This is a genomic window from Pseudomonas sp. AC112 (assembly GCF_979253545.1).
Genome location: NZ_CEEDCM010000001.1, coordinates 1517247 through 1574917, shown reverse-complemented (window position 1 = coordinate 1574917; position 57671 = coordinate 1517247). Strand labels below are relative to the sequence as shown.

The 57671-nt window shown below is 62.8% G+C and carries 46 protein-coding genes (2 of these 46 cut by a window edge); 18 read left to right on the top strand and 28 right to left on the bottom strand.

Translation table 11 applies throughout. From position 1 onward, the window contains the following. From AC0IYN_RS07500 to cbiE, 11 genes are all read right to left on the bottom strand, one after another. Window positions 1-922: the 5' portion of a FecCD family ABC transporter permease gene (locus AC0IYN_RS07500; protein WP_368983171.1), read on the bottom strand. It extends 89 nt beyond the left edge of the window; 922 of the gene's 1011 nt are visible here — the first part of the coding sequence; it begins with the start codon at window positions 920-922; its stop codon lies off the left edge, out of view. After that, window positions 919-1866: an ABC transporter substrate-binding protein gene (locus AC0IYN_RS07495; protein ID WP_406599918.1), complete on the bottom strand. Its 948-nt coding sequence runs from the start codon at window positions 1864-1866 to the stop codon at window positions 919-921. The genes AC0IYN_RS07500 and AC0IYN_RS07495 overlap by 4 nt, the downstream gene beginning before the upstream one ends. Further along, on the bottom strand, window positions 1863-2651 hold the full coding sequence (locus tag AC0IYN_RS07490) for an ABC transporter ATP-binding protein (protein WP_471840951.1): 789 nt from the start codon (window positions 2649-2651) through the stop codon (window positions 1863-1865). The genes AC0IYN_RS07495 and AC0IYN_RS07490 overlap by 4 nt, the downstream gene beginning before the upstream one ends. Then, window positions 2651-4759, bottom strand: a complete 2109-nt coding sequence (locus tag AC0IYN_RS07485) for a TonB-dependent receptor (RefSeq protein WP_471844755.1) — start codon at window positions 4757-4759, stop codon at window positions 2651-2653. Before AC0IYN_RS07485 ends, AC0IYN_RS07490 begins: the two co-directional genes overlap by 1 nt. A gap of 152 nt (window positions 4760-4911) precedes the next feature. Further along, on the bottom strand, window positions 4912-6294 hold the full coding sequence (locus AC0IYN_RS07480) for a PepSY-associated TM helix domain-containing protein (RefSeq protein ID WP_471840949.1): 1383 nt from the start codon (window positions 6292-6294) through the stop codon (window positions 4912-4914). A 114-nt stretch (window positions 6295-6408) separates the two neighbouring features. Beyond that, entirely contained in the window at window positions 6409-8469 is a 2061-nt protein-coding gene (locus AC0IYN_RS07475) for a TonB-dependent copper receptor (protein WP_471840947.1), read from the bottom strand. A 93-nt stretch (window positions 8470-8562) separates the two neighbouring features. Further along, window positions 8563-8958: a DUF2946 domain-containing protein gene (locus tag AC0IYN_RS07470; protein ID WP_457239019.1), complete on the bottom strand. Its 396-nt coding sequence runs from the start codon at window positions 8956-8958 to the stop codon at window positions 8563-8565. Between the two features lie 11 nt (window positions 8959-8969). After that, the gene (locus AC0IYN_RS07465) at window positions 8970-9452 is read right to left on the bottom strand and encodes a copper chaperone PCu(A)C (RefSeq protein ID WP_457239018.1); all 483 of its coding nucleotides are present in this window, start codon (window positions 9450-9452) and stop codon (window positions 8970-8972) included. 47 nt (window positions 9453-9499) lie between these two features. Beyond that, window positions 9500-9895 (bottom strand): DUF2946 domain-containing protein, encoded by a 396-nt coding sequence (locus AC0IYN_RS07460; protein WP_457239017.1) that lies wholly within the window; start codon window positions 9893-9895, stop codon window positions 9500-9502. A gap of 200 nt (window positions 9896-10095) precedes the next feature. Continuing rightward, window positions 10096-10815, bottom strand: coding sequence for a cobalt-precorrin-6A reductase (locus tag AC0IYN_RS07455; protein WP_471840944.1), 720 nt, complete (start codon window positions 10813-10815; stop codon window positions 10096-10098). After that, entirely contained in the window at window positions 10812-12017 is a 1206-nt protein-coding gene (gene cbiE, locus AC0IYN_RS07450) for a precorrin-6y C5,15-methyltransferase (decarboxylating) subunit CbiE (protein ID WP_471840943.1), read from the bottom strand. The genes AC0IYN_RS07455 and cbiE overlap by 4 nt, the downstream gene beginning before the upstream one ends. A 95-nt stretch (window positions 12018-12112) precedes the next feature. Between cbiE and cobG the strand changes: the two genes are divergently transcribed. From cobG to AC0IYN_RS07425, 5 genes are all read left to right on the top strand, one after another. Then, window positions 12113-13402 carry a precorrin-3B synthase gene (gene cobG / locus AC0IYN_RS07445; RefSeq protein ID WP_457248209.1) on the top strand — a complete coding sequence of 430 codons (1290 nt, stop codon included), beginning with the start codon at window positions 12113-12115 and terminating at the stop codon, window positions 13400-13402. Next, window positions 13395-14021 (top strand): precorrin-8X methylmutase, encoded by a 627-nt coding sequence (locus tag AC0IYN_RS07440; protein WP_406599274.1) that lies wholly within the window; start codon window positions 13395-13397, stop codon window positions 14019-14021. Before cobG ends, AC0IYN_RS07440 begins: the two co-directional genes overlap by 8 nt. After that, window positions 14021-14752, top strand: a complete 732-nt coding sequence (locus AC0IYN_RS07435) for a precorrin-2 C(20)-methyltransferase (RefSeq protein ID WP_406599273.1) — start codon at window positions 14021-14023, stop codon at window positions 14750-14752. Before AC0IYN_RS07440 ends, AC0IYN_RS07435 begins: the two co-directional genes overlap by 1 nt. Further along, a complete protein-coding gene (gene cobJ / locus AC0IYN_RS07430; RefSeq protein ID WP_457267678.1) occupies window positions 14752-16389 on the top strand; it encodes a precorrin-3B C(17)-methyltransferase in 1638 nt (545 codons plus the stop codon). Before AC0IYN_RS07435 ends, cobJ begins: the two co-directional genes overlap by 1 nt. A 237-nt stretch (window positions 16390-16626) precedes the next feature. Then, the gene (locus AC0IYN_RS07425) at window positions 16627-17406 is read left to right on the top strand and encodes a hypothetical protein (protein ID WP_457248212.1); all 780 of its coding nucleotides are present in this window, start codon (window positions 16627-16629) and stop codon (window positions 17404-17406) included. Here the strand turns inward: AC0IYN_RS07425 and AC0IYN_RS07420 are convergent. The 13 genes from AC0IYN_RS07420 to AC0IYN_RS07360 all read right to left on the bottom strand — a co-directional run bounded on the left by AC0IYN_RS07420 (window position 17403) and on the right by AC0IYN_RS07360 (window position 34307). Continuing rightward, the gene (locus AC0IYN_RS07420) at window positions 17403-17999 is read right to left on the bottom strand and encodes a MarC family protein (protein WP_003217330.1); all 597 of its coding nucleotides are present in this window, start codon (window positions 17997-17999) and stop codon (window positions 17403-17405) included. The two genes, AC0IYN_RS07425 and AC0IYN_RS07420, sit on opposite strands and share 4 nt — an antisense overlap. Window positions 18000-18138: 139 nt before the next feature. Next, entirely contained in the window at window positions 18139-20910 is a 2772-nt protein-coding gene (locus AC0IYN_RS07415; RefSeq protein WP_406599270.1) for a hybrid sensor histidine kinase/response regulator, read from the bottom strand. Between the two features lie 114 nt (window positions 20911-21024). After that, the gene (purD, locus tag AC0IYN_RS07410; RefSeq protein WP_457239012.1) at window positions 21025-22317 is read right to left on the bottom strand and encodes a phosphoribosylamine--glycine ligase; all 1293 of its coding nucleotides are present in this window, start codon (window positions 22315-22317) and stop codon (window positions 21025-21027) included. 165 nt (window positions 22318-22482) lie between these two features. Further along, the gene (gene purH, locus AC0IYN_RS07405) at window positions 22483-24090 is read right to left on the bottom strand and encodes a bifunctional phosphoribosylaminoimidazolecarboxamide formyltransferase/IMP cyclohydrolase (protein WP_471840939.1); all 1608 of its coding nucleotides are present in this window, start codon (window positions 24088-24090) and stop codon (window positions 22483-22485) included. Between the two features lie 81 nt (window positions 24091-24171). After that, window positions 24172-24492: a DNA-binding transcriptional regulator Fis gene (gene fis, locus AC0IYN_RS07400; protein ID WP_002555375.1), complete on the bottom strand. Its 321-nt coding sequence runs from the start codon at window positions 24490-24492 to the stop codon at window positions 24172-24174. Next, window positions 24489-25502: a tRNA dihydrouridine synthase DusB gene (dusB, locus tag AC0IYN_RS07395; RefSeq protein ID WP_099493459.1), complete on the bottom strand. Its 1014-nt coding sequence runs from the start codon at window positions 25500-25502 to the stop codon at window positions 24489-24491. The genes fis and dusB overlap by 4 nt, the downstream gene beginning before the upstream one ends. 185 nt (window positions 25503-25687) lie before the next feature. Beyond that, complete coding sequence (locus AC0IYN_RS07390) at window positions 25688-26920, bottom strand: DUF3426 domain-containing protein (RefSeq protein WP_457248215.1); 1233 nt, start codon at window positions 26918-26920, stop codon at window positions 25688-25690. A gap of 30 nt (window positions 26921-26950) precedes the next feature. After that, window positions 26951-27829 carry a 50S ribosomal protein L11 methyltransferase gene (gene prmA / locus AC0IYN_RS07385; RefSeq protein WP_457239010.1) on the bottom strand — a complete coding sequence of 293 codons (879 nt, stop codon included), beginning with the start codon at window positions 27827-27829 and terminating at the stop codon, window positions 26951-26953. 216 nt (window positions 27830-28045) lie between these two features. Then, window positions 28046-29407 carry an acetyl-CoA carboxylase biotin carboxylase subunit gene (gene accC, locus AC0IYN_RS07380; RefSeq protein ID WP_025857634.1) on the bottom strand — a complete coding sequence of 454 codons (1362 nt, stop codon included), beginning with the start codon at window positions 29405-29407 and terminating at the stop codon, window positions 28046-28048. Window positions 29408-29424: 17 nt separating this feature from the next. Beyond that, complete coding sequence (gene accB / locus AC0IYN_RS07375) at window positions 29425-29889, bottom strand: acetyl-CoA carboxylase biotin carboxyl carrier protein (protein ID WP_010213489.1); 465 nt, start codon at window positions 29887-29889, stop codon at window positions 29425-29427. Between the two features lie 24 nt (window positions 29890-29913). Then, window positions 29914-30369, bottom strand: coding sequence for a type II 3-dehydroquinate dehydratase (gene aroQ / locus AC0IYN_RS07370; RefSeq protein WP_003171482.1), 456 nt, complete (start codon window positions 30367-30369; stop codon window positions 29914-29916). A gap of 252 nt (window positions 30370-30621) precedes the next feature. Next, window positions 30622-31170 (bottom strand): methyl-accepting chemotaxis protein, encoded by a 549-nt coding sequence (locus tag AC0IYN_RS07365; RefSeq protein ID WP_371857068.1) that lies wholly within the window; start codon window positions 31168-31170, stop codon window positions 30622-30624. Between the two features lie 1466 nt (window positions 31171-32636). Then, a complete protein-coding gene (locus tag AC0IYN_RS07360; RefSeq protein ID WP_406599265.1) occupies window positions 32637-34307 on the bottom strand; it encodes a diguanylate cyclase in 1671 nt (556 codons plus the stop codon). A 388-nt stretch (window positions 34308-34695) separates the two neighbouring features. Between AC0IYN_RS07360 and AC0IYN_RS07355 the strand changes: the two genes are divergently transcribed. The 5 genes from AC0IYN_RS07355 (at window position 34696) to AC0IYN_RS07335 (ending at window position 39849) form a co-directional block, all read left to right on the top strand. Beyond that, complete coding sequence (locus tag AC0IYN_RS07355; protein ID WP_471844752.1) at window positions 34696-35673, top strand: DUF2333 family protein; 978 nt, start codon at window positions 34696-34698, stop codon at window positions 35671-35673. A 2-nt stretch (window positions 35674-35675) separates the two neighbouring features. Further along, the gene (locus AC0IYN_RS07350) at window positions 35676-36212 is read left to right on the top strand and encodes an NUDIX hydrolase (protein ID WP_406599264.1); all 537 of its coding nucleotides are present in this window, start codon (window positions 35676-35678) and stop codon (window positions 36210-36212) included. A gap of 216 nt (window positions 36213-36428) precedes the next feature. Further along, window positions 36429-36800, top strand: a complete 372-nt coding sequence (locus tag AC0IYN_RS07345) for a translation initiation factor Sui1 (RefSeq protein ID WP_025857628.1) — start codon at window positions 36429-36431, stop codon at window positions 36798-36800. 143 nt (window positions 36801-36943) lie between these two features. Beyond that, complete coding sequence (gene speA, locus AC0IYN_RS07340) at window positions 36944-38857, top strand: arginine decarboxylase (RefSeq protein ID WP_078046681.1); 1914 nt, start codon at window positions 36944-36946, stop codon at window positions 38855-38857. A gap of 98 nt (window positions 38858-38955) precedes the next feature. Then, complete coding sequence (locus tag AC0IYN_RS07335; RefSeq protein WP_471840936.1) at window positions 38956-39849, top strand: alpha/beta hydrolase; 894 nt, start codon at window positions 38956-38958, stop codon at window positions 39847-39849. Here the strand turns inward: AC0IYN_RS07335 and AC0IYN_RS07330 are convergent. After that, window positions 39794-41131 (bottom strand): MATE family efflux transporter, encoded by a 1338-nt coding sequence (locus AC0IYN_RS07330; RefSeq protein WP_471840935.1) that lies wholly within the window; start codon window positions 41129-41131, stop codon window positions 39794-39796. The genes AC0IYN_RS07335 and AC0IYN_RS07330 overlap by 56 nt on opposite strands. Window positions 41132-41428: 297 nt before the next feature. On the opposite strand from AC0IYN_RS07330, the gene AC0IYN_RS07325 reads away from it, so the two are divergent. Further along, window positions 41429-46327: an alpha-2-macroglobulin family protein gene (locus tag AC0IYN_RS07325; protein ID WP_471840934.1), complete on the top strand. Its 4899-nt coding sequence runs from the start codon at window positions 41429-41431 to the stop codon at window positions 46325-46327. A gap of 138 nt (window positions 46328-46465) precedes the next feature. Here AC0IYN_RS07325 and AC0IYN_RS07320 read toward each other — a convergent pair whose 3' ends face one another. Further along, a complete protein-coding gene (locus AC0IYN_RS07320; protein WP_078046684.1) occupies window positions 46466-46759 on the bottom strand; it encodes a hypothetical protein in 294 nt (97 codons plus the stop codon). A gap of 218 nt (window positions 46760-46977) precedes the next feature. On the opposite strand from AC0IYN_RS07320, the gene pbpC reads away from it, so the two are divergent. The 6 genes from pbpC to AC0IYN_RS07290 all read left to right on the top strand — a co-directional run bounded on the left by pbpC (window position 46978) and on the right by AC0IYN_RS07290 (window position 54346). Beyond that, window positions 46978-49290, top strand: coding sequence for a peptidoglycan glycosyltransferase PbpC (gene pbpC, locus AC0IYN_RS07315; protein ID WP_471840932.1), 2313 nt, complete (start codon window positions 46978-46980; stop codon window positions 49288-49290). Between the two features lie 142 nt (window positions 49291-49432). After that, window positions 49433-49741: a MazG-like family protein gene (locus AC0IYN_RS07310; protein ID WP_025857622.1), complete on the top strand. Its 309-nt coding sequence runs from the start codon at window positions 49433-49435 to the stop codon at window positions 49739-49741. Further along, window positions 49734-50483 (top strand): methyltransferase, encoded by a 750-nt coding sequence (locus AC0IYN_RS07305; protein WP_078046686.1) that lies wholly within the window; start codon window positions 49734-49736, stop codon window positions 50481-50483. The genes AC0IYN_RS07310 and AC0IYN_RS07305 overlap by 8 nt, the downstream gene beginning before the upstream one ends. 24 nt (window positions 50484-50507) lie before the next feature. Next, window positions 50508-51110, top strand: coding sequence for a DUF4136 domain-containing protein (locus tag AC0IYN_RS07300; RefSeq protein WP_406599258.1), 603 nt, complete (start codon window positions 50508-50510; stop codon window positions 51108-51110). Between the two features lie 45 nt (window positions 51111-51155). Continuing rightward, window positions 51156-51713, top strand: a complete 558-nt coding sequence (locus AC0IYN_RS07295; RefSeq protein WP_457249276.1) for a DUF4136 domain-containing protein — start codon at window positions 51156-51158, stop codon at window positions 51711-51713. Between the two features lie 683 nt (window positions 51714-52396). Further along, window positions 52397-54346, top strand: coding sequence for a pilus assembly protein TadG-related protein (locus AC0IYN_RS07290; protein ID WP_471840930.1), 1950 nt, complete (start codon window positions 52397-52399; stop codon window positions 54344-54346). On the opposite strand, the gene AC0IYN_RS07285 is transcribed toward AC0IYN_RS07290, so the two are convergent. Together AC0IYN_RS07285 and AC0IYN_RS07280 are read right to left on the bottom strand one after the other, a co-directional pair. After that, entirely contained in the window at window positions 54343-57069 is a 2727-nt protein-coding gene (locus AC0IYN_RS07285) for a PAS domain-containing sensor histidine kinase (RefSeq protein WP_471840928.1), read from the bottom strand. The genes AC0IYN_RS07290 and AC0IYN_RS07285 overlap by 4 nt on opposite strands. Beyond that, window positions 57066-57509 carry a TadE family protein gene (locus AC0IYN_RS07280; RefSeq protein WP_406599385.1) on the bottom strand — a complete coding sequence of 148 codons (444 nt, stop codon included), beginning with the start codon at window positions 57507-57509 and terminating at the stop codon, window positions 57066-57068. The genes AC0IYN_RS07285 and AC0IYN_RS07280 overlap by 4 nt, the downstream gene beginning before the upstream one ends. Before the next feature lie 72 nt (window positions 57510-57581). Here AC0IYN_RS07280 and AC0IYN_RS07275 point away from each other — a divergent pair, with 72 nt between their 5' ends. Next, a protein-coding gene (locus AC0IYN_RS07275; RefSeq protein WP_457248551.1) for a prepilin peptidase crosses the window boundary here: on the top strand, window positions 57582-57671 show its beginning. 360 nt of this gene lie beyond the right edge of the window; 90 of the gene's 450 nt are visible here — the first part of the coding sequence; the start codon lies at window positions 57582-57584; its stop codon lies off the right edge, out of view.

The window sequence follows — 57671 nt, the reverse complement described above, 5'->3', positions numbered from 1 at the left end:
TGCGTGCGGCGACGTCGACCCACACCAGGAACAGGCTGCCGAGCAGGGCACACACCGGCAATAGGCGACGATGCTCGGCACCGACAAGGCGCCGGGCAATGTGCGGCACCATCAGCCCGACAAAGCCGATGGAGCCGCTGATGGACACCAGCACGCCGGTCATCAGCGAGGCCACCAGGAATACCTTCAGCCGCACGTTGCGCGCATTCAGGCCCAGCGTCACGGCGGTCTGTTCACCGGCCATCAGCGCGTTCAAAGGCCGCGCCATGCCCAGCAGTACCAGCAGCCCCAGCAGCACCGTGGCCGTGGGGATTGCCAACAGCTCCCACCGCGCCAGGCCGAGGCCGCCAAGCATCCAGAACATCACCGCCGACGCCGCGCGATGGTCGCCCATGAACAGCAACAGGTTGGCCGCCGCCATCATCACGAACGACACTGCCACGCCACACAGCAGCAGGCGGTCGCTGTCCAGTCGCCCGTTGCGACTGGCCACCGCCAGCACCACCAGCATGCTCAGCAGCGCGCCGACAAAGGCGGCGATCGGCAGGGTCAGCAGCCCGACTATTTCGCCCACGTGCAACACCACGATCACTGCGCCGAGGGTGGCGCCCGACGTGACGCCCAGCAGGTGCGGGTCGGCCAGCGGATTACGCGTTACTGCCTGCAACACCGCACCGATCAACGCCAAGCCGGCGCCCACCAACGCGCCGAGCAACAGGCGCGGCACACGGATCAGCCAGACGATATGCGCCTGCCCGGCCGGCCAGTTCACCTCGCCGATGCCAAAGGCCTTGTGCACCACGATTCGCCACACCACGTCCACTGGCACACGCGCCGGGCCGAAGCCCAGGGACGTCACGCAGGACACCAGCAACACCAGCGCAAGCGCGGCAAGCAACCAGGCGTAGCGACGGGTGATCATTCGCCGTGGAACCCCTTGGCCAGGGTTTCTACCGCCAGTACGTTATCGATGCCTGGCGTCGCCTGTACGTACGGGATCACGATAAAGCGCTGGTTCTTGATGGCGTCCACCGCTTGCAGCGCGGGGTTATTCATCAGGAACGCCTGCTTCTGCTCGGCGGTGATTTCGCTGTAGTCGACGATCACAATCACCTGCGGGTTGCGCTCCACCACGGTCTCCCAGTTGACCCGGGTCCAGCTGGCGTCGATGTCATCGAGGATATTACGCCCACCGGCCGCCGTGATCAGTGCCTGGGGCATACCAAGGCGGCCGGAGGTCATGGCGCGGTCTTCGCCGCTGTCATAGAGGAACACCCGCGGTTTCTCGGCCGGCAGGTCCTTTTGCACCTCGGCGACCTGTGCCTGCATCTGCGCGATCAAGGCAGTGGCGCGGTCCTGCACGTCAAAGATTTTGCCCAGGTTGCGCAGGTCGTTATAGGTGTCGTCCAGGGTGGCAGCCGGGCGCTTCATCACGAAGGCGCACGACTCGGTCAACTCATACACGTTGATGCCCAGGGGTTGCAGGGTTTGCGGGGTCAGGTCGCCGCCCACGCGCATGCCGTAATCCCAACCGGCGAAGAAGAAATCCACATTGGCGTTGAGCAGGGTTTCCACCGACGGGTACTTGCTCGCCAGCTCCGGCAAACCCTCGAGCAGGTGTGCCATTTCCGGGGTCACCGACTTCCAGCCGGTGACGCCGCTGTAGCCGGCCATGTGCGGCTTGAGGCCCAGGGCGAGCATCATTTGGGTCATGTTGATGTCGTGGCTGACCGCGTGTTTCGGGGCTTCCTGGAAGGTCACGTCGCGGTTGCAGCTCTTGACGGTGACCGGGTAATGGGTGGCTTCGGCAAACGCCTCGGCGGCACTGAACAGCAAGGCAACGGCAAGCAGGGGGCGCAGGATCATGGTTGGGTTATCCAGGTGATTCGGGGGTAGCCGGACAAGGGGTGAGTGTCGATCAGCGCTTCGACGCCAAACACGTCGCGCAGCAAGGCGGCCGTGAGCACTTGATGCGGCGTGCCGCTGGCGACGATGCGCCCGTGGTTGATCACGTACAGGCGGTCACAGAATGCAGCCGCCAGGTTGAGGTCGTGGATACTCGCCAGGGTGCCGATGTTCAGGCGCTTGACCAGTCGCAGCAACTCCAACTGATAGCGTGGGTCGAGGTGGTTGGTGGGCTCGTCGAGGATCAGCAGTTGCGGTTGCTGGGCCAGGGCGCGGGCGAGGATCACACGCTGTTTTTCACCGCCCGACAGGGTGGCGAACCCATGGTCTTCGAACCCCTGCATGCCCACCGACACCAGCGCTTGCTGGACCAATTGCCGGTCCTGCAGTGTGTCGCCATCAAACAAACCCTTGTGGGGTGTGCGGCCCATGGCGACCACTTCATCCACCCGCAGGCCGAAGGCATCGGGAAACTCCTGCAGCACCACGGCAACCCGTTGCGCGCACCATTTCGCGCTTTGTTTCCACACATTCTGGTGTTCGAGCAGCACGTCGCCCTGCGCCGGTTTGCTGAACCGGTAGGCGCAGCGCAACAGGCTGGTCTTGCCGCTGCCATTGGGCCCGATCAGCCCGACGAACTCCCCGGCACCGACCTGCAGGCTGGCGTCACACAGTTGGAACCGGTGATGGCAGTGTTCATGCTCCGGAGGGGTCCAGGCCAGGTCGGTGAGGGTGAGTGAGCTCATCAGAAGGTGTAGTCCGCCGTGACGAAGAATGAGCGCGGTTCACCCAGGATCCACTGCTGGCCGTCGTTGTACTGGCTGACGGCATAGGTGCGGTCGAACAGGTTGTTCAACTGCAGGCCCAGGGTGGTGTTGCGCATGGCTTTCCACGACACAGTGGCATCGACCACGGTGTAGCTTGGCAGCGCGTTCTGGTTGGCCATGTCGGCATACCGTGCGTCGACGTAACGCACGCCGGCACCGGCGCGAATGTCGTCGGTCACGGCCTTGCTCAGCCACAGGTTGGCTGTGCGGCGCGGTACGTCCACCGGGCGGTTGCCGTCGCGGGACACTTGCACGCCGCCAACGTCCTGCGTGAAGTCGTCATATTGCGCGTGGACGATGGCCGCGTTGGCCTGCAACTGCCAGGCGTGTGGCAGTTGCAGGTCGAGGCTGGCCTCCAGGCCGCGTGACGATTGTTGGCCGACTTGCTGCTTGAGGTCCGGGTCGCCCGGTACGTCGGTGAGCAGTTTCTTCTTGACGATGTGATATGCCGCCAGCGTCCATTCGCCACGCTGGTCCCAGAAGGCCTGCTTGATGCCGATCTCGGTTTGCCTGGCGGTCGACAGGTCAAACTGTTGCTGGCTCGAGCTCAGGGAAATCAGGCCGCCGACGCCATCGGTGCTGGTCGCGTACTGGCCGTACACCGAGGTGTCCGGCGTGATCGCATAGACCAGGCCGGCCTTCCAGTTATTGCCGGTGAGGGTCTTGTCGGACTGGCTGCCGGTGCGCAGGTCATCGCGGTCGACGTGGGCGTAGTCGCGGCGGATGCCGGTGATCAACGACAGTTGGTCGGTCAGTTGCAGGCGGTTTTCCGCGAAGCCGGCAACGGTTTTGGTGGTGGTGGAGAACAGCGGGCTGAACGCACTCTGGCTATCGAATGCGGCGGGCGCCGGGTGATTGATATCGATCGGTTGCCCATCCGGCAGCACATCCTCGAACGGCGAGTTGCTGGCCAGGCGGAAGCGAATGCGGTTGTACTCCACGCCGGTCACGGTTTGGCTGTCGAGGCCGAACAGGGTGTGCTTGAAGGTGAAGGTCTGGCGGTCGCCCACCTGTTCCTGGTTGTGCTTGATGCCGAAGTTGCCGCTGCGGGTGAGTTGCCCATTGGTGAAGTTATAGTTCTCGGCGTTCTGCCAGCGCCGCTGGTTTTTCAGGTAGAACAACTCGTTGGTGGCACTGACGCTGTCGTTGATCTGCCACTCGCTGGTCAGGCGCGTCCACTGGTCGTTGTAGTGCTGGATGTCGTCACTGACGTTGTAGTTTTTGTCGCGCAGGCCTTTGTGCAACTGGCCTTTGATCAACGGGGTGCCGAAGTAATTTTGCGGGCGCTGGTCGCCATAGTCGCTGGCCAGGGTAAAGCTCAGGTTGTCTGCCGCCTGCCAGCGCAGGGCGCCGCTGACGAAGTCGCTGCTGGAGTCGCCATGGTCGATGAAACCATTGCTGCGCAGGCGATTGAGGTTCAGGCGATAGCTCAGGGTGTCGGTCAGCGAGCCTCCGCTGTCCAGGGCTTCTTGCTGGCGGTCATTGGAGCCGTAGCTCAGGCGGATGTGGTTTTCGATCTCGCCTTCAAACGGCTTTTTCGGCACGGTATTGATCACCGCGCCAGTAGCCCCTTCGCCGTACAGCACCGAGGCCGGGCCGCGCAGCACGTCGACGCGTTCCACCGACCAGGTGTCAACCGGGAACGTCGATGTCCCCATGCCCATGTACATGCGGTTGCCATCGTACAACTGCATCACCGAGCCCTGCCCGGTGAACCCACGGGCCGACAACGACGTACCTCCGTCACCCGGCGAACCGGTGCGGCTGATGCCGGTGGCGCGGGAAATCGCGTCCTGCACACTCACGTCGCTGCGTGCACGGATCTGCGCGCCGGTCTGGCTCTCGACACTGCCGGGGGTTTGCAAGGCCGCAAGGTTCAGGCGCGAACCGGCGGTGGTCGGGGTCTTTAGGTCGACGTGTTCGTCGTCCACGGCGGGTGCCGTGACGGGGCTGGCGGGCAGGGTCAGGGCCTGGGCGCTGTGATGCAGGGCGAGCAGGCACAGGCCGGACGCGAGGTACTTGTTCATCGGACGGAAAATCGCTTCTTCGAGGCAGCGCTCGCCGCTGGGCGCGGCGAGCTGAGGTATGCAGTAAGTGTTATAAGTTAACACTTCCTACGTCGTGGGCGAAAGCCCGCGTAAGACTACATAACGCCTCTATGTAGGGCATCTCGCCGACTTCATGTCGAACCTGAGGCAGATTCACGTTGCGCAAACAGCCGCGACACTACCAGGCGATCCAGCGCCCACACCACGATCAACGACGTGCCAACCAGTGGGAAAATGATCGCCAGGCCCAGCATGATCACCATCGCGGTCTTCCACTTGGGCAAGTCGTGGCGTATCGGCGGAACACCCAAGCCACCCGCTGGCCGCCGCTTCCACCAGATCACCAGGCCACTGACGGCACTGAGCAGAATCATCAGGCAGATCAGCAGCACGATCAGTTGATTGACCCAGCCGAACATCTTGCCTTCGTGCAGCATCACGCCGGTTTCGGTGGCCCGTGCCACGAGGTTGTAGTGCTCCCAGCGCACATCGGCCAGCACCTTGCCGGTGTACTGGTCCACGTGCAGGGTGGCGTCGTTGCGCGGGTCGTTGGCGAACACCGCGATGGTGAACACACCTTCTGCGGTGGTGGGAAAGGTGATGCTGTAGCCAGGCTCGACCTTGCGCGCGTTGGCCAGCTCGACCACCTGTTGCAGGCGCAAGGTCGGCGCGGCTGGCGCTGAATGCATCGCGCCGTGATTCATGTGCTCGGCATGGTCGCCAGACATTGGCATTGGCGTGTTTTCCATGGCCCAGGGCACCGTCTGCTGGGCTGCGGTGTTGAGCACCCGCGCCTGCTGGTCCGACTGTGGCACCTGGTTCCACATCGCCGCCGGGAAGGTGTTCCACAAGTCGGCGTACTGCTTGCCCCAGAAGCCGGTCCAGGTCATGCCACTGAGCAGCATCACCAGCAGCAGAGATGCGCCCCAGAAGCCAGTGACCGCGTGCAGGTCACGCCAGAACACCCGGCCACGGCTGCTGACTCTTGGCCACAGCACGCCCGCCGAGGATTTGCCGCGCGGCCACCACAGGTAGAGGCCCGACACCACCAGCATCACGCCCCAACCGGCGGCGAGTTCCACCAGCCGATCGCCGACGGTGCCAATCATCAACTCCCCGTGCAGCGCACGGGCGATGGCTTGCAGGTTGTATTTGGCGTCCTGTTCGCCGAGTACTGTGCCGCGGTAGGGATCGACGAACACCGTCACTTCGCGCCCGTCGTTGTGCATCACAAACTGTGCACTGCTGGTGGCGTCGGCCGGCGGCAAGTACTTGCTGATGGCAGCCTTGGGGTAGGCCGCCTGGGCGCGTTGCAGTTGCTCGTCGGCGCTCAGGGCGTGCTCGGCGGTCTGGACCTTGAGCAGGTCGCCGTACATCAGCGGGTCGAGCTGGGGTTTGAACAGGTAGATGATGCCGGTCAGGGCCAGCAGCACCATGAAAGGGGCGACGAAGAGCCCGGCGTAGAAGTGCCAGCGCCAGGCCAGGTTGTAGAAGGATATTTTTTGAGTGCTCATCAGGTGCTCCGCAAGGCTTGTTATTTATCCGGTCAGGACCTGTAGGAACCGGCTTGCCGGCGAGGGCGATCTAACCGACGCCATCGCCGGCAAGCCGGCTCCTACAGGGGGGCGTCAGAAGCTCATGTCGACTTTGGTCCAAAGGGTCCGGCCCGGCTCCTTGATGGCCTGCGGGTCATTGGCCGGGTAACCGAACCCGGCGTTGCCGGCCAGGTTCAGGTGCTCGGCGTAGGCTTTGCCAAACAGGTTGTCGACACCGGTGCTGACCTTGAAGTGTTTGTTGATGCGGTACGCCGCATTCAGCGAGAACACGCCAAAACCGCCGCTCTTGTCGAAGTCCTTGCCGACCACGTTGCCTTTGTTCTGGTCGATGCGGTTTTGTGCGGCGACCACACGCCACAGTGCGCCGGCACTCCAGTCGTCTTCGCTGTAGGTGAGGCCGAAACGTGCATCCAGTGGCGGCATTTGCGGCAGGGCCTTGCCGTCGCTGCTGTTCTTGCCCCAGGCGTAGGCGAGGGTGGCGTCGGCCTTCCAGTTGCTTGTCAGTTTGTACGCTGCGCCCAGTTCGCCGCCCATGATGCGGGCGTCGACGTTGCGGGCCTGGGAGGTGGTGCCCATCATTCCGGGCCGGTAGTCGAACAGGATGAAGTCCTGCACCCGACCGATGTAACCCGAAGCCCAGGCTTCCATGTTTTCGGCTTTGTACTGCGCGCCGAAATCGAGCTGGGTGGTTTTCTCCGGCTTCACGCCATCGAAGGCATTCACCGAGCCGGCCGCGCCGGTGTTGGGCGAAAACAGCTCCCAGTAGTCGGGGAAACGTTCCGAATGGCCCAGGCCTGCATAGAGGGTGGTGGGGCTGTCGGCCAGGTCGTGTTCATAACGCACGAAGCCCGAGGGCAAGGTGTCCGCGCGGGTGTTGTCAGCCGTCGGATTGGGACGTGTCATCATGCCGGAACCGGTGCTCTGCCGGAAATCCTTGGCCGAGGCGCGGTCCAGGCGCGCGCCAGTGATCAGCCGTTCGCGGTCGGCGGCGTACCAGGTCATTTCGCCAAACACACCATAGTTGTGGAAGTTGGCGTCCTTGACCCGTGGCAGGTCCTTGTAGGTATCGATGCCCATGCTGCTGCGCTGGCGGTGTTCGTTGGTCTGCGCATCCAGGCCGCTGATCAACTGCACATCGGCCCAGCGCCAGGTGGCCTTGATGCGCGCGCCGAGGGTGCGGCGGTCGACGTTGGAGGCCATCGGCCCGGCCATCATCCCGGTGCCCGAGGGCGTGCGCAGGCTGTAGTTGTCCATCACATGGTCGGCGTAGTTGTAGTAGACCTGGGCTTCGACCTTGTCGAGGACTTCGCCAATGTTGGATTTTTCGAAACGCAGCCCCAGGCTTTCGCGCAGGAACTGCGAACCATCCATGCCGCGCCCGGCGTATCGCGCTTCGCCATCGCCACGGCCGGCAGTGAGTTCCAGCAGGGTGTCGGCGTCGGGGGTGAAGCCGATCGCCACATCGCCATTCCACTTGTCGTAGCGCGAGGCAACCGTGTCGTGATTGCCGTCCTTGTAGTCATCGGCATGGGCCTGGTTGCCGATCACCCGCACGTATCCCAGCGGCCCGCCGGCGGCGGCATCAATGACTTTGTCGAAACGCCCGTTGGAGCCGGCCAGCACACTGGCGTTGAGCCGCGTGCCCAGCTCGCCGAACTGCTCCGGCTCGCGCTCGAACAGGACGGTGCCGGCCGACGCGCCGGGGCCCCACAGCACGGTTTGCGGGCCTTTGATCACGGTGAGCTTGTCGTAGGTTTCCGGCGAGATGTAGGAGGTGGGGGCGTCCATGCGGCCAGGGCAGGCACCGAGCATCATGCTGCCATTGGTGAGGATATTCAGGCGCGAGCCGAACATGCCACGCAGCACCGGGTCGCCATTGGTGCCGCCGTTACGCACCAGGGCGAAGCCGGGGATGGTCTTGAGATAATCGCCACCATCGCTGGCGGGCACCGGTTGGCGCGGGTCTTTCGGGTTGGTGATCACGGTCAGCGGTGAGCTGGGGGCGATCGCGGTAATGACGGTGGGGCTCAATTCATTTTCGTCGGCGTGAGCCAATGGAGCCAGCAGTGCGCCGCACAGAACGGCGAACACGGGAGTACATCCCAAACGGGTGTCAACAGAAAACCTGGACATGACAAATTCCATCAATCATTCGTAAACAACACGGCCAGCAGCCTGCGGCTGTCTGTCTAAAGTCGGCCGGGGTGAAGTAACGGTGTGAAGTGCTTACGAGGCGATGGGCGGGGCGCGGCTGCGGGCGCCGGGGAAGATGCTTTGCCGGGCATGGCCCAGGCGCGTGGCGGGGGTGAGGGCGTTGGCCGGTGGCGGGCTGCCCAGGGTAAAGGTTGAAATGCCGCCGGGCAGGGCTGGGCAGCTATAGAGCAGGTCACAATAGCCGCACTTGGACCAGAGGGCGTGGTGTTCGTCAGGGGCTTGCTTGTGATGGGTTGCGCCGTGCTCCATCGGCATGTCCATGGACATGGACATACCGGCGTGATGATCCATCGGCATCGCTTGGGAAATCAGCGGACCGATAAAAATCATCAGCATGGCGAACAGGCTGATCCAACTGCCGCTTCTCAGGCGGGAGTATGGAGATAACCTGGCGCGAGGGGCGCCCATCGGGAGTCTACCTACTGGGCGTGCTTATGCTCGTGGGTGGCCATTGGCGGCGTTTTTTGCACGCTGACTTCCACCTCGACCTTGCCGGCTTTCTCGAAGGTCAGGGTCAGCGGGAATTGCTTGCCGTCGGCCAACAGGCTGCGGTCTTTGAGGCCGAGCAGCATCACGTGGTAGGCCATGGGCGCGAAGGTCAGGTCACCCTTGGCCGGTACGGCGACGCTGGGCACTTGCTGCATCTTCATCAAGTCGCCCTGCATGACGTGTTCATGCAGCTCGGCCTTTTCCGCCACTGGCGTTTCGACGCTGAGCAGGCGGTCCGGGGATTCGCCGGTGTTATGAATCACAAAATAGGCAGCGACAGTCGGCGCATTCGGCGGCAACTCCTGGGACCATGGTTCGCTGACCACTAGGTCACCGGACTTGTAGTCCTCGGCATTGGCAGCACTGAACACCGGCAGCAGCAACGCAGCCAGAAGCAGGGAAGATTTGAGCATGGCAGTTCTCCAGAACGGTTCTAAACGCAGTTCACTTGCGAAGAAAATCAGACCGTTGGAGAGGCGCGGGGGTTGAGACTTGGCCATTGCTGGCGCGGGGTAGGTTGCTGGAGCGCAGACGGCGTCAGGTGCTGGAACGCGTCGAACCGCGTCACATACAACTGCGGCACATGCCGCGGCAACGCCACCAACGGCGCCGAGCCCGAGCAGCACCAGCAATGCTGCATGGTGGAGTGATCGTCCTGCTGCGGCGCCGGAATCTCCAGCTGGCCCAGGGCGATGGTCTTGAGCGTGACGCCATTGGAGGAACAGAAACTGCCCCACAGCAACTGCTGCACCGGGTCCTGGGACTGTTGCATCGCACTGGCCATCGGCATGGCAAAGGCGTTGAACAGCACTGCGAGGCAGGCGATCCAGGCGATTGCGAAACGTTGACGGGCCATGGCGGACAATCCGTAGGGTTAAACGATCAGGGGGGTATTTAGCCTGATCGTAGGGGATAAGTAAAAACAGGGCATGTGGTTTGGTGTCGCAGTGCCAGTGGTTGAGGATAGACGGGAACTGAGAGGTTGCCGATATCAAGGACAACGCGGTGCTAAATGTGGGAGCGAGCAAGCCCGCTCCCACAGGGGATAGTCGTCGTTCAGAAAACGGTGATTGTCTGCAGCACCGCGGCCACGCTGGTGAATTCTTGATCTACGGCTGCCAACACCGGCCGCTCCAACACCAACACCGGCACCCCAAGCTCCCTTGCCACTTCCAGCTTCGGCTCCGTCGCGGTGCTGCCGCTGTTCTTGCTGATCAACACATCAATGCCACGCCGTGCGAACAACGCACGCTCATCTTCGATCAAGAACGGCCCACGCGCGCCGATCACTTCACAGCGCTCGCTCCCCGGATACACATCCAACGCGCGCAGTGTCCAGAACTGCTCCGGCGGGATTTCATCAATGTGCTGCAACGGCTCGCGGCCAAGCGTGAACAGCGGACGCTTGAAGGGTTTAAGCGCTTCAATCAACGAGGCCCAATCACTGACCTCGCGCCAATCATCTCCCGTCTGCGGCTGCCACGCCGGTCGGCGCAAGGCCCAGCAAGGCACGCCGCTCAACTGCGCAGCCTCGGCCGCATTTCGGCTGATCTGCGCCGCGTACGGATGGGTCGCGTCGAGAATCAGGCCAACCCCCTCATCCCGAACAAACTGCGCCAAGCCCTCGGCCCCGCCGTAGCCGCCCACTCGCACCTGGCACGCCAGGTCAGTCGGCACGCGCCCAACACCGGCCAAACTGTAGATATGTTCCGGGCCCAACGTACGGGCAATGGCCAGCGCTTCAGTCACACCGCCCAACAGCAAGATGCGTTTCATAGCGGCTTGACCACTTCCAGCAAGGTAATCGGCAACGCCTGGCGCCAGGTATCGAATTCCCCCAGCGGCTGGGCCTGCGCCACATGGACGCGGGTCAACTCGCCGCCATGTTGCGCACGCCAGTTCATCAAGGTCATTTCACTTTGCAGGGTCACCGCATTGGCGACCAGGCGGCCACCGGGGCGTAGATGTTGCCAGCAGGTCTCGAGCACGCCGTCGCGGGTGACGCCGCCGCCGATGAAGATGGCGTCCGGTGCCTCCAGGCCGCTTAAAGCCTCGGGCGCTTTGCCGCGAACCAGTTGCAGGCCAGGCACGCCCAGGGCGTCGCGGTTGTGTTCGATCAGGCCTTGGCGACCTTCATCCGCTTCAATCGCCAGCGCTCGGCAACTCGGATGAGCGCGCATCCATTCAATACCAATGGAGCCACTGCCCGCGCCCACGTCCCACAGCAGTTCGCCAGGCATCGGCGCGAGGCGGGCGAGGGTCATGGCGCGCACGTCGCGTTTGGTCAGTTGACCGTCGTGTCTGAACGCCGAATCGGGCAGGCCAGCTAGACGTGACAGGCGCACGGCCTGCGGGTCAGACATGCAGTCGATGGCAACCAGATTCAAATCGGCGATTGGCGCGTGCTGCCAATCAACAGCCAGCCCGTCGATGCGCCGCTCGTCCGCGCCACCCAAATGTTCAAACACGCTCAAGCGGCTCGGCCCAAACCCGCACGAAGCCAACAATGCGGCAATCAACGCCGGACTGCGACCGTCATTGCTCAACACCAACAAGCGCACGCCACTGGCCAGATGCGCATTCAGCGCCGCCAGCGGCCGGGCGACCACGGACAGCGTCACCACTTCCTGCAACGGCCAGCCCAACCGCGCTGCCGCCAACGAGACCGACGACGGTGCGGGCAAGATCAGCAACTCTTCAGCGGCCACCTGCCGTGTCAGACTCGCGCCCACGCCATAGAACATCGGGTCCCCACTGGCCAGCACACACACCGGCTCGCCGCGCCGCGCCAGCACCGGTTCCAGGGAAAACGGGCTCGGCCATAACTCCCGCTCGCCGCGAATACACACCGGCAACAGGTCCAACTGGCGCTGACCCCCTATAATCCGCGTGGCGCGCAACAGGGCATGCCGGGCATTTCTGCCCAGCCCATTGAAGCCGTCTTCACCGATGCCTACAACCGTCAGCCAGGGCGACATATGGATTCCTTGAGCGACATCCGACGGGCAGGCTTTTCATGCCGCCGGACAAAGCAGGCATAATACCGCGCCTTTACCTGTGAACCGGTAGCCCCGTGAACCCAACGCCCGCTGTGAATACCTTGCGCCCCTCGGCTTGTCCGGGGTTGCTGCGTATCGTCCAGGCGTTGGATGGCGGGATTTGCCGGATCAAACTGGCCGGTGGTTCGATCACCAGCGAGCAAGCCCATGCGGTGGCGGACGCGGCCCAGGCTTACGCGGGCGGGGTGATCGAGGCGACCAACCGCGCGAACCTGCAGGTTCGCGGGATCGGCGCCGAAGAGGGCGCCTTGATCGCCAAGCTCCTGGCCGCAGGCCTGGGCCCCAGCAACGCGGCCGGTGACGATGTGCGCAACTTGATGCTCAGCCCCAGCGCCGGCATCGACCCGCAGATGCTGTTCGACACCCGCCCGCTGGCCGATGAAATCCTCGCCACCCTGCAAACCCATCCGCGTTTCCATGAGCTGTCGGCCAAGTTCGCGGTGCAACTGGATGGCGGTGAAGCCCTGGCGATGCTCGAACATCATCATGACGTGTGGCTGTCGGCCTTCGTACGTGATGGTGAGACGCTCCTGGCGTTTGGCCTGGCCGGTTGCCCAGGGCTGGATGCACCGTTGGCGGCCGTGCCGTTGGCGCAGGGCCATGCGCTGGTGGTGGCGGTGCTGGAGGCGTTTCTTGACCTCGCCACCCCGGAACAAACCCGCATGCGTCATCTGCCTGTGGATAACTTGCTGAGCCGTCTGCACCTGAAGCTACTGCCGGTTGACGGCTTCAAGCGCCCGCCCAGCGGCGCTTTGATGCACCTTGGGACTTATCCACAGTCGCAACAGAATCAGTTTTACGTTGCTGCGGTCGCCCCCTTGGGCCGCTTGGACGCGACGATGCTCAGGGGGGGCGCGCAACTCGCCAGCGAGTACGGCGACAGCACGTTGCGCTTCACCCCTTGGCAGGGCGTGCTGCTGCCCAACGTCGAAAAGCCTCACGCCGTGACCGAGCGCCTGGCGCAACTGGGCTTTCTCTGCTCGGTCGACCAACCGCTGGCGCGCATGACCGCCTGCACGGGCTCCAGCGGCTGCGGCAAAGGCCTGGCCGACACCAAGGCGGACGCCCAGCAACTGGCCGCGCTGGACCCAGGCGTCGATGTGCACCTGTCCGGCTGCCCACGTTCCTGCGCCGCTGCGCACGTTGCGCCGGTGACCTTGCTGGCAGTGAGCCCCGGTCACTACGACCTCTATTTCCGCGATGCAGCCCACCCAGGTTTTGGCCGGCTGCACGCGCGCACCCTTTCTATTGAAGCGACGGGCGCCTTGCTGCGCGCTCGCCCACGGAGCAACACCGATGATTGATTACATCCGCGACGGTCAGGAGATCTACCGCAACTCCTTCGCCATTATTCGCGCGGAAGCCAAGTTGGACCGCATTCCGGCCGACCTGGAAAAACTCGCGGTGCGCGTGATTCATGCCTGCGGCATGGTCGAGGCCATCGACGGCCTGCAGTTCTCCGAAGGTGCGGGCAAGGCCGGGCGCGATGCGTTGGCCGCTGGCGCGCCGATTCTGTGCGATGCGCGGATGGTCTCCGAAGGCGTGACCCGCGCGCGCCTGCCAGCCAACAATGAAGTGATCTGCACCTTGCGCGACGACAGCGTGCCGCAATTGGCGCAGGCGTTGGGCAACACCCGCTCCGCCGCCGCGCTGGAGCTGTGGCGCCCGCACCTCGAAGGCAGCGTGGTGGTGATCGGCAACGCGCCGACCGCCTTGTTCTACCTGCTGGAAATGCTCGACGCCGGCGCACCGAAACCGGCGTTGATCCTCGGCTTCCCGGTGGGTTTCGTCGGCGCCGCCGAGTCCAAGGCGATGCTGGCCGCCGACAGCCGTGGCGTGCCGTTCGTGATCATGCAGGGCCGCCTGGGTGGCAGTGCCATGGCCGCCGCCGCGGTGAATGCCCTGGCCACGGAGGTCGAATAATGCAGGCTCGCGGACGTTTGATCGGCCTGGGCGTGGGCCCCGGTGACCCGGAACTGATTACCCTCAAGGCCCTGCGTCTGCTGCGCGAATCGCCGGTGGTGGCGTACTTCGTGGCCAAGGGCAAGAAGGGCAACGCCTTCGGCATCATCGAAGACCACCTGGTGCCGCAACAGACCCTGATGCCGCTGGTGTACCCAGTGACCACCGAGGTATTGCCGGCACCGATGTCCTACGAGCAAGTGATCAGCGATTTCTACGATGCTGCCAGTGTTGACGTCGCCGCGCACCTGGATGCCGGCCGCGATGTGGCGGTGATCTGTGAAGGCGACCCGTTCTTCTACGGCTCCTACATGTACCTGCACGACCGTCTCGCCGAGCGCTACGACGCCCAGGTCATCCCAGGTGTGTGTTCGATGCTCGGCGGTGCCTCGGTGCTCGGCGCGCCGCTGGTGTATCGCAACCAGAGCCTGTCGGTGCTCTCGGGCGTGCTGCCCCATGAGGACCTCAAGCGCCGCCTGGCGGACGCCGACGCAGCAGTGATCATGAAGCTGGGCCGCAACTTCCCCAAGGTGCGCCAGGTGCTGGAAGAGCTCGGCCTGGCCAAGCGTGCGTTGTATGTAGAGCGCGCGACCATGGCCAACCAGAAAATCGTACCGCTCGACGAGGTGGAGCCGATGTCTTCGCCATACTTCTCGCTGATCATCGTGCCCGGTGAACGGTGGCAAGGTTGATGAGCCCGGCGATTGTCATCCTCGGCCAGGGTAGCCTGGCCACTGCGCGCAAGATCCAGCAGGTGTACCCCGGTGCGCTGATTCACGGCCTGGCCGGGCGCGTCGACGGCGCAGACCAGGCTTACAGCGAGTTCGGCGCAACCCTGCGCCAGCTCTATCAACAGGGCACGCCGCTGATCGTGCTGTGCGCCGCCGGCATCGTGATCCGCACCCTGGCGCCGCTGTTGCTGGAAAAAGGCGAAGAGCCTGCCGTGCTGGCCGTGGCCGAAGACGGCAGCGCGGTGGTGCCGTTGCTGGGGGGGCTGGGTGGCGTGAACGTCATGGCGCGGGAGATTGCCGCTGCGTTGGACGTGGCTGCTGCGATTACCACCAGTGGCGAGCTGCGTTTCGGCACCTGCCTGCTCAACCCGCCCAAGGGCTATGAGTTGGCCGATCTGGAACTGGGCAAGCGCTTCGTCTCGGACCTGCTGGCCGGCGAAAGCGTGCGCATCGAAGGCGCGGCGCCATGGCTGGACCAGGCCAACCTGCCCCAGGATCAACAGGCACGCCTGGCGATTCACGTGGGCAGTGCCGAGCGCACACCCGCCGCCAATGAATTGCTGATCTACCCGAAGAACGTCAGCGTGACCTGCCAGCCCGGTGCTCACCTGGCAGTGCGCGTTCGCACGGCATTGCATGAGGCCGGCATCGCCGTGCAATCCCTGGCGTGCCTGCTGGCCAGTGATACGCAGATGGCCGAAGCGTCGCTGCATGAGGCGGCGTTGGCGCTGGGCGTACCGTTGCGGTTTGTCAGCACCCGCCAAGAGGCCGATATCGTGATCGATGTCGCTGAGCAGCCGTTGGACCTGTCGCAAGTCGGACGTCTGCGTGGCCGCCTCGCCGTTATCGGCCTGGGTCCTGGTGCGGCCGAATTGATGGTGCCTGCGGTGAAGGCTGAACTGGCACGTTGCACCGACGTGCTCGGCTACGAAACCTACGTGCGCATGGCCGGGCCGTTCCGCGATGATCAGGTGCAGCATTGCACCGATAACCGCGAAGAAATGCAGCGCGCGCGCCATGCCTTCGAACTGGCGGCCCAAGGTCGCTCGGTGGTGGTGGTGTCGTCCGGCGACCCTGGCGTATTCGCCATGGCCGCTGCGGTGATCGAGGCCTTGCACGAGTCCGACGACCCGGCGTGGCATCAGGTCGACCTGCAAATCCTGCCCGGTGTCTCGGCCTCCCTGGCCACGGCTGCCCAGGCGGGCGCTCCGTTGGGCCATGACTTTTGCGTGATGTCGCTGTCGGACAACCTCAAGCCTTGGTCGATTATCGAAAAGCGCCTGGACCTCGCGTCCCAGGCCGACCTGGCCCTGGCGTTCTACAACCCGATCTCGCGTTCGCGGCCATGGCAACTGGGGCGCGCCCTGGAAATCGTCGCGCTGCATCGCACGCCGCAAACACCGGTGGTGCTGGGTCGCGATATCGGGCGCCCGGGGCAGACCTTGCGTGTGACCACGCTTGGGCAACTGACGCCGGAGCAGGTGGACATGCGCACCATGGTGCTGATCGGCTCCTCCACCACCTGCACCTTCCCCCGTGCCGGTGGCGGTGAGTGGGTGTACACGCCGCGCTGGTACGGCGAGAAACCCGCCTCCTGAAAACGACCGGTTGGCTGCCTGAAAGCGCCGAATGACCCAGGGATTTTCCTGATGTTGTTCGGCGCTTTTTCTTTTTATTGCGACGAAATCCGGAAGCTCGCCTGGCGCCCTGCGTGATTGCTGGGCGCCAGGGTTTGATACGCGGCGCCAAGGGATTTTTATCGTCTGGAAAACCCGTCGGGCAGTGGACTAGGGTGGGTTATAAGCCTCGAGTTGGGGTGCTTGTGGAGAATCAAAATGGAGCGACATCACAGACGGATCAACAGTACAAAAAGGCGCAAGTTGATTGCCGCCTACAAACTGCCGGGAGCGCCTGGCGCGCAGAAGGCTGTGCCGTTGGACACCGAAGACGACTTCAACGCGGCGGTGGTCAACAACAGCGTGATTTCCTTTGCCGAAGGCCTGTCCGGCATGAACCGCGAATACATCCGTAAAAGCTATCTGCTGGCCAGCAGCTATGTCAGCGATGTGTTGAACGTGCACCGGGGTACCGAGGATTGGTACGACGAGTTCATCAAGGTGATGGTCAGCCTGGGGTGGTTGCCGGTACGCAGCAGCTTCGAGCGGGTGTCACGCTCGGGCAAGGGCCTGACCGTGCAATTGGCCGCGCTGAATCTCATCGCCGGCCTGCTGGCGTCGACGTCGTTGACCGCGCCACTGCTGACCCTGCTGCCAAAGCTGGCGGCTGATGCGTTGGAGGCATTGAAGCAGACGCCGGCGTCTTTCGAGTTGTTCAAACGCAACAGCGCCGTGCACCAGGGCGGTGATTTCGGCCTGGCCTCCTGTGCTGAAACAGACGGGGAGCTGATGATGGTGCTGGTGACCTACAGCACCCATGGCGTGAGCAAACAGGTGGGGTTGCCCTTCCTGGAGTGGGACAGTTCTTCGTTCGAGGCCTTCAGCGGGCAGACGTGCCTGGTGCTGAATACCTCGGTGGTCAACGAAAAGACCCTGCAACTGATGCGCGAGAGTGCGGGGGACAAGGTGCAGCTGGCGATTGCCAAGTACCGGATTTAGGGCACCAGGTAGCCGCGTACGCCGGTAAAGATGATTTGCGCGGCCAGGGCGCACACGAACAGTCCCATCAAACGGCTGACAATCTGCAAACCCTGGTCGCCGAGGATGCGTTCGATACGGTTGGACAGGTACAGCACCACGCCCACCGTAAGGCTGGCCAGGGCAATGCTGAGGATGGCAGTGATCTTGTCGTCCCAGTGTGGCTGGCTCACGCCCATCACCAACAGTGCGCCGATGGTGCCGGGGCCGACGGTGAGGGGAATGGTCAGCGGCACGATGGTCACGTCTTGCTGCACGTTGTCGGTTTGTACCGCCGACTTGCCCTGGGCCATGCCCAGGGCGGAGATGAACAGCACACTGCCGGCGCCGATGCGGAAGGCGTCGACGGTGATGCCAAACACGCTGAAAATTACGCGGCCGAACAGGTAGAGCAACACGCTTGAAACCAGGGTCGCCAGCGCCACCTTCCACGCCAGCCGCCGCCGCTCTTTGCTGGAGTAGCCACGGGTAAGGCTGATAAAGCAGGACAGCACGAAGAATGGGCTGTAGAGCACCAGCATTTTCAGGTAGACGCTGAATAACACGTGGAGCATGGGGGACGGCTCGCGATGGGAGAAGTGTGTCGAGTCTATCAGGCGCCACAGATCAAATGGGGGCGCGGGCTTGTTGTGGTGAGTGGGGCAAGCCCGCTCACCACAACAAGCCAGCTCCTACGGGAGGTCGTGTTTCAGGTCAGGAGGGCGCGTGTTCTGGGCGCTGTTGGCGCTGCGCCACCCAGAACTCCACCAGCTCGCGCAACTGCGACAACTCCACCGGCTTGGCCATGTGCCCATCCATTCCGGCCTGGCGTGCGCGTTCTTTATGTTCCGACAGAATGTGCGCCGTCAACGCCACCACCGGGGTGCGAATGCGCTGGTGGCTGACTTCCCATGCACGCAGTTGCTGGGTGGCCGAGAAGCCATCGAGGATCGGCATTTCACAATCCATCAACACCAGGTCATAGCGCTGGGCCTTCATCGCTTCCAAAGCTTCTTCGCCGTTGCTGGCGGTGTCCGGGTTGAGGTTGAGCTTGCCGAGCATGCCGCGGATCACCTTGGTGGAAATGCTGTTGTCTTCGGCCACCAGGATACGGAAATCGCTGGGCACGGTGACGGCCGCCGGGGCGTTGAGGACCGGGCGTGGCGGGATGTTGCCTTTGCTGCGCTGGGTCAGTTCGTCGGCCAGGGTGGTCTTGAGCGTGTAGCCGGCCACGGGCTTGGCGAGGATGCGCTTGATCCCGCAATTGCGCGCGATGATCTTGCTCGGCGCATTACTGATGCCGGTGAGCATGATCAGCAGGATGTCATGGTTCAGGCTCGGGTCTTCCTTGATCTTCGCTGCCAGTTGCATGCCGGTCATGCCGGGCATGTTCTGGTCCAGCAGCACCACGTCGAAGTAGTCACGCAGGTGCGCCTTGGTTCGCAGCAACGCCAGGGCTTCCTTGCCCGAGGGCACCGCGCTCACGTTCAGTCCCCAGGCCGAGCACTGTTGCACCAGCACTTTGCGGCAGGTGTCGTTGTCGTCCACCACCAGCACCCGTGCGCCTTTGAGTGGGCCGTCGAGGTCGGAGGTCGGGTGTTCCAGGCGTTGCGGGTCCAGCGGCAGGGTCAGCCACAGGGTGCTGCCCTGGTGGCTGCCGCTCTTGATGCCGAACTCGCCGTTCATCAACAGGATCAATTGGCGGGCGATGACCAGGCCCAGGTGACCGTTCAGGCGGGTGGCCGAGAAGAAATTCTTGCTGTGCAGTTCGCTGTGCAGCAGGGCGTCGCGCTCGGCCGCTTCCATGGGCAGGCCGCTGTCTTGTACGGCAATGCGCAAGCGCGGCTTGGTGCTGCGGTCATCGAGGGCGACGACGATCAGCACTTCGCCCTCGTCGGTCTTTTGCAAGGCGTTTTCCAGCAGGCTCAACATGGCCTGACGCAGGCGTGTCGGGTCGCCACTGATCACGCGAGGCACCTGGGGCTGGATAAAGCTGATCAGCTCGACGTTCTGCTGCTCGGCCTTGGCGCGGAAGATACTCAGGCAGTCTTCGATCAGCGCATTGAGGTCGAATTGCACGTCGTCCAATTCGATCTGGCCGGACTCCAGCTTGGAGATATCGAGGATTTCGTTGATCAGCGTGAGCAGTTCGTTGCCGGCGCTGTGGATGGTCTGCACATAGTCGCGCTGCTTTACCGACAGCGGCGTGCCCAGCAGCAGCTCGGTCATGCCCAGCACGCCGTTCATGGGGGTGCGGATCTCATGGCTGATCTTGGCCAGGAACTCGGCCTTGGCGGCGATCTCGGCGTTGCTCGCCGCCAGGTCGCGGCTGAGGCTGAAGCGTGCCTCGACAATTGCGCGCTGGCGTTCGCCCAACGCCAGGCTCATCAACAGGCCGCTGAGGCAGATAAAGGCCAGCAGCGTGACGATCAGGCCCTGGGGCGAGACCATCGTCAGGCCCAGCAGCGCCGGCAGGATGATCAGCGTACCGATGTTGAACACCACCATCGCTGCCACGAACAGGCGTGCCGGGCGGTAGCCTTTCTGCCAGTGATAGGCCGAGATAAACAGCATGCTCAAGCCCGCCAGGGCCACCAGGGCGTAGGTGATGATGTTCAGCGGCAAAGTGTTGACGAACAACAGCAGCAGGCCGCACAGCACGATGAACAGGATGTCGGCCATCAACAGTTTGTTCAGCGGGTGCGGGCCCAATGGCATGAAGAAACGGTAGGCAAACATCAGCCCGCACGGTGCGGTCAGCAGCAGCGCCAGGTAGGCGCCGGGGGTCTGGATCGCATGCCAGTTCGGCAGCCACGGGCCCACCAGGTTGAGCAGCAGTGCCAGGCTGAGCATCAACAGCACTTCGCAGGCCGCCAGCCACAGGCTGCTGCGCGAGCGGTGGTAGGCGAAGCGCGTCAGGTTGTGCAGGATCAGCATCAGCAGGCAGCCGAACAGCAGGCCGTAGATCAGCGTCTGGGTCTGGTCGGCGGCGGCGAGCACGGCCGGTTCCAGGGTGATGTAGGGGCGCAGTTCGTGCTCCGAGACCAGGCGCAGGTAGACCTCGAGGGGCTTCTGGCTCTGGGGCATCGGTAGCATGAAGTCACTGCTGGGCAGCGGCCGCTCAGCCTGGGGCTGGCGTGTGCCGGTGCTTTGCTGTTCCACCAGGGTGTCGCCGTCCAGGACATAGAGGCTCAGGTGTGACAGGTCCGGGGCGAATACCCGCAGCACTTGTTCGTGCTTGCCGGGTTGCAGTTTGAAACGTACCCACAACGCACCGTCCGGTTCCGCGGCGGTAATGCGGTCCAGTTCGATGGGGCTGAATTGATTGGTGTAGCGCGAGGAACGGATGTCGCTCAGTTGCAGGTCGGCCTGTTCATCAAGCAATACTGCCCAGCCACTGCCTTGCGCGGCGGCCTGGGCCGGGAGCAAGCAGAGCAGTGTCAGCAAGCTGACAGTAAAACCTATGGCGATCCTGAGCCAGCGCACGGCGAAATCCCTTCGTAGGTTGATGCACGGGTTAACTATGCGCGGGTAGGCCTGCATACGGCAAGGGCCAGAGGCCCTTGCCTAGCCGAACGGATAGCTACTGACGGCGGCTGCTTAGCGGTTCTCGCCCCGTTCACGGGCGATGGCGCGGTAGCCGATGTCCTTGCGGTAGAAACAGCCGTTCCAATCGATCTTCGCCGCCAGCTTGTACGCTTGTTGCTGCGCGGCGTCGACACTGGCGCCCATGGCGGTTGCGCACAACACGCGGCCACCGGCGGTCACGACCTTGCCATCCTTGAGCGCGGTGCCCGCATGGAACACCTTGCCTTCCAGCGCAGCCGCGGCGTCGAGGCCTTCAATGACATCGCCCTTGGCGTAGTCGGCAGGGTAACCACCGGCCGCCAGCACAATGCCGACGCTCGGCCGTGGGTCCCACTGCGCTTCAACCTTGTCCAGGGCCTGGGCCAGGGCGGCTTCCACCAGCAGTACCAGGCTCGACTGCAGACGCAGCATCACCGGCTGGGTTTCAGGATCGCCGAAGCGGCAGTTGAACTCGATGACTTTCGGGTTACCGGCTTTGTCGATCATCAGGCCGGCATACAGGAAGCCGGTGTACACATTGCCTTCATCGGCCATGCCGCGCACGGTCGGCCAGATCACCAGGTCCATCACGCGCTGGTGCACGTCGGCGGTGACCACTGGGGCAGGGGAGTAGGCCCCCATGCCGCCGGTGTTCGGGCCGGTGTCGCCGTCGCCGACGCGTTTGTGGTCCTGGCTGGTGGCCATCGGCAAGACGTTCTTGCCGTCGACCATCACGATGAAGCTGGCTTCTTCGCCGTCGAGGAACTCTTCGATCACCACGCGTGAACCGGCGTCACCAAAAGCGTTGCCAGCGAGCATGTCGCGCACGGCGTCTTCGGCTTCCTGCAGGGTCATGGCGACGATCACGCCTTTGCCGGCGGCCAGGCCATCGGCCTTGATCACGATCGGCGCACCTTTTTCACGCAGGTAAGCCAGGGCCGGCTCGATCTCGGTGAAGTTCTGGTAGTCGGCGGTCGGGATCTTGTGGCGGGCCAGGAAGTCCTTGGTGAATGCCTTGGAACCTTCCAGCTGGGCCGCACCGGCGGTTGGGCCGAAGCAATCCAGGCCACGGCTGCGGAACAGGTCCACGACGCCGGCCACCAGCGGGACTTCCGGACCGACGATGGTCAGGGACACATTCTTTTCAGCAAAATCTGCCAACTGCTCAAGGGCCAGCACGTCGATCGCGACGTTCTCGCACTTGGCTTCAATGGCGGTGCCAGCGTTGCCGGGGGCCACGAACACTTTCTGGACGCGCGGGTCCTGGGCAACTTTCCAGGCCAGGGCGTGTTCACGGCCACCGCTGCCAATGATCAAAACATTCATTTCAAAAACCTCGGATGACGCAAATTCTTGGGAACACTGTGGGCGCTTTTCTGTGGGAGCTGGCTTGCCTGCGATGCTGGCGCCTCGGTGTAACAAGCACCGAGGTGATGCTATCGCAGGCAAGCCAGCTCCTACAGAAACCAGTGCCCAACAGGCAATGTTGGATCAGTGGCGGAAGTGGCGCATACCGGTGAAGACCATGGCGATGCCGGCTTCATCAGCAGCGGCGATCACTTCAGCATCACGCATCGAGCCGCCCGGTTGGATCACGGCGGTCACGCCGGCTTTCGCGGCATTGTCCAGGCCGTCACGGAACGGGAAGAATGCGTCGGAAGCCATTACCGAACCCACCACTTGCAAACCAGCGTGCTCGGCCTTGATCGCAGCGATACGCGCCGAGTTCACGCGGCTCATCTGGCCGGCGCCGACACCGATGGTCTGGCGGTTCTTGGCGTAGACGATGGCGTTGGACTTCACGTACTTGGCCACTTTCCAGGCAAAGATCAGGTCGTTGATCTCTTGCTCGGTCGGAGCGCGTTTGGTCACCACTTTCAGGTCTTGGCTGCCGATCATGCCGATGTCACGGCTCTGTACCAGCAAGCCGCCGTTGACGCGCTTGTAGTCCCAGGCAGCTGCGCGGTCAGCCGACCACTCGCCGCAGGCCAGCAGGCGCACGTTGGCTTTGGCCGCCACGATGGCACGGGCTTCTTCGCTGACGCTTGGGGCGATGATCACTTCAACGAACTGACGCTCGACGATCGCCTTGGCGGTCTCGGCGTCCAGTTCACGGTTGAAAGCGATGATGCCGCCGAACGCCGATTCGGTGTCGGTGGCGTAGGCCAGTTCGTACGCCTGGCGAATACCGCCTTCCGCGTCCGGGCTCACGGCCACGCCGCATGGGTTGGCGTGCTTGACGATCACGCAGGCCGGCTTGACGAAGCTCTTCACACATTCCAGCGCGGCGTCGGTGTCGGCCACGTTGTTGTAGGACAGCTCTTTGCCTTGCAGCTGGGTCGCGGTGGCGATGCCGACTTCGGCCGGCTTGGCCTCAACGTAGAACGCCGCGCTCTGGTGCGGGTTCTCGCCGTAGCGCATTTCCTGGGCCTTGATGAACTGGCTGTTGAAGGTGCGCGGGAACTGGCTGCGACCTTCGGTGCTGAGGGTTTCAGCGGCCTGGTTCACGGTACCCATGTAGTTGGCGATCATGCCGTCGTAGGCGGCGGTGTGTTCGAACGCCTTGAGCATCAGGTCGAAACGCTGGGCGTAGGTCAGGCCACCGGCCTTCAGGCTTTCGAGCACTTGGGCGTAGTCGCTGGCGTTGACCACGATGGCCACGTCTTTGTGGTTCTTGGCTGCCGAGCGCACCATGGTCGGGCCGCCGATATCGATGTTTTCGATGGCGGTCGGCAGGTCGCAGCCTGGCTTGTTGATGGTGGCTTCGAACGGGTAGAGGTTAACGGCCACCAGGTCGATCGGCTTGATGCCGTGTTCGGCCATGATCGCGTCGTCGGTGCCGCGACGGCCGAGGATGCCGCCGTGGATTTTCGGGTGCAGGGTCTTGACCCGACCGTCCATCATTTCTGCGAAACCGGTGTAGTCCGCCACTTCCACTGCGGCCACGCCGTTGTCCTGCAGCAGTTTGAAGGTCCCGCCCGTGGAGAGGATTTCCACGCCCAGGGCTTCCAGCTCCCGGGCAAATTCGAGGATCCCGGTCTTGTCGGAAACACTGATCAAGGCGCGGCGGATCGGCAGGCGGGTAGTCTGGTCGGTCATTTCAATTTCCATCAAAAGCAAAGGAGTCAGCAAAAAAGGCGACCGTTTTTACGCGGGCGCCTTTCTGGTTTGATTGAATGCTTACAGCAAATCGTATTGCTTGAGCTTTTTGCGCAAGGTGCCACGGTTGAGGCCCAGCAGCTCACTGGCTTTGGTCTGGTTGCCCTTGACGTAGTTCATCACGCTTTCGAGCAAGGGCGCCTCGACTTCGGAGAGCACCAGGTTGTACACGTCCGTGACGGAAGCGCCCTCAAGGTGGGCGAAATAATTGTGCAGCGCCTTCTCGACACTCCCGCGAAGGGTCTGGCCTTCTTCGCTCGGCGTGTTGAGGTGCTGTTTCAAATTGACGTTGTCGCTCACGGGTGTTGTTCCACTCACTAAAGTCTCGGTCATCATCGTCATGCGGCCACCCCCTCTCCGTCCCCTGTCCTCAGGCTCTTGTAACGCTCGCTGAAGAACTCACGAACGTTGGCGCACTGTGCTTCCGTATCATCCAAACGATTGAAGTGGGCGCGAAACTCCCTGGCGCCCGGCAGGGTTGCGAGATACCAGCCGACATGCTTGCGAGCAATGCGTACTCCCATCACGTCTCCATAGAAGGCGTGCAGGGCGGCCAGATGCTCTAGCAGAATACGTTCCACCTCGACCAACTCCGGTGCCGGCAACACTTCACCGGTACGCAGAAAATGCTCGATCTCACGGAAAATCCACGGCCGCCCCTGGGCAGCCCGGCCAATCAACAAGCCATCGGCGCCGGTGGCGTGCAGCACGCGCCGGGCTTTCTCGGCTGAATCGATGTCGCCATTGGCAAACACCGGCATCGACACCGCCTGCTTGATCGCAGCGATGGTGTCGTACTCGGCTTCACCGGTGTAAAGGTCGGCGCGGGTGCGGCCATGCACCGCCAGCGCTGTAATTCCTGCCTGTTCGGCGATCTTCGCCACCGTCAGGCCGTTCTTGTTGTCCCGGTCCCAGCCGGTACGGATCTTCAGGGTGACCGGCACATCGACTGCGGCGACAACGGCCTGCAGGATCTCGGCAACCAACTGCTCATCTTTCAACAGCGCGGAACCGGCGGCCTTGTTGCAGACCTTCTTGGCCGGGCAGCCCATGTTGATATCGATGATCTGCGCCCCCAACTCCACGTTGGCCCGGGCCGCATCCGCCAGCATCTGTGCATCACCACCGGCGATCTGTACCGAGCGGGGCTCGGGATCACCTTCGTGGATCATGCGCATCCGCGACTTGCGGGTGTTCCACAAGCTCATGTCGCTGGTGACCATTTCCGAGACTACTAGACCCGCGCCCAAACGCTTGCACAGCTGACGAAAGGGCTGGTCGGTGACGCCCGCCATAGGCGCGAGAATCAAGCCGTTCTGCAATGTGTATGGGCCGATGCGTACCGCCGACATAGGACTTCCCTGTTGTGGGGCCGGATCATTAGAGTTCGAAAAAGGGTTGGCATGATACCCGCTCTCGATGACTGGATAAAGGCTGAATTGGATAAAATCTGAACAGTTATTTCTTTATCGCCGTCGGTTTGGTTGCGCGGGGCTTAGTCAATAACCCGCCGTCAAACCTCAGTGCGTGAACCGATTCACTCGGGCGAGTGAAAGCTCAGGCTGTAATTCACGGCTTTATTGCCCGGATCGAGGATATCCAGGGAGATATGGATCGGGGTCTGCGAGGGCATTTCGCTTACTCCGGCCAACTCACCGCTGAGGTATTCGGCGGGTTTGAAGCGACGACTGGCAATCAGGCTGCCGTTCAGGTCGGCGAAACGCAGCTCCAGCAGCGGGAAGGGCTGGGAGAAGGTCGCACGGTTGTAGATGATCGCGTCCACCACCAGCGCCCCGGCGAAATCCGGATGGCTGCGCACCACCAGGTTGCTGCTCTTGATGTGGGCGATATCGACTCGCGACGGCACCGTGCAGCCCAGTGTGGGGCACAGTTGCTGGAACCAGGGGCGATAGGCGTCCTGGCGGGCCAGGTCGTCGAATTGGTAGGCAATGTACTGGCCTGCAAGGCCTGCGGCGGCGATCAGGACCAGCAACAGCCAGATCAGGCGACGGCCCCAGCCCGACGGGCGTTTTTGCGCGTAGAGATGCAGCGGGTCGTCTTCCAGGTCCTGCAGCACATCGTCATGGACGCTGGCGTCAGGGCGTGGGCGTTTGCGCCGCAAGGGCGGGCGCTCGTCGGGGTCGGCGGCTTCGGCGGCTTTGGTCAGCGGCGTGAACGGCGGGTCGATGTGGTCATCGTCTGGCGTGGAGCGCAGTGGCGGTTCGTCGTCGAGATCGTCAACGTGCAGCGACATCGACGGCTCGGTGCGCTGCCGGTTCGCCGGCGTATGCGTCGGCTCGGTTTCAATGGCCGGGGGGCGCTCTTCGGGCGGCTCGCTGAACAGGCTGGCGGCCCATTTTTCCTCTTCGGCCTTGACCGTGTCACGGCTGGCGCTGAGGGACTCTTCCTTTTGGCGACGATCAGCGCCCGCCTGGCGGCGTTCCGCGCTGACGGGCAGTGTGTGTTGAATCTCGCGGCGTTCCAGCTTGGCCAGTTCTTCGTCCAGGTCCAGGTTATCCAGGTCCAGCTCTTCGGCCGTCCACTGTTTCTGGCTGATTGCCCGCGGCGGTTCCGGCTCCCGCTCGGTCGCCGCCGGCAGCTCAGGCGCGGCGGTGCCGGCTGCGCGCTGCTCCAGCAATTGGCGAGCGGCGTTGAACACTTGCAGGCACGAGCCGCAGCGAACCACGCCGCGGGCCACGCTCAATTGAGCGTGACTGACGCGAAAACGCGATTGGCAATGCGGGCACTGGGTGACGAAACTGTCGGTCATGCGGCCATCCGATTCAGGCAAGCGCTCATTCTAGCGCCGACGACCGCTGATGCGTACCCAGCCATCACGGTTGGCGATCGGATCCAGCTCGAAATCCTTCGCGTAGGCGGCGGCAACGTCTTCGCCTTGCTCGGCCAGGATGCCCGACAGCGCCAGGCGGCCACCCGGCTTGACCAGGCTCGACAGCTGCGGTGCCAGTGACACCAGCGGGCCGGCGAGGATGTTGGCCACCAGCACGTCGGCCTGCACCTGGGGCAATTGCTCCGGCAGGTAGAGTGGGAATTTGCCTTCCGGGATGTTGTTGCGCCCGGCGTTGTCGCGGGAGGCTTCCAGGGCTTGCACGTCGATATCGGTGCCCACGGCTTCCTTGGCGCCCAGCAGCAGGGCTGCAATCGCCAGGATCCCCGAGCCGCAGCCGAAGTCCAGCACGTGGCTGTCGGTCAGGTCCTGGCCATCCAGCCATTCCAGGCACAGCGCGGTGGTCGGGTGAGTGCCGGTGCCGAACGCCAGGCCCGGGTCCAGCAGCAGGTTGACGGCATCCGGCTCAGGCGCGGCGTGCCAGCTTGGCACGATCCACAGGCGCTGGCCGAAACGCATCGGCTGGAAGTTGTCCATCCAGCTGCGTTCCCAGTCCTGGTCTTCGATGATTTCACTGTGATGCTCGGGCAGCGGGCTGCCGGTGAGCAATTCCATATGGGCCAGCACGGCGGCGGCATCGGTGCCGTCTTCGAACAGGGCCAGCAAATGGGTGTGCGACCACAGCGGGGTGGTGTTCAGTTCCGGCTCGAAGATCGGTTGGTCTTCGGCGTCCATGAACGTGACCGAGACAGCGCCTACTTCGAGGAAAGCGTCTTCATAGGTTTCGGCTTGTTCTGGGCTGATGGCGAGACGGACTTGCAGCCAAGGCATGGCGGGCACCTTTGAAAAAAATGAGTGTGCAGCGGGGTGGGGCTGCGAAAGGGCGCAAGTTTACGCGAGCGCGCGTAATAAGACGACTGTACTGGACACGCGAATGATCGGCAGAACACGACACCGAACCTGTAGGAGCCGGCAAGCCGGCTCCTACACAGTAAGTGCTCTGAAACAACAAAGCCGCCCGAGGGCGGCTTTGTTGTTTCAGAGCACTTACTGGTTAGCCAGCTTGTGTTCCAGGTAGTGAATGTTCACACCACCTTCGCAGAAGCCTTCATCACGGACCAGGTCCCGATGCAGCGGGATGTTGGTCTTGATGCCGTCGACCACGATTTCGTCCAGGGCGTTGCGCATACGGGCCATGGCCTCGTCGCGGGTGGCGCCCCAGGTGATCAGCTTGCCGATCAGCGAGTCGTAGTTGGACGGAACCTTGTAGCCGCTGTACAGGTGCGAATCGACGCGAACGCCGTTGCCGCCGGGTGCATGGAAATGCTTGACCAGGCCTGGACTTGGGATAAAGGTTTTCGGGTCTTCGGCGTTGATGCGACACTCCAGGGAGTGGCCGTGCATCTTCACGTCGTCCTGGGTGAAGGACAGCGGGTTGCCGGCGGCGATGCTCAGCATCTCCTTGACGATGTCGATACCGGTGACCATCTCCGAAACCGGGTGCTCTACCTGCACGCGAGTGTTCATCTCGATGAAGTAGAAACGACCGTTCTCGTAGAGGAACTCAAAGGTACCGGCGCCACGGTAGTTGATGTCGATGCACGCCTTGACGCAACGAGCCAGGACTTCCTGGCGAGCCTTTTCATCCAGGCCCGGTGCCGGCGCTTCTTCCAACACCTTCTGGTGACGGCGCTGCAGCGAGCAGTCACGGTCGCCCAGGTGGATGGCGTGGCCCTGGCCGTCGGACAGTACCTGCACTTCCACGTGACGTGGGTTGGTGAGGTACTTCTCCAGGTAGACCATCGGGTTGCCGAACCAGGCGCCCGCTTCGGAGCGAGTCTGCTTGGCGGCTTCGATCAGGTCTTCTTCCTTGTGCACCACGCGCATGCCGCGACCACCACCGCCACCGGCGGCCTTGATGATCACCGGGTAACCGACTTCGCGACCAATGCGCAGGGCGGTTGCCTCGTCTTCAGGCAGTGGGCCGTCGGAACCAGGAACAGTAGGTACACCGGCGGCGATCATGGCGTCCTTGGCCGAGACCTTGTCGCCCATCAGGCGAATGGTTTCGGCTTTCGGGCCGATGAAGGCAAACCCGGATTTTTCCACCTGTTCGGCGAAATCGGCGTTTTCCGCGAGGAAGCCGTAGCCCGGGTGGATGCCATCAGCGCCGGTCACTTCAGCGGCAGCGATGATGTTCGAGACTTTCAGGTACGAGTTCGTGGCCAGTGGCGGGCCGATGCAGATGCTTTCGTCCGCCAGTTTCACGTGCATCAATTCGGTATCGGCCGTCGAGTAAACAGCGACGGTCTTGATGCCCTCTTCCTTACAGGCGCGCAGGATACGCAGCGCGATCTCGCCGCGGTTGGCGATCAGGACTTTTTGCAGTTTCTTCGCAGGTTTCAACATCGAAGGCGCTCCGCGGTTCAAACGATGGTGAACAGCGGCTGGTCGTACTCAACCGGCTGACCGTTTTCTACCAGGATGGATTCGATGACGCCGGCTTTTTCGGCCGTGATGTGGTTCATCATCTTCATCGCTTCCACGATGCAGATGGTGTCGCCCACTTTCACGGTCGCGCCGACTTCAACGAAGGCTGGCGAGGTCGGTGCCGGGGTGCGGTAGAAGGTACCGACCATTGGCGACTTGACCACGAAGCCGTTCAGCGCAGGCGCGGCTGGGGCGGCAGGTGCAGCGGCAGCAGCGGGGGCGGCAGCAGGTGCAGCAGCGGCCGGAGCCGGCGCTTGCATCTGTGGCGCGTAGAACTGTTGGGCCGGGGTCTTGCTGTGACGGCTGATCCGTACGGACTCTTCGCCTTCCTTGATTTCCAGCTCGTCGATACCGGATTCTTCCAGCAGTTCGATCAGTTTCTTAACTTTACGGATATCCATGAATCATCAACTCCCAAGGGTCGGTCAGGGGCGCTTGGCCTGTTCTTCAAGCTGTTCCAGGGCGGCCTCCAGGGCCAGTCGGTAACCGCTGGCGCCAAGGCCGCAGATCACTCCTACCGCTACGTCGGAGAAGTAAGAGTGATGGCGGAAAGGTTCGCGTTTGTGCACGTTCGACAAATGCACTTCGATGAATGGGATGCTCACCGCCAGCAGCGCGTCACGTAATGCAACGCTTGTATGCGTAAAAGCGGCGGGATTGATCAGGATAAAGTCCACGCCTTCGCCGCGCGCGGCATGGATACGATCAATCAATTCGTACTCGGCATTGCTTTGCAGGTAGAGCAGATGGTGGCCGGCTTCACGCGCCCTGCGTTCAAGATCGAGGTTGATCTGGTCCAGGGTGACTGCCCCGTAGACGCCCGGTTCACGGGTGCCGAGCAGGTTCAGGTTGGGTCCGTGAAGAACCAGTAAGGTCGCCATCGGCTGTTCCTTGTTATTGATGTGGGTACGGCAGAACCCGGCGACTATGCCGCAAAGCCTTTGTGACTGTCCAGTTCTATGCAGTAGCCAGCACGATTACCGAGGATAGCGCGAAATTTGTGACTGTGGCCCTGAATTCGGTCATGTGTGAGGCCGGGCACACATTCCTGTAGGAGCCGGCTTGCCGGCGATGGTGATCTTGAGGGCCCTATCACCGGCAAGCCGGCTCCTACCGTTTTGATCGTCTGCACGCTATACGCGGAAGGCTTGGACGGCCGTATTGAGTTGCCCACCCAGCACCAGCAAGTGTTCACCCTGGCTGCGGCCCTGCCCAATCCGCAGCAAGTTGTCCTCGCCCAACTGGTGAATCCGCTCACTGTTGTCGCGAATTTCACTGACGGCACCACTTTGCTGCGCGGTCACATCGGCGATACGCACGGCGGTGTCGGAAATGGTCTGGATCGCGCCGACGATTTCATCCAGCGCGCCGTCCGCCGCCTGCGCCTGCTGGGCGGTGGCTTCGGCATGTTCGACCTGAGCGCGCATGCCTTGCACGGATTGGTGGGCGGCGTTTTGCAGGCCGGCGATCAAGGTCTGGATTTCTGCCGTGGCCCCGGCGGTACGCTGGGCCAGCGAACGGACCTCGTCGGCGACCACGGCAAAACCACGGCCGGCCTCACCAGCGCGCGCGGCCTCGATGGCCGCGTTGAGGGCCAGCAAGTTGGTCTGGTCGGCAATGGCGCGAATCACGGTCAGCACGCCGCCGATGGTGGCGGATTCTTCAGCGAGTTTTTCGATCATCTGCGCGTTTTGCTGCACTTCGCCCACCAGGGCGTGCAGCCCGGTCAGGCTCAGGCCGATCACGCGCTGGCCTTGTTCCACCGCCTGGCCGGCACTTCGGCTGGCGCCCGCAGCCTGGCTGGCATCGCCGGCGACTTGCTGGATGGTCGCTTCCAGTTCGCCCAGCGAATCGCGGATCTGCGCGGTATCCCCGGCCTGGCGTTCGGCGCCGTCGTGCAGGCCGCTGCTCAGTTCGGCGAGGGCGCGGCTGCTGCCTGCGACTTCCTCGGCATTGCCGCGAATGGTGCCAACCAAGTCAACCAAGTAGGCCCGCAGGCGGTTCAACGAGGCTTCGATATCGTGCAACTCGCGGTTGGTCTTGCCCAGGGCAATCGGCCGGCTGAAGTCACCTTCGGCCCAAGTCAACAAGGCCGGCGCCAGGTTGGTCAGCACCCGCGCCAGGCGGCGTTGCAGCGTGTCGATCAGCAGTGCGATCAGCAGGATCAGGCCGATCATCACGCCTTGCATCAGGCGCACTTCGCCCTGGATCTTGCCGTGCTGCGCGCGCACCACCGGTTCCAGGCCGGCGATGGCTTGCTGCACGGCATTGATTTTCAGGTGGGTGCTGGCGGCCAGGTCGGCGCGTTGTTGGATCTGTTCACGGGTGCGCTTGAGTTCGGCGGGGTAGCGGGTCAACAGGCTGTTGAGTTCGCGCTTGAGATCGACGCCGGTGTCCTGGGCTTCGGTTTTTTCGGTGTTTTCCAAGCCCATCAGCGCAGAGAAATCATCGGTGTTGGAGTCGGCGCTGGCCTTCACCCCAAGCAACGGCAATTGTTCCAACAGATCAGCCTGGGTGCGGATATTGCCGACTTCACGCTCCACATCATCGGCCAGTTCCGCACGACCACTGCTCACCAGCTTGTCGCGGGCCAGGGACAGTTTGCCCAGGTGCTGTGCGGCGGCCAGCAGGGGGGGCAGATAGCGTGCGGCTTCGGGGGAATTCACGCCGGTGGCGTACTGGCTCAGTTGCTCCAGGTTCGCGCCCAACTCGCGCTCGGCCTGCAGCAGCAAGGCTTGTGGGTCGCCAGCCAGCTTGCCGGCGGCCAGCAAGTCGGTCTTGCTGAATGTGTCCAGGTCTACCAGGCTCGGGCGCAGGTTTTGCGCGAGGTCCGCCGGCAGTTCATCCAGATGCTGCAACAAGCCTTCGAGGCTCTGGCTGGCACTGCTCAAGCGCAGCGCATCACCGCTGGCCAGGTAGTCGTCGATATTGCGCGCGGCTTGATTCTGGAAGGTCTGCGACAGGCTCAGGTAGCGCTCCATCAGCAAGTAAGGCCGCTCCAGCGCCCGTTGCGACCACCACAGCGTCGCCCCCAGCGCCAGGCACACGGCCACTAGAAGAAGGGTATTGAGATTGGTCAGCAGCTTCAGGCGCATGCGTGGTTTCAACCGACGGCGAAAGATAAGTGCCTGAAGTTATTGCGTTTTCATTACAAGGTTATGACCGAGTCAGTCGATTCCGGTGAAAAGGTGGCACTTTGCTTTGATGTGCGTGCGGCCTGTACGCGGTTACGCCCGGCATCCTTGGCGCGGTACAGCGCCTCGTCCGCCTGGGCGGCCATCATCAGGCTGTCGGAGCCGTCGCACAGCTCCACCAGCCCGGCGCTGAAGGTGCACCATAAGTCCTGGGGCTGGGCCGGGTAATGGATCTCGGCAAAACGCCCGCGAATTTCATCCAGCACCCGGCACGCCGATTCCAGATCGGTATCGGGCATCACGATGGCAAACTCTTCACCACCATAGCGCCCGATGTAGTCGGTCTTGCGCAGGCGTTGCTTGAGAAACAGCGCCAGGCTCTTGATCACGCGGTCGCCCATGGGGTGGCCGTGGCTGTCATTGACCCGCTTGAAGTGGTCGATGTCGAGCATGGCAAAGCTCAGTGGCTTGTTCTCGCGGCGTGCGCGGAAGCTGCAGTCTTCGAGCAGTTGCAGGATGTGGGTGTGGTTGTACAAACCCGTCAGGCTGTCGCGCACCATCCGCGCCTTGAGGTTGCGCGCGCGGGCCGCACGGTTGCGCACGGTGGTGATCAGGTGGCGCGGCTTGATCGGTTTGGTGAGGAAGTCGTCGCCGCCTTCGCTCATGGCGTCCAGTTGCTTGTCCAGGTCGTCTTCGGCCGACAGGTAGATGATCGGCACGCTGACGTAGCGGTCGTTATGGCGGATCACCTTGGCCAGTTCCGTACCGGTGCAGGCGGGCATGTACATGTCGAGGATGATCAGGTCGGGCTGGAAGTCCGCCAGCTCGGCCATGGCCTGGATCGGTTCGATCAACGTGCGGGTGACGATGCCGGCACTGTTGAGCAGCCGCTCAGTGTGCAGCGCCTGGGCCCGCGAATCGTCGATGATCAGCACTTTATAGGGCTCGTACTGCGCGACGCAGGTGAGCACTTCGATCTTTTCCAACAGGCTGGAGGCTTCCAGTGTACCGGTCAGGAATTCCTGGCCCCCGGCGCGCACGGCGGCCAGGCGGGTAGGGGTGTCGGTTTCGTGCAGGCTGAAAAACAGCAGCGGCAGCTTTTGTTCCAGGCCTTCCTGGGCTTCGGCGGCGAGCTTGAGGCCCAAGCCGGTGCCGCAGAAATCCACGTCCATCACAATGGCCGAAGGCAGGCGCTCGGCCATCGATGCGCGAAACGCGGCCACACTGTCGAGGGACTGGGCGCTCATGCCAAAAAATTCCAGCTGCTTGGCCAGGCGCTCGGCGCGGTCGTGATCGGCCAGCATCACGTAGATCGGCTTGCGCATCGGCGGCAGGAAGGTTTGTTCCAGCTGGTCGCCCTGGCGCAGGCCGGTGCGGGACAGGCGCTGCATCAAACGGTTGAGTTCGGTGATCAGGTGGCTGCTCAGGCGCCCACGGTTCTCGTCCACCGCCTTGAGGGATTCGCCGATGTGCTGCGCCAACTGGCTGTGTTCCGGTTGTTCGAAACGCTCGGCGAAACGCAGCAGGCGCAAATTGGCTTCGCTGAGTTCGGAAAGGTCGGTACCGGACCATTCGCTACGTTGCAGGCGCTGCCAGATCTCAAGAATTTGACGTGCCTGATGAATTACCCGCTGGGCAAAGTGCTGCTTGAGACGCTCACGGCTGGGGTCTTCTGGCTCGGTCATATCCTGACTACTAGTTAGGGTGCATGCTGAGGTCGACTGATGGCTCTATGCTAGCACCTCTTTTCCATGGGATGAGTGTCATACATCAATAAACTACGTGTTCCGCGTATTCAGTTGCTGACTCGGTGGTCGCGCAGCGTAAAAAGCGTGCATCCTTTATAGTCGAATGCTCCCTGTGCGCCAGTTTGGCGAAAACCCCCGCACGCGCGGGCACGATGGGGTAGGGTTGTGGTCGGAGTGTTTGAACGCACGCCATCAATTCAAGTGCATGAACTCAAGTGATTGAAAGGATATCGCCATGCTGGACTGGAAAAATCGTGCAGGCAGTGCCAAAGGCCCCGCCCCTGAGCCCAAGTCGGCCAACCGCAGCTATCTTCGTACCGTGCTGATGAGCCGTGCCGTGCTCAGCGTGCTCGGCTTGTACCTGTTGGTCACCGGCACCCTGGGCTGGTACTGGAGCGAAGAGCCGGCGCTGTTTCCGGTCCAGCAGAACGCACAGATTGCCGCCGAAAAAGACGGCAAGCAGATGGTGGTGGGCTTTACCACCGTCGAAACCCTCAAGACCGTGGTCGGCACCCTGCTGAACAAGCCCGGTGGCTACATTTCCAACGACCGCTTCCCGCCTGGCCTGTGGATGGACAACATGCCGAGCTGGGAATACGGCGTGCTGGTGCAGGTGCGTGACCTGACCCGCGCCCTGCGTAAAGACTTTGCCCGTTCGCAGTCGCAGTCGGCCGAAGACGCTGATCTGGCCAAGGCCGAGCCGCGCTTCAACTTCGACAACAAGAGCTGGGTGCTGCCGTCCAGTGAGTCGGAGTACCAGGAAGGCATCAATTCCCTGAGCCGCTATGAAGCGCGCTTGTCTGACCCGAATCAGAAGGGCGCGTTGTTTTATGCGCGTGCCGACAACCTGAACAACTGGCTGGGCGATGTCGCTACCCGCCTGGGTTCGCTGTCGCAACGCCTGTCGGCCAGCGTTGGCCGGGTAAAGCTCAACACCGCATTGAAAACCGAAGCGCTGGCGCCGGGTGAGGTGCCGCAGGTCGATGAAGAAGTGGTGGAGACCCCATGGATGCAGATCGACAACGTGTTCTACGAAGCCCGTGGCCAGGCTTGGGCGCTGTCGCACCTGCTGCGCGCCATCGAAGTCGACTTTGCCGACGTGCTGGCCAAGAAAAACGCCACCGTCAGCGTGCGCCAGATCATTCGTGAGCTGGAAGCCTCGCAAGAGCCGGTTTGGAGTCCTATGATTCTCAACGGCAGTGGCTTCGGCGTGTTGGCGAACCACTCGCTGGTGATGGCCAACTATATTTCCCGGGCAAACGCTGCAGTGATCGACTTGCGTCAGCTCCTCAACCAGGGTTGATGATGGACGCTACTCAAAAGGAGGCCGCACACCGCGCGGCTTCCGATGCTGAACTGATCTGCTGGGTCGACGAGCGGGACAACCTGCTCGGCACCCTCGTCAGGTCCGATCTGCGCCAGCGCGGCCTGATTGGCCGTTGCACTTTTATCTTCCTGTTCAATTCCCGTGGCGAGCTGTGTGTGCATCGGCGCACGCTGAGCAAAGCCATGTATCCAGGGTTCTGGGACACGGCGGCGGGTGGAATGGTGGCGGCGGGTGAATCCTATTCACTGTCGGCCGCCCGCGAGCTGGAGGAAGAACTGGGCGTCAGCGGAGTGGAGTTGGTCGAGCACGACCATTTTTATTTCGAGGATGGCGACAGCCGGCTATGGTGCAAATCCTACTCTGCCGTCTGGGATGGGCCATTGCGCCTGCAGCCGGAAGAGGTCATGGAAGCGCGCTTTTTACCCCTCGAAACCGTCCTGCAGGAGGCCGAGCAAAAGCCTTACTGCCCGGACGCCCAGGAGGGGCTGCGGCGCTATCTGGCGTTGCGTCGCTAAAGTTGCATAAATTGGCGCCATTTGGCTCTTAGCAAGTCGCCTTTTTGTGGTTACACTGCGCGACTTTTCACCCGAACCACCTTTGTTTCACCCTGGAATCACCGTAGGGGCTGAACAGGGTGGTTCGGTAGCGCTGCCCCTGCCTGAGTGGGGCTTCGCGGTCGACAACCTCTTCGAAGGTGTCGATCAGTCTTTGTCCTCCCAAGAGGATTGCCGGTGGCCAAAAAAGCCGCATCCTTCGCCGCCCTTGGTGGCCTGGTATTTTCCACCGACGCAGGTCGACACTGCCCGGACTGTCGTCAGCCCGTGGATTCGTGTACCTGCAAACAGACCCTGATCCCTGAAGGCGACGGTATTGCCCGCGTGCGACGCGAGAGCAAGGGCCGTGGCGGCAAGACGGTGACCACCATCACCGGCGTGCCGCTGGCCGAAGACGCGCTGAAGGAACTCGCCACTGCGCTGAAAAAGCGCTGCGGCACCGGTGGCGCGTTGAAAGACGGCGTCATCGAGATCCAGGGCGATCACGTCGAGCTACTGTTGGCCGAGCTGATCAAGCTCGGGTACAAGGCCAAGAAGTCCGGCGGCTGAGAGCCTCTTCCCGACCTGTGTCTAAACTCTGTCCTGCGCGTGGGGTCCTACCTTGCACGCAGGCAAATCGTCATTTTCATTCTTTAGACTGCGCCAGCCTCAACCAGGGGCGGCGCATTCGCCTTCATTTATAGGGGACTTCGATGTCCGTACGACGCACACGCAAAGACGATGGCAGCCAATGGACAGTTGCGGACAGCCGCAGTGTTTACGGGATTCGCCATTGGGGGGCCGGGTATTTCGCGATCAATGAAGCCGGTCGCGTAGAAGTCCGTCCGAACGGCCCGAACAGCACGCCGGTCGATCTGTACGAGCAAGTCGACGAGTTGCGTAAAAGCGGCCTTTCGCTGCCGCTGCTGGTGCGCTTCCCCGACATCCTGCAAGACCGCGTGCGCCAGCTCACCGGGGCATTCGATGCCAACATCGAGCGCCTGGAATACCAGAGCAAGTACACCGCGCTGTACCCGATCAAGGTGAACCAGCAGGAGGCGGTGATCGAGAACATCATCGCCACCCAGAACGTGTCCATCGGCCTGGAAGCCGGCTCCAAGCCTGAGCTGCTGGCGGTATTGGCCCTGGCGCCGAAGGGCGGCACCATTGTCTGCAACGGTTACAAGGACCGTGAGTTCATCCGCCTCGCGCTGATGGGCCAGAAGCTCGGCCACAACGTGTTTATCGTGATCGAGAAAGAATCCGAAGTTGAGCTGGTGATCGAAGAGGCCGCCAGCCTCAAGGTCAAGCCACAGGTTGGCCTGCGCGTGCGCTTGTCGTCGCTGGCATCGAGCAAGTGGGCAGACACCGGTGGTGAGAAGTCCAAGTTCGGCCTGTCGGCGGCGCAGCTGCTGTCCGTGGTCGAGCGCTTCCGTGCGGCGGGCCTGGACCAGGGCATCCGCCTGCTGCACTTCCACATGGGCTCGCAGATCGCCAACCTGGCGGACTACCAGCACGGCTTCAAGGAAGCCATCCGTTACTACGGCGAGCTGCGCAACCTCGGCCTGCCGGTGGACCACATCGACGTGGGCGGTGGCCTGGGCGTGGACTACGACGGTACGCACTCGCGTAACGCCAGCTCGATCAACTACGACATGGACGACTACGCCGGCGTGGTCGTGGGCATGCTCAAGGAGTTCTGCGACGCGCAGAGCCTGCCGCACCCGAACATCTTCTCTGAAAGCGGCCGTTCCCTGACCGCCCACCACGCCATGCTGGTGGTGCAGGTGACCGACGTCGAGAAACACAACGACGAAATCCCGACCATCGAAAACAAGGAAAGCCTGCCGGAAACCGTGCAATGGCTGGTGGACCTGCTGGGTCCGACCGACATCGAGATGGTCACCGAAACCTACTGGCGCGCCACTCACTACATGAGCGACGTGGCCACCCAGTACGCCGACGGCAAACTGACCCTGGCCGAGAAAGCCCTGGCCGAGCAGTGCTACTTCGCCGTGTGCCGCCGCTTGCACAACTCGCTCAAGGCCCGCCAGCGCTCGCACCGCCAGGTGCTGGACGAGCTCAACGACAAGCTGGCCGACAAGTACATCTGCAACTTCTCGGTGTTCCAGAGCCTGCCGGACACCTGGGCCATCGGCCAGGTACTGCCAATCCTGCCGCTGCACCGCCTTGACGAAGAGCCGCTGCGCCGTGCCGTGCTGCAAGACCTGACCTGCGACTCCGACGGCAAGATCAAGCAGTACGTCGACGAGCAGTCGATCGAGACCAGCCTGCCGGTGCACGGTTTGAACGAAGGCGAGGACTACCTGCTGGGTATCTTCCTGGTCGGTGCTTACCAAGAGATTCTGGGCGACATGCACAACCTGTTTGGTGACACCGACTCGGTGAACATCTACCAGCGTGAAGACGGTTCGGTGTACAGCGCCGGGATCGAGACACACGACACCATCGAAGACATGCTGCGCTACGTGCACTTGTCGCCGGAGGAGTTGATGACGCATTACCGTGACAAGTGTGCGAGCGCGAAGATCAGTGCGGCGGAGCGTACCCAGTTCCTGGATGCGCTGCGTTTGGGCCTGACACGGTCTTCGTACCTGTCCTCATAACCGCGTACAACGTGCTCTTTGTGGTGAGCGAGCTTGCCTCGCGCGGGGCAAGCCCGCTCACCACATAAGTCTGTCTTCACAGGTATAAGGGGTTGGCGATGTCGAGAGTATTCTTGCAAGCGTTTACCCTGGCCGTCGCGGCATGCCTTGCGGCCTGTTCCCCCATCAATGTGCTCAACGCACTCACCCCTTCCAGCACGTTTACCAGAACTTCTGCCATCGCTTACGGCGATGATCCCCGCCAGAAACTCGATATCTACCGGCCAGCTCCTGCTATCTCCAACGCCCCCGTGGTGGTGTTCTTCTACGGCGGCAGCTGGAACAGCGGCTCCAGGGACGACTATGGTTTCGTCGGCGAAGCCCTGGCCTCACGCGGCATCGTGGTGGTGATCGCCGATTACCGGCTTTACCCGCAAGTGCGATATCCCGCCTTCCTCCAAGACAACGCCCACGCCGTTGCCTGGACCTATCAACACATCGCCGAACACGGTGGTGATCCCCACCAGCTCTATGTAATGGGGCATAGCTCGGGCGCCTATAACGCGTCGATGCTGGCGCTGGATGCGCGTTGGCTGAAAGAGGTTGGCCTGACGCCGTCAATCTTCAAAGGCTGGATCGGCCTGGCCGGCCCCTATGATTTCCTGCCGATTGAAAACCCTAAGGTGAAACCGGTGTTTTTCTTCCCTGATTCACCGCCGGATTCCCAGCCGATCAACCACGTCAGCGCCAGCGCACCGCCGAGTCTGTTGATGGCCTCGACGGACGACAAACTGGTCAACCCCACACGCAATACCGGCGGGTTGGCTGACAAGTTGCGGGGGTCAGGTGTTCCTGTGGAGGTGTTCTATTTTGGCAAGACCAATCACCAGACGCTGGTGGCTGCAATCGCTAAACCGCTGCGCTGGTTGGCACCGGTATTGGACCGGGTGACAGCGTTTATCCAAGCCACTGATCCTGCCGGTTCAAGCGCCAGGCAATCGCCCACAGAGTGAGGCTGCGCAAAGCCATGAACAGCAGGAAGGTTATCCACAGCCCGTGGTTACCCAAGGCCTGCAATGCCCAGGCGAATGGCAATGTCAGCAGCACCGTCAGCAGCATGCCGTTGCGCATTTCCCGCGCGCGGGTTGCGCCGATGAACAGGCCATCCAACAGGTAGCTCCACACTGCAATCAACGGCAGCACGGCCAGATACGGCAGGTAGAGGTCGGCGGTTTCGCGCACGCTGGGGATGTCGGTCTGCATGGCGATGAACAGGTGGCCGGCAACGGTGAACAGCAGGGCGAAACCGATGCTGGCGATCAACGACCAACCCCCGGCCACCACCAGCGAGCGGCGCAGGGACTGGCGATCATGGGCGCCGATTGCGTGGCCGCACAGGGCTTCTACCGCATGGGCCAAGCCATCCAGGGCGTGGGCGGTCAGCAGCAGGCCGTTGAGCAATAATGCATTGGCCGCCACGGTGGCGTCACCGAGGCGGGCGCCTTGAACGGTGATCATGAAAAACACCGATTGCAGCGCGAGGCTGCGGATAAAAATGTCGCGGTTGACCGCCAGCAGCGGGCGCCAGCTTTCCCACAGCTTCAGCGCCGCCCAGGCGATATGACCAGGGTAGGCGCGCAGGGCTTTTTGCGTCATCGCCAGGCCGAGCAAGGCGCCGGTCCATTCCGCCACGACGGACGCACGTGCCGAACCGACCACGCCCCAATCCAGGCCGAGTACGAACCACAGGTTCAGGGCGATGTTGACCAGGTTGGTGGTCAGCAGGATCGCCAGCGGCGCGCGGGCGTTCTGCGTGCCGAGGAACCAACCGACCAATGCGTAGCTGGCAAGGGCGGCGGGTAGGCCGAACAGGCGGGTGTGGAAAAAATCTTGAGTCAGTTGATTGAGTTCGGCAGAGGGCTGCATCCATTCCAGGGCCAGATGGCTCAGCGGAATGCCGACAGTGCCCAACAGCATTGCCAGGCCCAGTGCGAGCAGCAGGCCTTGCAGCAGGATTTGCCGCAGCGCCGCCCCGTCATTGCGCCCGGCAGCCTGGGCGGCGAAGCCGGTGGAGCCCATGCGCAGGAACCCCATGGCCCAGGCGAGAAAGGTATACAGGCTGGCGCCAACGGCCACGGCGCCCAACTGGTGCGCGTGAGGCAGGTGGCCGATGACCATGCTGTCGACCAGCGCAACCAGTGGCACCGAGATATTCGACAGGATCATCGGCGCGGCCAGGGCCCAGACGCGGCGGTGTGTGGGGCGGTGGCGCCAGTCGGTCAGCAGGGCAGTCATCAAGGCTCCTAGGTGGAGCGGCATTGTAACTGGCCCTTAGTCCCACCGCAGAGCAAATGTAGGAGTTGGCTTGCCAGCGATGGCGGTGCTTCAGACGCAGGATAGTTTGGCCGGTAGACCTCCATCGCCGGCCAGCCGGCTCCTACAGGGGGGGCTTCTGTGTTTGTGGGAATTGGACTGGTTTGGGGGCGCCCAGAACCAAACCACCCTCCGTCGGTCAATGTGACCAGTACCACATCGGCCCTCTGCAGGCTGATATATAGTTCATCCTTCGGTCCCTCTCACTACGAGTGCCTCATGCTTAACAAAGGATTGTTCCTGGCCTGCGCGCTGGCCCTGCTGAGCGCCTGCGATTCCTCCGATAAACCGGCGGCCCCGACCGCTCCCGCAGCGGCGACAGTGGCCCCCAAACCGGCCAAGGCGGCGGTGGATGTGGCGGCGCTGAAGCAGCGGTACGCCGGGCGTGAGTTGAGTGTGGTGGACGTGTCCGAGGTGCAGCTTGACGGGGCCAGCACCTTGTCGGTGAGCTTTTCCATTCCGCTGGATCCCGACCAGAAATTCGCTGACAAACTTCATCTGGTGGACAGCAAGTCCGGCAAGGTCGATGGGGCCTGGGAAATCTCCGACAACCTGATGGAACTGCGCCTGCGCCATCTGGAGCCGCAGCGCAAACTGGTGCTGACGGTTGATCCCGGCCTCAAGGCGGTGAACAACAACCTGCTGCCCGCCGAGTACATCGCCCGTCTCGAAACCCGTGACCTGCAAGCCACCGTCGGCTTCGCCAGCCGTGGCACGTTGCTGCCGACCCGCTTGGCCGAGGGCCTGCCGGTGATCGCGCTGAACGTCGACAAGATCGACGTCGAGTTCTTCCGCATCAAGCCTGAGTCCCTGCCGTCGTTCCTGGCGCAGTGGGGGCGCAACACCAGCCTGCAAAGTTATGAATCCCGCGAGCTGCTGCCGATGGCCGACCTGGTCTATGGCGGGCGTTTCGACCTGAATCCGGCGCGCAACACCCGCGAAACCCTGTTGCTGCCCATCGCCGGCCTCAAGCAATTGCAGCAGCCGGGCGTGTACCTGGCGGTGATGCGTGCTTCGGGCACCTACAACTATTCCCAGCCGGCCACGCTGTTTACCTTGAGTGATGTCGGCCTGTCGGTGCACCGCTACGCCAATCGCCTGGACGTGTTTACCCAGGCGCTGGAAGGCGGCAAGGCACTGGATGGCGTTGACCTCGAAGTGCTCGACGCCGAGGGCCGCGTGCTGGGCCAGGGCAAGACCGAGAAGGGCGGCCACGCCGAATTGCCGCTGCCGAAGAAGGCCCAGGTGCTGCTGGCCAAGCAGGGCGAACAGACCAGCCTGCTGCGCCTCGACAGCGCGGCACTGGACCTGGCTGAGTTCGACATCGGCGGCCAACCGTCTCATCCCTTGCAGTTCTTTGTCTTTGGCCCGCGTGATCTGTATCGCCCCGGCGAAACCGTGCTGCTTAACGCCCTGCTGCGGGACAAGGATGGCAATGCCGTCAAACCGCAGCCGGTGAGTGTCGAAGTGCGTCGCCCGGACGAGCAGGTGAGCCGCAAATTCGTCTGGGATGCCGATGCGTCTGGCCTTTACCAATATCAACTGCAATTGGCCGGCGAAGCACCGACCGGGCGCTGGCAATTGGTGTTTGACCTGGGCGATGGCAAGCCGCAATTGTATGAATTCCTCGTCGAAGACTTCCTGCCCGAGCGACTGGCGCTGGAACTCAAGGGCAGCGACACCGCGTTGAGCCCGGCAGACAACCCGGTGATCCAGGTTAACGGGCGTTACCTGTATGGCGCGCCTGCGTCGGGCAACCGGGTCAGTGGGCAAGTATATGTGCGGCCATTGCGCGAAGCGGTCAAGTCGCTGCCGGGCTACCAGTTCGGCTCCGTGACCGAAGAAGAACTGAGCCAGGATTTTGAGCTGGAAGAAAGCGTCCTCGACGCCAAGGGCCAGGAAGAACTGACCCTGGAAAGCAAGTGGGCCGAGGTCAAGTCGCCGCTGCAACTGATCGTACAGGCCAGCCTGCAAGAGTCGGGCGGGCGGCCGATCACGCGGCGCCTGGTGCAGCCGATCTGGCCGGCCGAGCAACTGCCGGGCCTGCGCGGGTTGTTTGACGGCACGGAAACCAATGGCGATGGCCCGGCGGAATTCGAAGTGCTGCTGGCCAACCAGGACGGGCAGAAACTCGCCGCGCAAAACCTCAAGGTGCGCTTGGTACGCGAGCGCCGTGACTACTACTGGAACTACTCCGAGAGTGATGGCTGGAGCTACCACTTCAACGAGAAATTCCTCAACCTCGACGAGCAGACCCTCAACATCAAGGCTGGCGACACGGCCAAGGTCAGCTTCCAGGTGGAGTGGGGCCCCTACCGCGTCGAAGTGGAAGACCCGCAAACCGGCCTGGTCAGCAGCCTGCGCTTCTGGGCCGGCTACCAAGCCCAGGACAACACCGAAGGCGGCGCCGTGCGCCCTGACCAGGTCAAGCTGGCGCTGGATAAACCCGCGTATGGCGATGGCGACACCGCCAACGTCACCGTGACGCCGCCGGCAGCCGGCAAAGGCTACCTGCTGGTGGAGTCCGCTGAAGGACCGCTGTGGTGGCAGGAAATCGATGTGCCGGCCGAAGGCAAAAGCTTCGCGGTGAAGCTCGACCCGAAATGGTCGCGCCATGACCTGTACGTCAGTGCCCTGGTGATTCGCCCGGGCGAGCGCAAGGCCAATATCACCCCCAAACGTGCGGTGGGCCTGCTGCACCTGCCTTTGGATCGTAACCAGCGCAAGCTCGGGGTGACCCTTACAGCGCCGGAAAAAATGCGCCCCAAACAACCACTGACAGTGAAAGTCGCCGCCCGCAATGCCGATGGCAGCGTGCCGAAACAGGTGCATGTGCTGGTGGCCGCGGTGGACGTGGGCATCCTCAATATCACCGAATACCCGACGCCGGACCCGTACTCCAGCCTGTTCGGCCGCAAGGCCTATGGCGTGGACCAATTCGATATCTACGGCCAGTTGATCGAAGCCGGGCAGGGCCGCCTGGCCAGCCTGGCGTTTGGCGGTGATGCGGCGTTGGCCAAGGGCGGCAAGCGCCCGGACACCAGCGTGACCATTGTCGCCCTGCAAAGCGCACCGGTGACCTTGAATGAACAAGGCGAGGGCGAAGTCAGCGTCAATATTCCCGACTTCAACGGTGAACTGCGGCTGATGGCCCAGGCTTGGACCGACGACCGCTACGGCATGGCCGAGGCCAAGACGGTGATCGCTGCACCACTGATTGCCGAGCTGTCGGCGCCGCGCTTCCTCGCCGGTGGTGACCAGACGACGCTGGCCCTGGACCTGTCCAACCTGTCGGGCAAGGCGCAGAAACTCGACGTACAACTGAGCGCCGACGGGCAATTGGAATTGGCAAACGGTGGTGCGCAAACCGTCGAATTGAAACAAGGCCAGCGCACCACCCTGCGCATCCCGGTGAAAGCCTGGGGCGGGTTGGGCCAGGGCAAGGTCAAGGTGACCGTGAATGGCCTGGACCTGCCGGGCGAGAACCTGCCGCCGTTCACCCGTGAATGGACGCTGGGTGTGCGACCTGCATATCCGGCACTGCTCAAACATTACCGTGCAGTGCTCAAGGATCAGCCATGGAACCTGCCGGTGGGCACCCTGGATCAATTCGATGCCTCGGGGCGCCAGGCGCTGCTGAGCCTGTCGAGCCGGCCACCGCTGAACCTCGGTGCGCAGATCAGCGCACTCAAGGCTTACCCCTACGGTTGCCTGGAACAGACCGCGAGCGGCCTGTACCCGTCGCTGTACGCCGACGATGCATTGCTCAAGCGCCTGTCGATCAAAGGCGAGTCGGACAGCGAGCGCAAACGCAAGATCGAGCTGGGTATCGAACGCCTGCTGGGTATGCAGCGCTACAACGGCAGCTTCGGTCTATGGGGCGCTGATGGCGAAGAAGAATACTGGCTGACGGCCTACGTCACCGACTTCCTGCTGCGGGCCCGCGACCAGGGTTTTGCCGTGCCGCCTGAAGCGTTGAAGAAGGCCAGCGAGCGCCTGCTGCGGTACGTGCAGGAGCGCAACCTGATCGACGTCGACTACAGCGATAACGCCGACCACACCCGCTTTGCCGTGCAGGCCTACGCCGGCATGGTACTGGCGCGCAGTCAGCAGGCGCCGTTGGGGGCGCTGCGCAGTATCTTCGAACGGCGCAGCGATGCGCGCTCCGGTTTGCCGTTGGTACAGCTGGCTATCGCGTTGCAGAAGATGGGTGACCAGCCGCGCGCGGACCAAGCCTTGCTCGCCGGGCTCTCTGCACAGCGCAATGCCAATGAATGGCTGGCCGACTACGGCAGCCCGCTGCGGGACCAGGCGATGATCCTGGCCCTGCTGGAAGAGAACGACCTGGCCAAGGGCAAGCGTGAGGAGCGCTTGTTCACCCTATCCGACCAGCTGGCGGCCAGCCCCTATCTGTCGACCCAGGAGCGTAACTCGCTGTTCCTGGCCGGGCGCCTGGGGTTCGCCAAGCCGGATGCGAACTGGCAGGTGTCGCTCACCGGCAGTGGCGGCGTGCAGGAATTGAACAATCAGCACCCGACACTGGAGTTGGAAGGCAAGCTGCTCTCCAGCGACCTGAGCCTGAGCAATCAGGGCGAGACGCCGGTGTACCAGCAACTGACGATCTCGGGTTATCCACAGGTGCCACCGGCGCCTGGCGGAGACAACCTGAGCATCCGCCGCGAATACCTGGGCATGAACGGCCAGCCGCTAAACCTGCGCAACCTCAACAGCGGTGATCTGGTGCTGGTGCATCTGGCGGTCAGCGCCAAGCAGCGTGTGCCGGATGCCTTGGTGGTGGACCTGTTGCCCGCCGGCCTGGAGCTGGAAAACCAGAACCTGGCGCAAAGTGCCGCCAGCCTGGAAAACGCCAGCAGCCAGGTAAAGGAGTGGCGTGAGTCGATGCAGAATGCGTCGCTCAAGCACCAGGAGTTCCGCGATGACCGCTACGTGGCGGCGATCAATATGGAAGGCTCTGGCACTACGCACTTGCTGTACTTGGCGCGTGCCGTGACGCCGGGCACTTACCGGGTGCCGCCGCCGCAGGTGGAGTCGATGTACCGGCCGAACTGGCAGGCGGTGGGGGATACGCCGGCGGATCTGGTGATCAAGGGACGGTGAAGGTCTCAGCTTGAAATGGAGATCAAATGTGGGAGCGGGCTTGCTCGCGAATACGGAGTGTCAGTTAGCGCCTCTATTACTGACCCACCGCATTCGCGAGCAAGCCCGCTCCCACAGGGGATTTGTGTTGGTTTTGGGTTAGTGGACGACCCAGCTTAGTAGCCACAGGCCCAGCAGTAGCCAGATGATGCCCATGATGATCGACGCGCGCATGAAGGCGCGTATGGCCGAGTACAGCAGCATCAGGCCGATGATCAGGGTGATGATGCTGATAATCGAGGTGTCCATGCCCAATGTACGGGACAGGCCATCGATGAAGTTGCCACCGGCATTAGTCAGCGCACCAAACAGGCCGCTGAGTCCGTCGACGATAAAACGGATGATGGAACCGAGCGCCTGGCCCAACCATCCGAAAAAGCTTTCTACCTGCATGTGTGTGTCCTGATGAGAAGGTGGGCGTATCTGTGCTTTTGGTTGTTATTGCGACGGGCTAGTTCCCTATAAGCATAGAGGTTTGCCGGTTTAAACATGGGTTTCATTAATTGTACAGGGTTCAGGGTAGGAGCCGGCTTGCCGGCGATTGCGGTGTGCCTGTGACAAATGTGCCAACTGAGTCGCCACGATTGCCGGCAAGCCGGCTCCTACGGGTTTTGCGTTGGTTTGTAGGGGTTGTTGGGGTGGTGGTCGCGCTGATTTGGCTGGCCGATCGGATGTGGCCGTTGCCGTTGCCCAAGGATGATTTGGCGCGGGTGGTGCTGGCTGAGGATGGCACGCCGTTGTGGCGGTTTGCCGATGCCAATGGGGTGTGGCGGTATCCGGTGCAGACGCGTGAGGTGTCGCCGTATTACCTGGACGCGTTGCTGACCTATGAGGACCGTTGGTTCTATCAGCACCCCGGCGTGAACCCGCTGGCGCTGGTTCGGGCGACGTGGCAGAACCTCACGGGTGCGCGGGTGGTATCGGGGGGCAGCACGTTGTCGATGCAGGTGGCGCGGCTGTTGGATCCGCATTCGCGGACCTTCCATGGCAAGTTGCGCCAGTTGTGGCGCACGGCGCAGTTGGAATGGCACCTGTCCAAGGAAGAAATCCTCAACCTCTACCTGAACCGCGCACCGTTTGGCGGTACGTTGCAGGGCGTGGCGGCCGCCAGTTGGGCGTACTTGGGCAAATCGCCGTCACAGCTGACCCAGGCCGAAGCCGCCTTGCTCGCGGTGTTGCCCCAGGCGCCGAGCCGTTTGCGCCCGGACCGCCATCCTCAACGCGCCCAGCAAGCTCGCGACAAAGTGCTGCGCCGCCTCGCCGAGTTCCAGGTGTGGCCCCAGGCCGCCGTCGATGAAGCCCTGGAAGAACCGCTGCTGCTCGCCCCGCGCCTGGAACCGAGCCTGGCGCCTTTGCTCGCGCGCCGCCTGAACCGCCCCGACAGCCCACCGCTGATCCGCACCACCCTGGATGCCACCTTGCAACGCCGCCTCGAAGACCTGCTACTGGGTTGGCGTGCACGGTTGCCGGAGCACACCTCCGCCGCCATTTTGGTGGTGGAAGAGGAAACCATGGCCGTGCGTGCCTACCTCGGTTCGGTGGACATCAACGACACCAAGCGCTTTGGCCATGTGGACATGATCAGCGCGCTGCGTTCGCCGGGCTCCACGTTGAAACCCTTCCTCTACGGCATGGCCCTGGATGATGGGTTGATTCATTCCGAATCCCTGCTGCAGGACGTGCCCCGGCGTTATGGCGATTACCGGCCGGGCAACTTCTCCATGGGCTTTACCGGTGCGGTGCCGGCGAGTACGGCGTTGTCCAGTTCGCTTAACCTGCCGGCGGTGCAGTTGCTGGAAGCCTATGGACCGAAGCGGTTCGCCGCCGAGATGCGCATCGGCGGCGTGCCGTTGGCGCTGCCGGCATTGGCCGAGCCGAACCTGGCGTTGATCCTGGGCGGCGCCGGCAGCCGCCTCGAAGACTTGGTGAGCGGCTACAGCGCCTTCGCCCGGGACGGCAGGAGCGCCACCCTTCGATTACAGCCGGACGATACGCTTAGAGAACGGCCTTTACTGTCGCCAGGATCCGCCTGGATTGTGCGGCGTATCCTCAGTGGCCAGGCACGCCCGGACCGCGACCCGCGTGCCGAGCTGGTGCAACGCCCGGTGCTGGCCTGGAAAACCGGCACCAGCTACGGCTTTCGGGATGCCTGGGCGATTGGCGTGGGGCCGCGCTATTTGATCGGCGTATGGATCGGCCGCCCGGACGGTACGCCGGTGCCGGGGCAGTTCGGCCTGGCCTCGGCAGCGCCGCTGATGTTGCAGGTGCACGACGTGCTGACCAACCGCGACAGCCAGCGCGGTATCAGCGCACCCGTCAAAGCGGTGCCGGCCAATGTTGGCGTGGCGGCGATCTGTTGGCCACTGGGCCAGCCCATGAGCCGCAGCGACCCCAATTGCCGTCGCCAGCGCTTCGCCTGGACGCTGGATAACACCACGCCGCCCACCTTGCAGGCGCTGGACCAACCCTTGAGCGTGGGCTTGATGGAAAGCGTGTGGGTCAATGCCAAGGGCTTGCGGGTCGACGCCCATTGCCCTGGCGCCGAGCACAAGAACATCGCCCTGTGGCCTGCGCCCCTGGAACCCTGGCTGCCCAGGGCCGAGCGCCGCGAAGCGCGCATCCCTGCAGCCGACCCCGAATGCCCGCCACCGGCGCTCGCCGCGTCTTCACCTTTGTCGATCGTGGGTGTGCGCGAAGGCGACCAACTGCGCCTGCCCGCCGCCAGCCAACAGGCACTGCGTCTGAAAATCTCCGCCCTGGGCGGCAGCGGACGGCGCTGGTGGTTCCTCAACGGTGCCCCCCTGGGCGACAGCGCCAACCAGGACTTTATCAACACCAGTTTCGAGCGTCTGGGCCGCTACCAGCTCAGCGTCCTCGATGAAGCCGGTCAAACGGCCCGGCTTGAGTTCAGCGTCGTCGATTGAATCGCCATCGCCGGCAAGCCGGCTCCTACAAGGGAACGCAGTCCAAACTGTAGGAGCCGGCTTGCCGGCGATAGCGGCCTAAAGGTTCACTTGCCTTCAAGGCTAATCCCCCCGAAGCTATCCACCTTCAGGAGCCCCCCGCATGAACCTCGAACACCTCACCGAACGCCTGCACCGCATCCGCGATAACAACGACTGGAAGCCATTCCACAGCCCGAAAAACCTGGCCATGGCCGCCAGCGTGGAAATGGCCGAGCTGGTGGAAATCTTCCAATGGCTGACCGAAGACCAGTCGCGCCAGCTCCCCGCCGATAAACTCGCCCATGCCGGGCAGGAAGTCGGCGATATCGTGCTGTACCTGCTATTGCTGTGCAGCGAGCTGGGCCTGGACATGAACGAGGTGGTGCGCGCGAAACTGGCCGACAGCGAACGGCGGTTTGCCCATGAGTGACCGCCATTTCGACCAGCTCGCCACGCGCTTCGCCGAAAAGATCTACGGGGGCGCCAAAGGTGCCATACGCCTGGCGGTGCTCCAGGCCGACCTGACCGAGGCCCTGCCCAAGCGCCCGTTGCGTGTGCTGGATATCGGCGCGGGCCTGGGCCATATGTCGCTGTGGTTGGCCGAGCAGGGCCACGACGTCACCCTGGCCGAACCTGCCGAGCCGATGCTCGAAGGTGCACGCCAACGCTTTGCCGACGCGGGGCAGACCGCCACCTTTATCCATGCGCCCTGGCAAGACCTGCTGGGCCAGCTCACCGAACCCTACGACCTGGTGTTGTGCCACGCGGTGCTGGAATGGCTGGCCGAGCCCCATGCGATCCTGCCGGTGCTGCACCAGCTCACGGTGCCCGGCGGCTGGTTGTCGTTGGCGTTCTACAACCGCGATGCGCTGATTTACCGCAACCTGCTCAAGGGCCACTTCCGCAAAATGCGCAAGAACGACATGGCCGGCGAAAAGCAGAGCCTCACGCCGCAACAACCCCTCGACCCGCGTGAATTGGCGGCGCAACTCGACGGCCTTTGGCAGGTCGAAAGCCAAAGCGGTGTGCGGGTTTTCCATGACTACATGCCAGTCGAATTCCAGGCGCGCGCGGATTTGCAGGACCTTTTGGAGATGGAACTCGCTCACCGTCGTCACCCAAGCTTTGCCGGACTTGGGCGTTATTTGCACTGGATCTGCCGTCCGGTTTAAGCGGCCCAGTCTGCGGAGGTCGAAATGCGTCGTCTCTGTTTGATCCTGTTGTCCCTCGGGCTGGCCGCGTGTTCCAGCCCCAACCCTTATGTGGCCGCTTCGGCGCCGATCCCGCCGGCGCCTCCCCAGGCTGCCAGCACCTTTGATGCCAGCGCCTACCCGGCGCCGGTGCGCGACTACGGTGCTTACCGCAACTGGGCCTGGCGTAACGGCCAACTGCCGGCGGGCACCGCCTGGGCGGATTCGGCGCAGATTGCCGAAGCGGTCAGCGGCGCCCTCGACCAGCGCGGCCTGCGTCCCCTGCACGACAAGCGCCCGGCAGACCTGCTGGTGAGCGCCGATGTGCGCCTGGAGAAGCGCCTCAAGCAAGTCCAGGATGACTATGGCTACGGCTATGGCGGTTACAACCGCTATGGCAATGGCTACGGCATGTACAACTCGGTGCCGATCGTGCGCACCTATGAAGTCCAGGTCGTGGTGGTTCGCGTCAACCTGTTCGATGCCCGCACGGGTCAGCCGGTGTGGAGTGCCAACGCGGAAACCGGCAGCCAGGGAAGCCTCAGCGAGCGGGGAGAGGCCTTGCGTCAGGCGGTGCAAAAGGCAATGACGGCGTATCCTCCCAGTTAACAGCTATTCTCATCTCAAGCGCGGGTCGCTTTTTGGAGAAAAACCATGTTTCGTCGTATCGCTACGCTTGCTGTTGTAGTGCTGCTGGGCGGTTGCCAGACCAGCCAGGTCAACCACGATTTTGACGCCAGCCGGGATTTCGGTGCCTACCGCAGTTGGGCCTGGAAGGACCCGGCGCTGCAATATCGCCCCGATGACCCGCGCATCAAGAGCGACCTCACTGAACAGCGCATCCGGCAGGCCGTGGGTGAACAACTCGACCAGCGCGGCTTGCGCCCGTCCACGTCCGGCGCCAAGGCTGACCTGAATGTTCAGGCCTACCTGATCGTCGAGGACCGTCAGCAGCAAGTCACCACCAACTATGGTGGCGCTTGGGGGGGGCCGTGGAATGGCTATTGGGGCGCGCCGATGTACAACGAAACGCGCAACATCACCTACAAAGTCGCCACCATCCAGATCGACTTGCTTGACGGCAAGGACGGCAAGCTCGTCTGGCGCGGCAGCGATGAACAAATGATGGCTACCTCGCCCAACCCTCAGGATCGTGACAAAGCCATTCGCACCACCGTCACTCGTGTCCTTTCCAGCTATCCCCCTCACTAGTTCCCGCAACCTGTAGGAGCTCGCTTGCCTGCGAAGGCGGCCTGACAACCGGCCGCTCTCTAACTGTCACCCCGCGATCCAAAATGTGGGAGTTGGCTTGCCTGCGAAGACGGCCTGACAGCCGGCCGCTCTCTAACTGTCACCCCGCGATCCAAATGTGGGAGCTGGCTTGCCTGCGAAGGCGGCCTGACAGCCGATCTGGATGTTGGATCTGATCGGGTACATATCCGTTATTTGGGTAACGGCTGCTATGGGTTCCGCCCTTACGGCGGGTCACTTTGGAAAAGCCCCAAAGTAACCAAAGGGCTCTTGCCCCAACACTCGGTACCTCGCCTAGGCTCGGTATGCCCGTAATCCGACAGGTATTTGGGGGGCCGCCGCCACGCGCCATCCATGGCGCGGGGCGGCTAAACCGGCATCCCTGCCGGTTTACCCCCCAAATCCCTGTCGAATTCCGGCCAGCGTGTTTGACGGGGCGCCTAAGATCAAAAGCAGGGTCAAGATCAAGATCAACAGCGGCTCGCTTCGCATCGTGGTTACGGTGGTTGTCGTGGGTGTTACAACGTTGTGTCGATATTTATCGTCATCACCTGCAGGCCAGCGCCCGCATTGATTTGTGGCGACTGGCCAGCCCTTGTCTACACTCCAAACAACTACGGAGAGTAAGCGCTAAGGAGTGCCTGATGTCTCCCCGACTTCGTTCCAGGCAACGTGGTGCGATTGGCTTGATGGCAGCAGGCACCCTGGCGGTGGCCATGGTGTTTATGCTGTTGGCGGTGGACAGTGGCCGCCTGTACCTGGAAAAGCGCAAGCTGCAGTCCATCGCCGACACCTCGGCCCTCGAAGCTGCTGGCCGTGGTGGCGTTTGCACCCCCAGCAGTACCGCCAACGACTATGCCGTACAGAACGCTACGCGTAACGGGTTTCCGGTGGTCGCCGGCGATAACAGCCGTGGCCTGGCGGTGACCTGCGGTGCGCTGGTGACCAATGCCAGTAATATCCGCGTGTTTACGGTCGACGCCACCAAGAATGACGCCGTGCGCGTGGTGGCCACTCGCAGTGTAACGACCAGCCTCGCCAGTGGTATCTGGAACATGTTCAGCGGTGCGCCGATGTCCTCGCAGATGATCTTGAGTGCCACCGCCGTGGCGGCTTATGCGCCTCCGGTGGCGCAGTTGACCATTCGCAGCAGCCTGGCATCGGTGAATTCCAGCAATTCCCCGCTATTGAACATGGTCATCGGCAATCTGTTGGGCGGCAGCCTGTCGCTGACCGCTGCGGGTTGGAATGGGTTGCTGACCACGAATGTGAACCTGCTCAGCTACCTGGATCAGTTGGCGATTCAATTGAATGTGACGGCGGGCGACTACGAGGCGTTGCTCAACACGGCTGTCTCCGCCAGCCAGTTGATCGACGCCGCAGTCAAGGTGCTGCAGAAAAACGGTTCGGTGGCCACGGCGATCATTAACGACGTGATCTCACTGAAAGCCATCGCCCCCAATACCCAGCTTTTGAAAGTGGGGGATCTGCTCAAAGTTGCCAGCGGAACACCCGCCGCAGCCTTGAACACCACTGTGCAGTTGTTCCAGTTGTTGGAGACGGTGGCGCAACTTTCCAATAGCAAGAGCGCGGTGAGTGCGGCAGCCCAGGTGAACATCCCGCTGGTGGGCAACGTCTCGATCCAGACCAAGGTCATTGAGGCACCGCAACTGTCGGCGATTGGTAATCCGGCAAAGGCCAAGGCCGGGCTTTTGAATAACCCGCAGACCGATCAGATTTTCGTACGCACCGCCCAAGTACGCACATTGGTCACCATCGATGCGCCGATCATCAAGGTGGTTTCAGGGGTTTCATCGATCCTTTCCGGCCTGGGCACGCCTGTGTCGAAGGTGGTCGGCGGCCTGTTGAACTTAAACCTGCCGGCAGTGGTGGGCGGCGTCTTGTGCCTGGTGGCGTGCAATGTCGCGGATGTTGATATCACCCAAACGCTGTCCATTTATATCGAGGCAGCCAGTGCGCAAAGCTATGTCACGGACTACAACTGTGCCACGCCTGCCACCAAGTCGCTGACGGTCAAGGCCACCACTTCATTGGCCACCCTGGGCGTGGGCTATGTTGATCCGGTTGCGGCATTTTCTTCATCGGCCCCCGTCACCGTGCAGCCGGTCAGGCTGATCGACTTTGGCCAGCGCTATTGCATTGTATTGACGCTGCTATGCGGTCCGCGCACAGCGGGCGTGGGCGGAGGATTGAATCTGAAGGCGCTGACGACCGTGGGCGCGCAAACCAACTCGATGCTGTTCTTGCCCGTGGCCGAAATGAACACGACGCCGACTTACAAAAGCCCGCCAGGCACCGCCGATATCATTCATAGCCTGGGAGATACCTTGAGCGGCCTGCAGGTCACTTACGTACCGCCCACTGGCAGCACGCCCGGCCCGGCGAACGGTACCGTTACCAGTGCCCTGGCAACCATCGTCAGTTCGGTGGTCAACCTTGTCCAGGACGTACTGGCGCCGATACTCGACCCTATCGTCAACACTTTGCTTTCGGCCCTGGGCATCAGCCTCGGCAACGCTGAAGTCGGCGCCAACCTCACCTGCCACATGGGGCGTGCCTACCTGGTGATCTAAACCACCGGCAACTCCACGCAAAACCTCGCGCCTTGCTCACCATTGGCAACGCTCAAGCGTCCGCCCATGTTTTCTACAATGCCGTAGCTCACCGACAACCCGAGCCCAGTGCCTACGCCAATCGGTTTGGTGGTAAAGAACGGTTCGAAAATCCGCTCCAGCAAGCGTGGGTCAATGCCGCCACCGTTGTCTTCTACCCAGATCCGCACATGGCGGCTGTCATGCTCGCACTGCACCGCAATCCAGGGACGGAACCCAGGATCTTTTTCGCGCTGGCTCAACAGCGCATCACGGGCATTGACCATCAGATTGATCAGCACCTGCTCAAGCTGGTCGACGTGACCTTTGACCTGCACAGTAAAGTCCGCCGGTGTTACGCGCACTTCCACGCCCTTGCCGCGCAGGCCTTCGCCGAGCAGCGACAGTGTGCCTTCCACCGCCTGCGACGGGTCGAAGGGCTGCTGTTCGATTTCCGAGCGGCGGCCGAACACGCGCATGTGGTCCACCACCCGTGCTGCGCGCTGCACCTGGGTGTCGATGCGCTGGAGCTTTTCGGTGAGGTAGTCGATCTGCGCATCGCCGTTGCCCAGGCGCTTGAGCACATTGACGATGGCCATGCGCATCACGTTCAGCGGCTGGTTGATCTCATGGGCCAGGCCGGTGGCCATTTCGCCCAGGGTGGCCATCTTGGCGCTCTGGGTCAGTTGCTGCTGGGAGCGGCGCACTTCGGTGTTGTCGCGGCCCACGGCCTGCACTTCCACCAGCGCGCCCTGTTCGTCAAACACGCCACGGTCCGACCACACCCACCAGGCATGTTCGCGTCCCGGCAACTCCAGGCTGATCTCAGCGGTGCTCACCGGGAATTCCGGGGTCAACTGGCCGATGCGCTGCACAAAGGCCTGGCGTTGTTCCTCCGACAACCAATGGCCCAGGTTCAAGCCCGGCAATTGCGCGGGCAGACACTCCAGGTAATTGGCCAGCGGCGTGTTGCCGAACGTCAGGGTCAGGTCCGGGCGATAGCGGCAGATCATCGCCGGGGAGTCCTCGACCAGGATGCGGTAGCGCTCTTCGCTGTGCTTGATCTGTTCGGCGGCCAGGGTCGCGTCGGTGACATCCAGCCACAGGCCGACGGCTTCCACCGGCAGGCCGAGGTCGTCGCGCAGCAACTTGGCCTCATCCAGCAACCAGTGGTAGTTGCCCTGTTTGTCACGCAGGCGGTAGCGGCTGCGGACGCTGCCTTCGCGCAGCAATTGGCGGCTGCGCTCAAAGTACAGCTCGCGGTCGTCCGGGTGGATCAATGACGCCAGGCTGTCGTGGTTGCAGTCGGCCAACGTCCAGCCCAGCAGCGGCAGCAAGCTGTCACTGAAGAACGCCGGGTGCAGGGCGCCGTTGACGTAGCGTTGCACATAGATCACCGCCGGTGAGCTGGCGATCAGGTTATCCAGGCGCGCATGGGCGGCGGCGGCTTGCAGTTGCTGGTTCTTGATGTCGCTGATGTCGAGCATGAAGCCGATCCAGCGGCGGCTGTCGCCCACGCCCAGCACTTGACCCTGTACCCGATACCAGAGCGGGTTGTGCTCGGCGTCGGTGCGTTGCAGGCGCACGCTGGTCAGCAGCGGTTTGCCCAGGGCTTGCAGGTCGTGCAGGCGGCTGTTGAGTGCCTGGCGGTCGGCGGGATGGATCAGTTCAAGCCACTGGTCCAGCGGCTGGCGGGTCGGGCCGTCTTCCAGGCTGATATTGTGCAGCAACTGCGGGGCCAACTGGATCTCCTGAGTGGCCGGCAGCAGTTCCCACCAGCCGGTGCCGAGCAGGCCTTGCAAAGCCTCCATGCGGTCGAGTTGCTGGTGGTAGCGCTGCTCGCGCAGGCGGCTCAGCAGCGGGGCGGCGAGGGCGGCGGTGAGGTTCAGCCAGTCGCGCTCGTTGGTGTGTCGTTCGCCATTGAAGAGGCCGCAGAGCAACCACGCGGCGACGCCCTGACTGTCACGGTAGGGCACCAGGAAACCGTCGGTAGTGCCGAAAATGCCGTGCAGGCGTGGGTGGTCGCTGCGCGCCAGGGCCAGGCTCAACGGCGCGTTGCCATTGGCACTGTCCAGGCTGGTGCCCAGGTGCTGGCCGGTCTGCCACAAGGTGGGCGCATCGTGGGCGGCGTAGTGGCTGTAGATGCGCCAGCCTTGGTCGTCCTCATCGAGCAAGGCCAGGGCGACGCAAGGGATTCGCCAGCGCTGGGCCAGGCTGCGCAGCTGTTCATTGAACACCTCAGGCAGGCGCGCTAGGCTGCACACGCGCAATTGCTCGCTCATCTGGCAGGCCAACTGATGGTTCTGCTCGCGGTGCTGGGCCAACTGCTGGCCGGCGATCAAGTCGCCAACGTCTTGCAGGTGCAAGTTCCAGCCATCACCCTGCGGCTCGACCCAGCCTCGGGTGTGCAGGACCTGGCCGGTAGCGCCCTGGAAATCCAGGTCCAGGCTCTGGTGTTGCCAGTCGGCGGGGCTGCCTTCGATACTCAGCGCGCTGTTGGCGCACAGCAGTTTACGCAACAGCGGCCGGGGTTCGCCCACGCCGTGTGGCGCAAGCTGTGGGCGCAGGGTGCCGCCGATGCTTAGCACGTGGCCCTGGGCATCCAGTTGCAGGTGCAGCCCTGGCGTCGGCGTGCCGGATGTGTCGAGGGCCAGCGCGCTGGTGCGGCCGAGCAGGCGCCCGAAGAGCTTATCCCCCGAGGTCAAAACTGCAGGCTCGAACTGGCATACAAATTGGCCGGCAAGTTCGGCACAGTGCCGATCACCGGCAACACCAGCGCCGGGAATACGGAATAAAGGCGGCTGGTCGGGTATTTGATCGTGACGGTCAGCGTGGTGCCGCTGTACGTGGCGGTGACTAAATCGTCGGAAAACTGGAAGCTTGCCGGGATCCACTTCAACTGGGTGATCGCGGTGGTCTTGGCGCGTGCGGTTACCTGCGTGCCGTAATTGGTGCCTGCGGCCACCGGGTCCACCGACATGGCCTGGCGCACGGCCTCGGCAGCCGCCTGGTTGAACGACTGCATCATCAGCAGTGGCAGGCTATAGCTGACCAACCCATAGAACACCGCGAAAAAGATCCCGAAGACCAGGGCGAATTCAATCGCCGCAGCACCTTTTTGCTTTTTGGGGAGGCCCGTTTTCATGACTGCGTCTACCCTGACGGCTACTACCTGATATCAGCATAGAATCATTCAGCGAAAAGGGATGTTTTTTACGTGATCCAAAGCGTGGTGATACTGCTCTGGCTGGGGCTCTGTGCGTTGCAGGATATGCGTCAACGGCAAATCGCCAACAGCTTGACCCTG

Bases quoted from the DNA above. Each gene is read 5' to 3' on its own strand.
- AC0IYN_RS07495 (WP_406599918.1), bottom strand. From the start codon at position 1,866: ATGATCCTGCGCCCCCTGCTTGCCGTTGCCTTGCTGTTCAGTGCCGCC.
- AC0IYN_RS07490 (WP_471840951.1), bottom strand. From the start codon at position 2,651: ATGAGCTCACTCACCCTCACCGACCTGGCCTGGACCCCTCCGGAGCAT.
- AC0IYN_RS07485 (WP_471844755.1), bottom strand. From the start codon at position 4,759: ATGAACAAGTACCTCGCGTCCGGCCTGTGCCTGCTCGCCCTGCATCAC.
- AC0IYN_RS07480 (WP_471840949.1), bottom strand. From the start codon at position 6,294: ATGAGCACTCAAAAAATATCCTTCTACAACCTGGCCTGGCGCTGGCAC.
- AC0IYN_RS07475 (WP_471840947.1), bottom strand. From the start codon at position 8,469: ATGTCCAGGTTTTCTGTTGACACCCGTTTGGGATGTACTCCCGTGTTC.
- AC0IYN_RS07470 (WP_457239019.1), bottom strand. From the start codon at position 8,958: ATGGGCGCCCCTCGCGCCAGGTTATCTCCATACTCCCGCCTGAGAAGC.
- AC0IYN_RS07465 (WP_457239018.1), bottom strand. From the start codon at position 9,452: ATGCTCAAATCTTCCCTGCTTCTGGCTGCGTTGCTGCTGCCGGTGTTC.
- AC0IYN_RS07460 (WP_457239017.1), bottom strand. From the start codon at position 9,895: ATGGCCCGTCAACGTTTCGCAATCGCCTGGATCGCCTGCCTCGCAGTG.
- AC0IYN_RS07455 (WP_471840944.1), bottom strand. From the start codon at position 10,815: ATGAAACGCATCTTGCTGTTGGGCGGTGTGACTGAAGCGCTGGCCATT.
- cbiE (WP_471840943.1), bottom strand. From the start codon at position 12,017: ATGTCGCCCTGGCTGACGGTTGTAGGCATCGGTGAAGACGGCTTCAAT.
- AC0IYN_RS07440 (WP_406599274.1), top strand. From the start codon at position 13,395: ATGATTGATTACATCCGCGACGGTCAGGAGATCTACCGCAACTCCTTC.
- AC0IYN_RS07435 (WP_406599273.1), top strand. From the start codon at position 14,021: ATGCAGGCTCGCGGACGTTTGATCGGCCTGGGCGTGGGCCCCGGTGAC.
- cobJ (WP_457267678.1), top strand. From the start codon at position 14,752: ATGAGCCCGGCGATTGTCATCCTCGGCCAGGGTAGCCTGGCCACTGCG.
- AC0IYN_RS07425 (WP_457248212.1), top strand. From the start codon at position 16,627: ATGGAGCGACATCACAGACGGATCAACAGTACAAAAAGGCGCAAGTTG.
- AC0IYN_RS07420 (WP_003217330.1), bottom strand. From the start codon at position 17,999: ATGCTCCACGTGTTATTCAGCGTCTACCTGAAAATGCTGGTGCTCTAC.
- purD (WP_457239012.1), bottom strand. From the start codon at position 22,317: ATGAATGTTTTGATCATTGGCAGCGGTGGCCGTGAACACGCCCTGGCC.
- purH (WP_471840939.1), bottom strand. From the start codon at position 24,090: ATGACCGACCAGACTACCCGCCTGCCGATCCGCCGCGCCTTGATCAGT.
- fis (WP_002555375.1), bottom strand. From the start codon at position 24,492: ATGACGATGATGACCGAGACTTTAGTGAGTGGAACAACACCCGTGAGC.
- dusB (WP_099493459.1), bottom strand. From the start codon at position 25,502: ATGTCGGCGGTACGCATCGGCCCATACACATTGCAGAACGGCTTGATT.
- AC0IYN_RS07390 (WP_457248215.1), bottom strand. From the start codon at position 26,920: ATGACCGACAGTTTCGTCACCCAGTGCCCGCATTGCCAATCGCGTTTT.
- prmA (WP_457239010.1), bottom strand. From the start codon at position 27,829: ATGCCTTGGCTGCAAGTCCGTCTCGCCATCAGCCCAGAACAAGCCGAA.
- accC (WP_025857634.1), bottom strand. From the start codon at position 29,407: ATGTTGAAACCTGCGAAGAAACTGCAAAAAGTCCTGATCGCCAACCGC.
- accB (WP_010213489.1), bottom strand. From the start codon at position 29,889: ATGGATATCCGTAAAGTTAAGAAACTGATCGAACTGCTGGAAGAATCC.
- aroQ (WP_003171482.1), bottom strand. From the start codon at position 30,369: ATGGCGACCTTACTGGTTCTTCACGGACCCAACCTGAACCTGCTCGGC.
- AC0IYN_RS07365 (WP_371857068.1), bottom strand. From the start codon at position 31,170: ATGATCGAAAAACTCGCTGAAGAATCCGCCACCATCGGCGGCGTGCTG.
- AC0IYN_RS07360 (WP_406599265.1), bottom strand. From the start codon at position 34,307: ATGACCGAGCCAGAAGACCCCAGCCGTGAGCGTCTCAAGCAGCACTTT.
- AC0IYN_RS07355 (WP_471844752.1), top strand. From the start codon at position 34,696: ATGAGCCGTGCCGTGCTCAGCGTGCTCGGCTTGTACCTGTTGGTCACC.
- AC0IYN_RS07350 (WP_406599264.1), top strand. From the start codon at position 35,676: ATGGACGCTACTCAAAAGGAGGCCGCACACCGCGCGGCTTCCGATGCT.
- speA (WP_078046681.1), top strand. From the start codon at position 36,944: ATGTCCGTACGACGCACACGCAAAGACGATGGCAGCCAATGGACAGTT.
- AC0IYN_RS07335 (WP_471840936.1), top strand. From the start codon at position 38,956: ATGTCGAGAGTATTCTTGCAAGCGTTTACCCTGGCCGTCGCGGCATGC.
- AC0IYN_RS07330 (WP_471840935.1), bottom strand. From the start codon at position 41,131: ATGACTGCCCTGCTGACCGACTGGCGCCACCGCCCCACACACCGCCGC.
- AC0IYN_RS07325 (WP_471840934.1), top strand. From the start codon at position 41,429: ATGCTTAACAAAGGATTGTTCCTGGCCTGCGCGCTGGCCCTGCTGAGC.
- AC0IYN_RS07320 (WP_078046684.1), bottom strand. From the start codon at position 46,759: ATGCAGGTAGAAAGCTTTTTCGGATGGTTGGGCCAGGCGCTCGGTTCC.
- AC0IYN_RS07310 (WP_025857622.1), top strand. From the start codon at position 49,433: ATGAACCTCGAACACCTCACCGAACGCCTGCACCGCATCCGCGATAAC.
- AC0IYN_RS07305 (WP_078046686.1), top strand. From the start codon at position 49,734: ATGAGTGACCGCCATTTCGACCAGCTCGCCACGCGCTTCGCCGAAAAG.
- AC0IYN_RS07300 (WP_406599258.1), top strand. From the start codon at position 50,508: ATGCGTCGTCTCTGTTTGATCCTGTTGTCCCTCGGGCTGGCCGCGTGT.
- AC0IYN_RS07295 (WP_457249276.1), top strand. From the start codon at position 51,156: ATGTTTCGTCGTATCGCTACGCTTGCTGTTGTAGTGCTGCTGGGCGGT.
- AC0IYN_RS07290 (WP_471840930.1), top strand. From the start codon at position 52,397: ATGTCTCCCCGACTTCGTTCCAGGCAACGTGGTGCGATTGGCTTGATG.
- AC0IYN_RS07280 (WP_406599385.1), bottom strand. From the start codon at position 57,509: ATGAAAACGGGCCTCCCCAAAAAGCAAAAAGGTGCTGCGGCGATTGAA.